This is a genomic window from Bartonella sp. MU37NMGALS (assembly GCF_042194015.1).
Taxonomy (GTDB): domain Bacteria; phylum Pseudomonadota; class Alphaproteobacteria; order Rhizobiales; family Rhizobiaceae; genus Bartonella; species Bartonella grahamii.
In genome coordinates this window covers 230,686-288,356 of the sequence record NZ_JBHIML010000001.1, presented here as the reverse complement: position 1 = coordinate 288,356, position 57,671 = coordinate 230,686, and the positions used below count along the sequence as shown (strand labels likewise).

At 37.3% G+C, this 57,671-nt stretch carries 49 protein-coding genes (2 of these 49 only partly in view); 31 read left to right on the top strand and 18 right to left on the bottom strand.

Annotated elements, in window-relative coordinates; genetic code table 11:
- Positions 1-1,007, bottom strand: partial view of a hypothetical protein gene (locus ACFIJP_RS01180; protein WP_375625151.1) — the 5' portion only. The gene continues 700 nt to the left of window position 1, outside the view; only the first 1,007 of its 1,707 coding nucleotides appear in the window; it begins with the start codon at positions 1,005-1,007; its stop codon lies beyond the left edge, outside the window.
- A gap of 354 nt (positions 1,008-1,361) precedes the next feature.
- Between ACFIJP_RS01180 and ACFIJP_RS01175 the strand changes: the two genes are divergently transcribed.
- The 8 genes from ACFIJP_RS01175 to ACFIJP_RS01140 all read left to right on the top strand — a co-directional run bounded on the left by ACFIJP_RS01175 (position 1,362) and on the right by ACFIJP_RS01140 (position 9,009).
- Positions 1,362-3,134, top strand: coding sequence for an SLC13 family permease (locus ACFIJP_RS01175; RefSeq protein WP_375625150.1), 1,773 nt, complete (start codon positions 1,362-1,364; stop codon positions 3,132-3,134).
- A gap of 605 nt (positions 3,135-3,739) precedes the next feature.
- A complete protein-coding gene (locus tag ACFIJP_RS01170; RefSeq protein WP_375625149.1) occupies positions 3,740-4,411 on the top strand; it encodes a tetratricopeptide repeat protein in 672 nt (223 codons plus the stop codon).
- A 4-nt stretch (positions 4,412-4,415) separates the two neighbouring features.
- Positions 4,416-5,840, top strand: a complete 1,425-nt coding sequence (gene der, locus ACFIJP_RS01165; protein ID WP_375625148.1) for a ribosome biogenesis GTPase Der — start codon at positions 4,416-4,418, stop codon at positions 5,838-5,840.
- Positions 5,841-6,318: 478 nt separating this feature from the next.
- The gene (locus tag ACFIJP_RS01160; RefSeq protein ID WP_375625147.1) at positions 6,319-6,753 is read left to right on the top strand and encodes an AtpZ/AtpI family protein; all 435 of its coding nucleotides are present in this window, start codon (positions 6,319-6,321) and stop codon (positions 6,751-6,753) included.
- Between the two features lie 7 nt (positions 6,754-6,760).
- Positions 6,761-7,519, top strand: a complete 759-nt coding sequence (locus ACFIJP_RS01155) for a F0F1 ATP synthase subunit A (RefSeq protein WP_375625192.1) — start codon at positions 6,761-6,763, stop codon at positions 7,517-7,519.
- Positions 7,520-7,573: 54 nt separating this feature from the next.
- On the top strand, positions 7,574-7,804 hold the full coding sequence (locus ACFIJP_RS01150) for a F0F1 ATP synthase subunit C (protein ID WP_005773968.1): 231 nt from the start codon (positions 7,574-7,576) through the stop codon (positions 7,802-7,804).
- Between the two features lie 132 nt (positions 7,805-7,936).
- Entirely contained in the window at positions 7,937-8,503 is a 567-nt protein-coding gene (locus ACFIJP_RS01145; protein WP_375625146.1) for a F0F1 ATP synthase subunit B, read from the top strand.
- Positions 8,504-8,514: 11 nt separating this feature from the next.
- The gene (locus ACFIJP_RS01140; protein WP_375625145.1) at positions 8,515-9,009 is read left to right on the top strand and encodes a F0F1 ATP synthase subunit B; all 495 of its coding nucleotides are present in this window, start codon (positions 8,515-8,517) and stop codon (positions 9,007-9,009) included.
- A gap of 123 nt (positions 9,010-9,132) precedes the next feature.
- Here the strand turns inward: ACFIJP_RS01140 and glyS are convergent, their stop codons facing one another.
- The 4 genes from glyS to ACFIJP_RS01120 form a co-directional block, all read right to left on the bottom strand.
- Positions 9,133-11,355 (bottom strand): glycine--tRNA ligase subunit beta, encoded by a 2,223-nt coding sequence (gene glyS, locus ACFIJP_RS01135; RefSeq protein WP_375625144.1) that lies wholly within the window; start codon positions 11,353-11,355, stop codon positions 9,133-9,135.
- Entirely contained in the window at positions 11,355-12,296 is a 942-nt protein-coding gene (locus tag ACFIJP_RS01130) for a glycine--tRNA ligase subunit alpha (protein ID WP_375625143.1), read from the bottom strand. The genes glyS and ACFIJP_RS01130 overlap by 1 nt, the downstream gene beginning before the upstream one ends.
- Before the next feature lie 92 nt (positions 12,297-12,388).
- Positions 12,389-14,083: a tetratricopeptide repeat protein gene (locus tag ACFIJP_RS01125; protein WP_375625142.1), complete on the bottom strand. Its 1,695-nt coding sequence runs from the start codon at positions 14,081-14,083 to the stop codon at positions 12,389-12,391.
- Positions 14,084-14,178: 95 nt separating this feature from the next.
- On the bottom strand, positions 14,179-15,255 hold the full coding sequence (locus ACFIJP_RS01120) for a polyprenyl synthetase family protein (RefSeq protein ID WP_375625141.1): 1,077 nt from the start codon (positions 15,253-15,255) through the stop codon (positions 14,179-14,181).
- A gap of 180 nt (positions 15,256-15,435) precedes the next feature.
- On the opposite strand from ACFIJP_RS01120, the gene ACFIJP_RS01115 reads away from it, so the two are divergent.
- The 7 genes from ACFIJP_RS01115 to ACFIJP_RS01085 all read left to right on the top strand — a co-directional run bounded on the left by ACFIJP_RS01115 (position 15,436) and on the right by ACFIJP_RS01085 (position 22,298).
- A complete protein-coding gene (locus ACFIJP_RS01115) occupies positions 15,436-16,224 on the top strand; it encodes a tRNA1(Val) (adenine(37)-N6)-methyltransferase (protein WP_375625140.1) in 789 nt (262 codons plus the stop codon).
- A gap of 192 nt (positions 16,225-16,416) precedes the next feature.
- The gene (locus ACFIJP_RS01110; protein ID WP_012754808.1) at positions 16,417-17,265 is read left to right on the top strand and encodes a S49 family peptidase; all 849 of its coding nucleotides are present in this window, start codon (positions 16,417-16,419) and stop codon (positions 17,263-17,265) included.
- A 242-nt stretch (positions 17,266-17,507) separates the two neighbouring features.
- Positions 17,508-18,416, top strand: a complete 909-nt coding sequence (locus tag ACFIJP_RS01105) for a 4-(cytidine 5'-diphospho)-2-C-methyl-D-erythritol kinase (RefSeq protein WP_375625139.1) — start codon at positions 17,508-17,510, stop codon at positions 18,414-18,416.
- Between the two features lie 165 nt (positions 18,417-18,581).
- Positions 18,582-19,256, top strand: a complete 675-nt coding sequence (locus tag ACFIJP_RS01100; RefSeq protein ID WP_375625138.1) for a ribonuclease HII — start codon at positions 18,582-18,584, stop codon at positions 19,254-19,256.
- A complete protein-coding gene (locus ACFIJP_RS01095) occupies positions 19,253-20,233 on the top strand; it encodes an L-threonylcarbamoyladenylate synthase (protein ID WP_375625137.1) in 981 nt (326 codons plus the stop codon). The genes ACFIJP_RS01100 and ACFIJP_RS01095 overlap by 4 nt, the downstream gene beginning before the upstream one ends.
- Complete coding sequence (locus ACFIJP_RS01090) at positions 20,218-21,627, top strand: FAD-binding oxidoreductase (RefSeq protein WP_375625136.1); 1,410 nt, start codon at positions 20,218-20,220, stop codon at positions 21,625-21,627. The genes ACFIJP_RS01095 and ACFIJP_RS01090 overlap by 16 nt, the downstream gene beginning before the upstream one ends.
- Before the next feature lie 143 nt (positions 21,628-21,770).
- The gene (locus ACFIJP_RS01085; protein ID WP_273787899.1) at positions 21,771-22,298 is read left to right on the top strand and encodes a DUF6101 family protein; all 528 of its coding nucleotides are present in this window, start codon (positions 21,771-21,773) and stop codon (positions 22,296-22,298) included.
- A gap of 1,080 nt (positions 22,299-23,378) precedes the next feature.
- Here ACFIJP_RS01085 and purD read toward each other — a convergent pair.
- Positions 23,379-24,653 carry a phosphoribosylamine--glycine ligase gene (purD, locus tag ACFIJP_RS01080; protein WP_375625135.1) on the bottom strand — a complete coding sequence of 425 codons (1,275 nt, stop codon included), beginning with the start codon at positions 24,651-24,653 and terminating at the stop codon, positions 23,379-23,381.
- A gap of 90 nt (positions 24,654-24,743) precedes the next feature.
- On the opposite strand from purD, the gene ubiA reads away from it, so the two are divergent.
- Complete coding sequence (gene ubiA / locus ACFIJP_RS01075) at positions 24,744-25,748, top strand: 4-hydroxybenzoate octaprenyltransferase (protein ID WP_375625134.1); 1,005 nt, start codon at positions 24,744-24,746, stop codon at positions 25,746-25,748.
- A gap of 230 nt (positions 25,749-25,978) precedes the next feature.
- On the opposite strand, the gene pdxH is transcribed toward ubiA, so the two are convergent.
- Positions 25,979-26,602: a pyridoxamine 5'-phosphate oxidase gene (pdxH, locus tag ACFIJP_RS01070; RefSeq protein WP_273787902.1), complete on the bottom strand. Its 624-nt coding sequence runs from the start codon at positions 26,600-26,602 to the stop codon at positions 25,979-25,981.
- 284 nt (positions 26,603-26,886) lie between these two features.
- On the opposite strand from pdxH, the gene ACFIJP_RS01065 reads away from it, so the two are divergent.
- From ACFIJP_RS01065 to ACFIJP_RS01030, 8 genes are all read left to right on the top strand, one after another.
- On the top strand, positions 26,887-27,789 hold the full coding sequence (locus ACFIJP_RS01065) for a DnaJ C-terminal domain-containing protein (protein WP_375625133.1): 903 nt from the start codon (positions 26,887-26,889) through the stop codon (positions 27,787-27,789).
- A gap of 128 nt (positions 27,790-27,917) precedes the next feature.
- The gene (gene fabI / locus ACFIJP_RS01060; protein ID WP_375625132.1) at positions 27,918-28,736 is read left to right on the top strand and encodes an enoyl-ACP reductase FabI; all 819 of its coding nucleotides are present in this window, start codon (positions 27,918-27,920) and stop codon (positions 28,734-28,736) included.
- A gap of 148 nt (positions 28,737-28,884) precedes the next feature.
- Positions 28,885-29,973 (top strand): chorismate synthase, encoded by a 1,089-nt coding sequence (gene aroC / locus ACFIJP_RS01055; RefSeq protein WP_375625131.1) that lies wholly within the window; start codon positions 28,885-28,887, stop codon positions 29,971-29,973.
- 15 nt (positions 29,974-29,988) lie between these two features.
- Entirely contained in the window at positions 29,989-31,092 is a 1,104-nt protein-coding gene (gene ribB / locus ACFIJP_RS01050; protein WP_375625130.1) for a 3,4-dihydroxy-2-butanone-4-phosphate synthase, read from the top strand.
- Between the two features lie 7 nt (positions 31,093-31,099).
- Positions 31,100-31,354 (top strand): exodeoxyribonuclease VII small subunit, encoded by a 255-nt coding sequence (locus ACFIJP_RS01045; RefSeq protein ID WP_375625129.1) that lies wholly within the window; start codon positions 31,100-31,102, stop codon positions 31,352-31,354.
- Positions 31,355-31,592: 238 nt separating this feature from the next.
- Entirely contained in the window at positions 31,593-33,500 is a 1,908-nt protein-coding gene (gene dxs, locus ACFIJP_RS01040; RefSeq protein ID WP_375625128.1) for a 1-deoxy-D-xylulose-5-phosphate synthase, read from the top strand.
- A gap of 16 nt (positions 33,501-33,516) precedes the next feature.
- The gene (locus tag ACFIJP_RS01035; RefSeq protein WP_375625127.1) at positions 33,517-34,260 is read left to right on the top strand and encodes a TlyA family RNA methyltransferase; all 744 of its coding nucleotides are present in this window, start codon (positions 33,517-33,519) and stop codon (positions 34,258-34,260) included.
- Positions 34,257-35,510 carry a class I SAM-dependent RNA methyltransferase gene (locus ACFIJP_RS01030; protein WP_375625126.1) on the top strand — a complete coding sequence of 418 codons (1,254 nt, stop codon included), beginning with the start codon at positions 34,257-34,259 and terminating at the stop codon, positions 35,508-35,510. Before ACFIJP_RS01035 ends, ACFIJP_RS01030 begins: the two co-directional genes overlap by 4 nt.
- A 541-nt stretch (positions 35,511-36,051) precedes the next feature.
- Here ACFIJP_RS01030 and tldD read toward each other — a convergent pair.
- Both tldD and ACFIJP_RS01020 read right to left on the bottom strand, forming a co-directional pair.
- Positions 36,052-37,476 (bottom strand): metalloprotease TldD, encoded by a 1,425-nt coding sequence (gene tldD / locus ACFIJP_RS01025; protein WP_375625125.1) that lies wholly within the window; start codon positions 37,474-37,476, stop codon positions 36,052-36,054.
- Positions 37,477-37,584: 108 nt separating this feature from the next.
- Positions 37,585-38,160 carry an invasion associated locus B family protein gene (locus ACFIJP_RS01020; protein ID WP_375625124.1) on the bottom strand — a complete coding sequence of 192 codons (576 nt, stop codon included), beginning with the start codon at positions 38,158-38,160 and terminating at the stop codon, positions 37,585-37,587.
- Positions 38,161-38,456: 296 nt separating this feature from the next.
- Here ACFIJP_RS01020 and cyoE point away from each other — a divergent pair, with 296 nt between their 5' ends.
- The 4 genes from cyoE (at position 38,457) to rnhA (ending at position 42,062) form a co-directional block, all read left to right on the top strand.
- Entirely contained in the window at positions 38,457-39,392 is a 936-nt protein-coding gene (gene cyoE / locus ACFIJP_RS01015) for a heme o synthase (protein WP_375625123.1), read from the top strand.
- Between the two features lie 182 nt (positions 39,393-39,574).
- The gene (ispH, locus tag ACFIJP_RS01010; RefSeq protein WP_375625122.1) at positions 39,575-40,630 is read left to right on the top strand and encodes a 4-hydroxy-3-methylbut-2-enyl diphosphate reductase; all 1,056 of its coding nucleotides are present in this window, start codon (positions 39,575-39,577) and stop codon (positions 40,628-40,630) included.
- Complete coding sequence (locus ACFIJP_RS01005) at positions 40,630-41,589, top strand: homoserine kinase (protein ID WP_375625121.1); 960 nt, start codon at positions 40,630-40,632, stop codon at positions 41,587-41,589. Before ispH ends, ACFIJP_RS01005 begins: the two co-directional genes overlap by 1 nt.
- 5 nt (positions 41,590-41,594) lie before the next feature.
- Positions 41,595-42,062: a ribonuclease HI gene (gene rnhA, locus ACFIJP_RS01000; protein WP_375625120.1), complete on the top strand. Its 468-nt coding sequence runs from the start codon at positions 41,595-41,597 to the stop codon at positions 42,060-42,062.
- A 23-nt stretch (positions 42,063-42,085) separates the two neighbouring features.
- On the opposite strand, the gene ACFIJP_RS00995 is transcribed toward rnhA, so the two are convergent.
- Positions 42,086-42,967 carry a protein-disulfide reductase DsbD domain-containing protein gene (locus ACFIJP_RS00995; RefSeq protein ID WP_375625119.1) on the bottom strand — a complete coding sequence of 294 codons (882 nt, stop codon included), beginning with the start codon at positions 42,965-42,967 and terminating at the stop codon, positions 42,086-42,088.
- Between the two features lie 71 nt (positions 42,968-43,038).
- Here ACFIJP_RS00995 and ACFIJP_RS00990 point away from each other — a divergent pair, with 71 nt between their 5' ends.
- On the top strand, positions 43,039-43,623 hold the full coding sequence (locus ACFIJP_RS00990; protein ID WP_375625118.1) for a YqgE/AlgH family protein: 585 nt from the start codon (positions 43,039-43,041) through the stop codon (positions 43,621-43,623).
- A 42-nt stretch (positions 43,624-43,665) separates the two neighbouring features.
- Here ACFIJP_RS00990 and ACFIJP_RS00985 read toward each other — a convergent pair whose 3' ends face one another.
- From ACFIJP_RS00985 to ACFIJP_RS00955, 7 genes are all read right to left on the bottom strand, one after another.
- Entirely contained in the window at positions 43,666-46,551 is a 2,886-nt protein-coding gene (locus tag ACFIJP_RS00985; RefSeq protein WP_375625117.1) for an EAL domain-containing protein, read from the bottom strand.
- A gap of 400 nt (positions 46,552-46,951) precedes the next feature.
- Positions 46,952-48,226: a M16 family metallopeptidase gene (locus ACFIJP_RS00980; RefSeq protein WP_375625116.1), complete on the bottom strand. Its 1,275-nt coding sequence runs from the start codon at positions 48,224-48,226 to the stop codon at positions 46,952-46,954.
- An 83-nt stretch (positions 48,227-48,309) separates the two neighbouring features.
- On the bottom strand, positions 48,310-49,707 hold the full coding sequence (thrC, locus tag ACFIJP_RS00975) for a threonine synthase (RefSeq protein WP_375625115.1): 1,398 nt from the start codon (positions 49,705-49,707) through the stop codon (positions 48,310-48,312).
- Between the two features lie 637 nt (positions 49,708-50,344).
- Positions 50,345-50,707 (bottom strand): hypothetical protein, encoded by a 363-nt coding sequence (locus tag ACFIJP_RS00970; RefSeq protein ID WP_375625114.1) that lies wholly within the window; start codon positions 50,705-50,707, stop codon positions 50,345-50,347.
- A 209-nt stretch (positions 50,708-50,916) separates the two neighbouring features.
- Entirely contained in the window at positions 50,917-51,279 is a 363-nt protein-coding gene (locus ACFIJP_RS00965) for a hypothetical protein (RefSeq protein WP_375625113.1), read from the bottom strand.
- A 185-nt stretch (positions 51,280-51,464) separates the two neighbouring features.
- A complete protein-coding gene (locus ACFIJP_RS00960) occupies positions 51,465-51,821 on the bottom strand; it encodes a hypothetical protein (protein WP_375625112.1) in 357 nt (118 codons plus the stop codon).
- A gap of 1,364 nt (positions 51,822-53,185) precedes the next feature.
- Entirely contained in the window at positions 53,186-53,881 is a 696-nt protein-coding gene (locus ACFIJP_RS00955; protein ID WP_375625111.1) for an HAD family hydrolase, read from the bottom strand.
- Between the two features lie 371 nt (positions 53,882-54,252).
- Here ACFIJP_RS00955 and ACFIJP_RS00950 point away from each other — a divergent pair, with 371 nt between their 5' ends.
- Positions 54,253-55,341 (top strand): site-specific DNA-methyltransferase, encoded by a 1,089-nt coding sequence (locus tag ACFIJP_RS00950; RefSeq protein WP_375625191.1) that lies wholly within the window; start codon positions 54,253-54,255, stop codon positions 55,339-55,341.
- 752 nt (positions 55,342-56,093) lie between these two features.
- Here ACFIJP_RS00950 and mutY read toward each other — a convergent pair.
- Positions 56,094-57,152: an A/G-specific adenine glycosylase gene (gene mutY / locus ACFIJP_RS00945; RefSeq protein WP_375625110.1), complete on the bottom strand. Its 1,059-nt coding sequence runs from the start codon at positions 57,150-57,152 to the stop codon at positions 56,094-56,096.
- Positions 57,153-57,294: 142 nt separating this feature from the next.
- On the opposite strand from mutY, the gene ACFIJP_RS00940 reads away from it, so the two are divergent.
- Positions 57,295-57,671, top strand: partial view of a DUF721 domain-containing protein gene (locus ACFIJP_RS00940; RefSeq protein WP_375625109.1) — the 5' portion only. The gene runs 124 nt beyond the window's last position; the window shows 377 of its 501 coding nt (coding positions 1-377); it begins with the start codon at positions 57,295-57,297; its stop codon lies beyond the right edge, outside the window.

Here is a 57,671-nt window from a genome sequence, read left to right as displayed (position 1 = left end):
GGTATATCAACGGTGACATTATCAACTTTGGCATCCGCTGAGGTAATGGCGAGCAGTATGTTTAGAAGAAGACCATTTTGTGCTATTTTTTCAGCGACTTTATTGTTTTCTTTTCTTGCATTAAGATAAGCTTTGATTAATTTTTCAGGAGTTTGTTCAAGCGGCTTCATTTTTAAGCCAGATGTTTTAAACTGTCCGAGGAAGAAAGAACTACTTTTTCCCGCTTCTTCAAACACATCGATACTTACATTATTCAGAGAAATGGGGCCAGTAACGGCTTTATCTTGGTTAAGAGCGTTGTTTTTTCCAAAAATGATAGAATAGGCATAGTTGATGTCGATATCATGAGCTTTTATTGTATCACTTTTAGCCATAAGCTGCATCTGTTTGGCACCATTTACTGCAACTGTTTTAAGATCCATATTTTTAATACTAACTGAACGGATATGGCCATTTTTAAAATCAGAAAGCTGGAAATTCTTGACTTCAACCGTTTCTATTCGGTTATTTTTATTTTCTATAGAAAGTTGTATATTGGGAGCAATAATTGAGGAAAGCTCAATACGCATCATTGATTGTAAAAGCCGTGATGTTATCGTTCTATCTTTTTCTTTTAAGGATACACTCCGAAGAGAAATTTGGGGAATTTGCACATGAATATTATTATGCTTTAAATCAACATTATAAAATGTAAAAGTTCCGGGAATAAAGGAAAGGGGAGGACGGGCAGAAATGGCACCAATTCTAAGTGATGTACCAGCTGGGACGGGTAATGTCACATTCTTCAAATTGACTCTACCTAGAATGCTTACTTCAGATGTTAGGGCTTTTATACCACGACGGGCTATTTCTTGTTTTACAAAACTGTCAAGATAGGGTTTTGCGATATAAAATCCACCAACAATTATAATTGCCAAGATAGCAACAAATCCAATAATACAAGTGAGCCAATATCTGAGGTTACTTTGATACCCACTATTAAGATTGACCATTCTTTCTTCTTTCATTTTTATCACTCTTTGAATTGAGAGTGAAGATAAATTCTTTTAAGCAACGACAAAGGTTTAAATATAGCGTGTACCAGTTTCAACAATTATCTACTCTCTATATTAGAGTTATTCTCATCTTTTTTGCAATATAGCTTGATCAACTTTTATCAATTTTCTTTGAGTTTAGCACTTTATAGAAAAGAACGCATAATAAGGAGAGGTAAGTTTATGCGCATCATAATTTTTTATCACTTTAAGATTATCCTAAAATATTCCGATGTCTGCTTTTATCTTGCTGCTGTTTATAGGAATATTTAAAACATAAAAGATATGTTTTTGTACATTATAATTTAATGGGGAGAGGTGAGTGTTATGACAGAAAATCAAATAATGGCTTTTTCGATCATTGGTCTCATGATGGTTGTTTTTATTTGGGATCGATTTCGTTATGATCTTGTTGCTATTTGTACGTTATTAATAGCTTGTGCTCTTGGTCTTGTCAGTCCGAAGGAAGCTTTTGGCGGTTTTAGTAATGATATTGTTATTATCGTGGGGAGTGTGTTTGTTGTCAGTACGGCCGTATCGCGCTCTGGTATAATGGAATTTATTATTCAACGGATATGGCCAGACGTGAAATCTGTGCGTCTTCAATTAGCTTTTTTAGTTCTTTCTGTTGTCGTATTATCAATGTTTGTTAAAAACATTGGTGCTTTGGCGATTATGCTTCCGATAGCTTTTCAGTTTGCACGTCGTTCTCAGGTTTCTCCTTCTGTCTTTTTGATGCCCATGGCCTTTGGTTCTTTGTTGGGGGGGCTTATGACACAGATAGGAACATCTCCCAATGTTGTTATTTCAGCGATGCAAGAACGTTTAGCAGGAACACCTTTTACTATGTTTGATTTTACACCAGTTGGTGCGGTTATTGCGACGGCTGGTGTTGTATATTTGGTCTGTTTTTATTGGCTTTTGCCTGTGCGTGTGCGTTCAGGTGCATCATTTGATGATGCCATTGATATTCGTAATTATGTTGCAGAAGTGCATATTCCAATAAATTCACCGATTATAGGGAAAAATATTGTTGATTTGGTTAAGCCATCAAGTGGTGACGTTATGGTGATTCAAATCATCCGAAACAAAGTATCTATTTCGCCATTACCAGATTTTGTTTTGTCTGAAAATGATATTATTTTGCTGGAAGGGTCGCATACAGGGTTAGATAGCGTGATGAACTCTGCTCGTTTAGAGTTTTCTAAAGGGCGAACTATCGCTGCAGGTGATAAGGACAGTGACATTGATATTATTGAAGCAGTCATTACCCATAATTCACCTCTTATTGGTATTAGTGCGAAAGAGTTTTCTCTATTTGATCGCTATAATGTAAATTTGCTTGCGTTAAGTCGTCAACATGAAAGGGTGCGGGGAAGACTCGATGATATTATTTTTCATCTTGGCGATGTGATTGTTTTGCAAGGACAGGATGCAGTTATTCCAAATTTATTAAGAGAATTGAAATGCTTGCCCCTAGAAAAACGAAATATTGTGTTTGGAAATTTACGACATGGTTTCATCTCTTTAGCTGTTTTATTTATAGCCATTATTTTTACAGCTTTTCATATTGTTCCAGTTGCTTTTTCTTTCTTTTCTGCTGCTGCTGCAATGGTTATCTTTCGCGTTTTGCCTGCGCGTGATCTGTATCAGGCATTAGATGGCCCAATATTGGTACTATTAGCGGCTCTTATTCCAGTGAGTGAAGCGTTAGAGAAAACAGGATGTACGGATCTCATTGGCCAATGGCTGAGCCAATTGGCAATATTTTTTCCACCATCTGGTGCCTTAGCACTTATGTTGGTGACAGCTATGTTGGTCACGCCATTTTTGAATAATGCAGCAACAGTGATGATGGTAGCACCAATTGCGTCAAGTTTTGCTCATTCCCTACATTATAAGCCTGAAGCTTTTTTGATGGCTGTTGCAATTGGTGCAGGCTGTGAGTTTCTTACACCTATTGGACATCAAAGTAATATGCTCGTGATGGCACCAGGAGGATATCGTTTTAGTGATTATCCACGTTTGGGTGCTCCATTGGCGGTGTTGATCGTTATTATTGCTGTTCCAATGCTTATGTGGGTTTGGCCCTTACAATAGGATATTTTTAGAAACTTTAAGGATCAATTACAAAAGGTTGTTAATCGTATGAAGATAAGTTGAAGGGATACATTATTGTATAAAGAGCTTTAACTGAAGATTTGAAATTATACCACACTTTAATTATGGCACTTCGGTATTTTTGATACAGATAAAGATTTATCTATTTGGTTTTAGTAGGTATTCGTGGAAATTTATTTTTTGTTCAAGTTTTTAAAAGAATTGTCTTTTCTATTATAATTCTATAATCCAATACTATCAACGATTGCGTTGAAGACTTTAAAAGATTATCTCTCTATATAATGGGGAGAAAGTCCGTTTGAGATGATAGGCAATTTTGAGATGATAGGCAATCATGATAAATATTAAAACAGTGAATTTTTTATAAGACTCAAGACAATATATGTAAAAGCTGTAATGTGAACAAACAGGGCGTTTACATCATTTTCGATTAAGACTGTTGCAAAAATCCGATTTATTTGGCTACATGTTGATTTAAAATAAATAAACGAGCAATTTAAATATTTTTAGTTAATTAGGACTACCATCTTGGTCCATTTATGCGTAAAAGCACAGATAAAGTAACTTTTTTCAAGGTATGATATATGTCGTATGATAGTTTTATTGCTGAAGTGAATGCAGAATTTCGTCAGGAAAAGGCGCTTGCTTTTTGGAGACGGTATGGTTTTTCAATTATTGGAGCAGCTATTCTTTTTATACTCATGATAGTTGCTTATCAAATTTACCATTATCAGCAAATAAAGAAAGCCGGTTATATTGGTGATGCATTTGTAAAAAGTCTTGATTTTGCGGATACACGTCATTTTGATAAAGCGATAAAGCAATTAGAAACTGTTAAAACCTCTCATTTTGGAGGGTATCCTTTTCTTGCTCGTTTACGTGAGGCTTCTTTACTCATGGAGAAGGGTGACATTATTAAGTCAGTGGAGATTTTTGATTCTGTTGCAGCGGATGAGAAAGCACCAGAGATTTTGCAGAAAGTTGCAAAAATTCGGGCGGCTTATATCCTAGTTGATACAGGGACGTTAGCTGATGTTGAAAAGCGTATCAAAGATATGACAAGTGATACCGATCCTATGCATATGTCTGCAAGAGAGGCTTTAGGTTTAGCTGCTTATAAGGCGGATAAAATGGATGAGGCGGTTTATTATTTTAAGAAAATTTCTGAAAAAGGTGCTTCGGGTTCAAAAATAACAGATCGGGCTCGAATAATGCTTGAGCTGATACAAGCTGAGGGCAAGGCAAATAAGGAATAAATCGATGAGCCTTACCATTGCTATCGTTGGTCGTCCTAATGTTGGGAAGTCAACACTATTTAATCGTTTGGTTGGGCAAAAATTGGCTTTGGTTGATGATAAGCCTGGTGTAACACGTGATCGACGTATTCATGCGGCAAAACTTCAAGATCTACGTTTTGATGTGATTGATACAGCTGGGCTGGAAGAAGCAGGTGATCATACACTTGAGGGGCGAATGCGTTCTCATACAAAAGCTGCGATTGATGAAGCGGATCTTATTTTATTTGTATTTGATGCAAAGAGCGGGATAACACCAAGTGATTTAAATTTTGCTTCATTGGTTCGCAAATCAGGAAAGCCAATTGTGCTTGTTGCTAATAAGTCTGAGTCAAGAGCGGCAACAGGAGGAGAGTATGAGGCGTGGTCATTAGGTTTGGGGGAGCCGTGCCCAATATCGGCTGAACATGGTTTGGGACTTAGTGATCTGCGTGATGCAATTATAGATGCTGTGGGGTCAGAGCATGCTTTTGGCAACAACAAAGAAGAAGATATTACGATACAGCCTGCATCTGTTGGTGATGATGTAAACGATTTGGAAGAAGAGGAGCTTATTTACGATGAAAGTAAGCCCATTAGGATTGCAATTGCGGGGCGTCCAAATACAGGAAAATCCACTCTTATCAATAGTATGTTGAAACAAGAGCGCTTGTTAACAGGACCAGAAGCAGGACTTACGCGTGATTCTATTTCTGTAGATTGGGAATGGCGTGGTCGCCATATTAAACTTTTTGATACTGCAGGTTTACGTCGAAAATCGAAAATTCAGGAAAAATTAGAAAAATTATCTGTTGCAGATACTTTGCGTGCTATTCGTTTTGCAGAAGTGGTGGTCATTGTTTTTGATGCAACGATACCTTTTGAAAAGCAGGATTTACAAATTGCTGATCTTGTGATTCGTGAAGGGCGTGTTCCAGTTATTGCTTTCAATAAGTGGGACCTTATTGAAAATAGTCAGACCACATTGATTGATTTGCATGAAAAATGTGCGCGATTTCTTCCTCAAGTTCGTGGTTTGAGAGCTGTTCCTTTATCAGGACAATATGGTCAAGGGATCGATAAACTGATGGAAAATGTCATGATGATGCACCGTGTATGGAATCGTCGCATTTCGACGGCTAAATTGAACCAATGGCTTGGAACTGTTGTGGCTCATCATCCACCTCCTGCGGTTTCTGGACGTCGACTTAAGGTTAAATACATCACACAGGTTAAGACACGTCCTCCTGGATTTATGATTTCTTGCTCGCGCCCCAAAAGTATGCCCCAGTCGTATTTGCGCTATCTTGTCAATGGGTTACGTGAAACATTTGATATGTCTGGTATACCCGTTCGCATATCATTACGAGCCTCTGATAATCCTTTTGCGACACGTTCCAAAAAGAAATGATAACTCTTTAATTTTTTAAGTGAATGAAATCTATACTTAAGAATCTTAAAAATAAGTTTTTTCAATGATCTTTCTTTTCATAAAATAAAAAGTGCAAGTTTATTTGAATAAAAGGAGCAAAACAACGCTCTCATAATGTTTTTTAGTTTTTTATGTTCTCTTTCAAAACTAGGATTGATATAAAATTTGGAGCCGGAAAATAAGATGGTGTCAGTTTACGCCTTTTATTAAGTGTAAAAAAGGCTATTCTATGAGTTTTATATTATTCATGGGAGCTGTCGTGAAGTCGGTTTAGGTGCTCAGAATATCTTTTTAAGAAAGCATGTAAATTGAAAAATACGTTATTTATACAATAAAATTTATACGATAATTTGTGATAGATTTTTTTTAGTATCTTGACGAATAAATTCGGGAACAATATGATGCACACGGTTTTATGAAATGCATTCTTACTTTGCTTTTAATTAAGGAGCCAATGATGGCGGTGGGCGAGAGACCCGTTATAAGCCGTAAGGAGGCTGAAGAGGAAAAGCAAGGAGAATGTCTTCATTCAGAGGATTTGGAATGTCGTAGTAGGAACTTAAGCGTAGCTTTAGTGCGCAAGCAGGCATTAAAGAAGCGGGAGCATAAGAATAAGCGGGAAAAATCACAAGGAGGGATGGCAGATGCAATTAAGCTTTCCAGTGAGTTTCTGGCGAGTGTTATAGTTGGTGTTGTTTTGGGGTTGGGGTTTGACAAGTTAGCAGGTTCGTATCCTTGGGGATTGGTATTTTTCCTCTTCTTTGGATTTGCTGCTGGTATAGTGAGTATTCTTCGGTCTGTGGGGTATGTTTCCTCCAGTCAATTGGGAAAAAAAGGCGTATCGCGCCAAGATAAACAAGATAAAGGGGCCAATGAGAGGTCCGATAAATGAGGTTGAAGTGACAGCGCACGCTCCAGATCCTATTCATCAGTTTGAGATTTCAAGGCTGATTAAGATTTCCATAGGAAATATGGATTTATCGTTTACAAATGTATCATTGTTTACAGTCCTCACGGTTGTTATAACTTCTATTTTTCTCTTTATTTCATCATCGAGTCGTGGATTGGTTCCAACGCGGATGCAGTCTCTTTCGGAAATGGCATATGAATTTGTAGCATCGACTCTGCGGGAATCATCTGGTGTGCAGGGAATGCAGTTTTTTCCTTTAGTTTTTTCTCTGTTTACTTTTATTTTGGTTGCTAACTTTATTGGTCTCTTTCCTTATTTTTATACGGTTACGTCTCAAATCATGATCACGTTTTCGTTAGCAATGGTGGTAATTTTGACGGTGATTGGTTATGGCTTTTATAAGCATGGGGTCAGTTTTTTGAAACTGTTCGTTCCCAGTGGAGTTCCTGTTGTGGTTTTGCCTTTGGTGACAATGATTGAGGTTATTTCTTTTCTCTCCCGTCCAATTAGTCTTTCTCTTCGTCTTTTTGCGAATATGCTTGCTGGTCATATTACGCTTAAAGTGTTTTCTGGGTTTGTTGTTTCAATGATTGGGGTAGGACTCGTAGGTGTGGGTGGTTCGATTTTACCGCTTATTATGACTGTAGCAATTACTGCTCTTGAGTTTTTGGTCGCATTTCTTCAGGCTTACGTCTTTACGGTTTTAACTTGTATGTATCTTAATGATGCAATTCATCCAGGACATTAATAGAATTGGCGGTTTTCCGTCGAATAATGCAATTTCGCTTTAAAGGAGAATAACATGGAAATGGTGCTTGCAGCAAAATATATTGGCGCTGGTCTTGCTTGCTTTGGTATGGCTGGAACAGCTTTAGGACTTGGTAATATTTTTGGTAGCTATCTTTCTGGTGCATTACGAAATCCATCAGCGGCAGATAGTCAGTTTGGACGTCTCGTCTTTGGTTTTGCTGTAACAGAAGCTTTGGGAATTTTTTCACTGCTCATTGCTTTACTACTTCTTTTTGGGGTTTAATCATCATCAAAAGGGTATATCTGTTCTTGCACGAGGAAAGGTTTACCCTTTTAAGCTCTTAACCAGAGAGATGTTAGTCAGTTATCATCGGTTATAGAGGGCTTTAATAAGCTATGTAAAGGATGAAAGAAGATGTTTGTTTCAAGCGCTTATGCACAGAACACTGAAACGTCGATAGAACATATTAAAAAGGTGGCAGAGCATGCAAATCGTGTGTTTCCACCTTTTGATTTTGTACATTTTGGTTCGCATTTTTTCTGGTTGGCAATTTCTTTCGGACTTTTTTATCTTTTTATCTCTCGTGTAATTGTACCACGTATTGGTGGTGTTATTGAAACACGGCGAGATCGAATCGCATCTGATTTAGATCAGGCAATGCGCATGAAGCAGGAAGCAGACATTGTTGTTGAAACTTATGAGCGGAAATTAGCAGAAGCGCGTTTGAAAGCGCATGCTATAGCGCAGGTGGCTAGTGAAGAATTAAAAGAAAAAGCAGAGCTTGAACGAAAAGAAATTGAAGAGAGTTTAGAAAAAAAACTCGCAGATGCTGAAAAACAGATAGCAAAAATTCGGGATAAAGCGATGCAAAATGTTGGTTCTATCGCTGAAGAAGTAGCTCTTGAAATTGTGAAAAAATTGATTGACGTTGATATTAGCAAAGAGGCTGTTCGTTCAGTTGTTAAAGCTGCGGATTATTGAGGAAGAGAAAAATGACTGATACTTTTTGGGCATTTGTTGGGTTAGTTCTTTTTTTAGCTCTTTTAGTCTATTTCCAAATTCCACAGAAGCTTATACACTATCTTGATGCACGCGCGAAGCGTATCAAAGATGAGCTGGATGAGGCTCTGCGTCTTCGTGAAGAAGCACAGGAAATATTGGCTGAATATCAACGCAAACATGCAGAAGCAGAAAAAGACGCGCAAGAAATTATTGCAGCAGCAAAACATGAAGTTGAATCTGTTATTGCTGAGGCTCGTACAAAAGCAGAAGAATATGTAAAAAACCGCAATAAATTGGCAGAGCAAAAAATCGCTCAAGCAGAAGCGGATGCGATACGCATGGTTTCTTCATCGGCTATTGATTTGGCAATTTCTACAGCACGTATCCTTATTGCAAAGGAATTAGATTCTAACAAGGCAGATGAACTTATTAAAGAGTCTCTTGAGAAAGAATCGTTTATCAAAATGAAAACATATCTTAATTAATGATATTTGAGAGATAAAAATGGCCTCTTTGGTTGCATAATTTTCTCAAGATTAATTAATAAAAGTCATAAAAAAGAAAAATTTATCTTCATTATTTTTACCAGTTAATAGGACATTTTGATTCTAAATGACAAGTTTTGAAAAATCCGCAACCGATTGTGTAACAATGTGAGTACGTTTGAGAAGAGCAAGACGGTTAGCACGAACATCAGGTTTTTTATCATTCACCAATACCTTTTCAAAAAATATATCAATCAATTTCCCAAGTGGCGCTAGCACACTGAGTGCAAATGATAAATTTGTCGCATTGATGGGAGCAAGAGCTTGTTTTTCTACTTCACAGATTGCATGATAGAGCTGCTTTTCTTCTTTCTCGACAAAGAGCTCAGGATTAATTTCATTCGCTATTGCCGTGCTTTTTTGAAATTCATTTTCAAGAATATTGGCAGTACGTTTTACAGAGGCTACAAAGTTCATTCCATCATGGGTATTGATAAAAGCGATAAGCGATTCGACACGACGTGCAACCAATAAAAAATCATCAGAATCTTTATTTAAAATCGCTTCAAGAGCGTCATAACGAGCACCTTCCTCTTTTAGATAGATTTTTAAACGGTCATGAAAAAAGAATAACAGGTCTGATAAAATATATTTTGTTTTTTCTGGAAGCAGATTCAGCAATTGTGAATTTTCTCTTTGAGAAATCTCATATTTATTTTTTTGTTGTAAGAAAAGATTCATTGCGAACTGAAACAGTGGCATAAGATTGATTTTCCAATCTCGCGAAAGTACAAGCCTAATAACTCCCAATGCTGCTCGTCTTAACGCATAGGGATCTTTTGAGCCCGTTGGTTTTTCATTAATGAGCCAAAAGCCAACGAGCATGTCAATTTTGTCGGCGAGCATAACGGTTATAGCAAGCGGTTCTTGTGGAAGACGATCTGTTGGTCCTTGAGGTTTATAATGGTCCTCGATTGCTACAGCTACGCGAGGATCTTCCCCTTGAAGAAGGGCATATTTTTGCCCCATAACCCCTTGTAGTTCAGGAAACTCTCCGACAATTTCTGTTTGCAAATCAGCTTTTGCAAGGATTGCTGCACGTTTTGCTAAAAGAGGATCTGTCTGTATTAAAGGTGCAATTTCTTGTGCGAGTGTAGCAATGCGCTCTACTCTTGCACCTTGCGTACCTAATTTAGCATGAAAAGTTACATTCAAATGATCAAGTCGCGCCATTCTTTGATCAAGAGGTTTTTTTATATCAAGATCAAATTTTTTTATAGAAGATTCTAATTGTTGAATATCAGGCAAATCACGCTGATCGGTTTGCCAAAAATAAAGTGCATCAGAAAGACGGGCACGGACAACCTTACTATTTCCTTTTGAAATTTCTTTGCCTTCATCATTTGAAAGAATATTAGAAACGAGAATAAAATGATGAGAAAGTTTTACTTTTTCTCCTTGTTTACGGGTAACAAAACATTTTTGATTAGCTCGAATGGTCAAGCGAATAATTTCTGGAGGAATATCAAGGAATGATTGGTCAAAATCACCCATCAGGATAACAGGCCATTCAACAAGACCAGCAACTTCTTCTAGGAGGGGATTGTCTTGAACTAGTTCTAAACCGTTGGCAAAGCAGAGGTTTTGGGCATCAGCTAAAATAATATTCTTTCGTCTCTCGGCATCCAGAATGACTTTATGGGTTTCAAGTTGAGTAACATAATCATCAAAGCGGCGCACTTGAAATGGCTTTCCATCACTTAAGAAACGATGACCATAAGTTAAATTATTGCTTTTAAGAGAACCAATTGTAAACGGAATAACATGTGTTTCACCAATTTCTGGTCCGAAGACGCAAAGAATGTTTTGTAAAGGTCGAATCCACTTCAGAGCACCATTTTGTGCTGAATCTTTTCCCCAACGCATAGATTTCGGCCACGGAAAGTTGCGGATAATATTCGGTAAAATATCGGCAATAATTTCTTCTGCAGCTCGACCTTTTTTAACAATTTTAGCAATATAAAAATGACCTTTTTTATCATCATGTCCAATATGTGCTTCAGAAATATCGTTTAATCCTGTTGCACGTAGAAAACCATCAATTACATGCTGTGGTGATTTTATACTAGGACCTCTTCGTTCTTCATGGATATCTTTTGAGCGTATTGAAAGTCCGCGTATGTCCAATGTTAGCCGACGAGGTGTCCAATATTCACGAGCAGCTTCATAGATCAATCCAGCATTCACAAGTTGATCTGTAACAGATTTTTTGAGATCAGCAGCAGCTTTTCGTTGCATACGTGCGGGTATTTCTTCACTGAAAAGTTCAAGAAGAAGATCAGACATTAGGCTTCTCCAGTATATATTTGTCCAGCTTCTGTGAGTAAGAAGGCTTTCCCACAACGGCGCGCGAGATCACGAACGCGAAGAATGTAATTTTGTCGTTCGGTTACAGAAATAACGCCACGTGCTTGCAAAAGATTAAAGATATGGCTCGCTTTAATACATTGATCATAAGCAGGAAAAACACAGCGATGTAATATATTTTCTTTATTTGGTTTTCCAGCATCAAGAAGTGCGCTGCATTCGCGTTCTGCATCGATAAAGTGCTGATGTAGCAGTTTTGTATCAGCAAATTCGAAGTTGTAATATGAGTATTCCTGTTCTGCCTGTAAAAAAATATCTCTATAACTTATTTTGTTTTCTCCCTCCAAACCATTAAAGTTAAGGTCATAGACGTTATCAACCCCTTGGATATACATCGCTAGACGCTCAAGACCGTATGTGAGTTCCCCTGAAACTGGAGCGCATTCAATGCCACAAACTTGTTGAAAATAAGTAAATTGAGAGACTTCCATCCCATCGCACCAGCATTCCCATCCAAGTCCCCAAGCACCAAGGGTGGGACTTTCCCAATCATCTTCAACAAAGCGAATATCATGCAGTTTTGTATCAAGCCCGATAGCTTGTAGCGACTTTATATAAAGTTCTTGTAGATTGAGCGGAGAGGGTTTGAGAAGCACTTGGAATTGATAATAGTGTTGTAAACGATTTGGATTCTTACCATATCGGCCATCTGTTGGACGTCGAGAGGGTTGGACATAAGCAACTTGCCAAGGACGTGGACCTAGAGAGCGTAATGTTGTTGCGGGATGAAAAGTCCCAGCTCCGACTTCCATATCGTAAGGTTGCAAAATTGCACATCCATAGTGTGCCCAATAATTTTGCAAAGTTAAGATTAGTCCCTGAAAAGAACGTTTGGGGTTAAGATGTTCAGGCAGTTTCACGCTTTATACTCTTTATATTGGACTAAACAAAAAACCAAAATAATTTTAGTTTCTCTGTTTATTATTTCATGTGGTTTATGGTTAAGCGTCGTTTATTGCAAACCAAATTTCAACTTTTCTTGAATTTGTTCAGAATTTTCTGGTTTTCCATCAATTGCGTGGTTCCATTGAAAGATTGCTTCACGTTTACGCCCAACTTTCCAATAGGCATCCCCTAAATGATCATTCAGTGTTGGGTCCTCTGGTTGTAATCTGACAGCATTTTCTAATATTTGCACTGCTTTATTATATTCTTTTAGTTTATAATAAGCCCATCCTAAAGAATCGAGAATATGACTGTTGTGAGCTTGCAAAGCAGAAGCTTTTTGCAGCATACGGAGCGATTCTTCAAGCTTTTCACCACGTTCTACAAGGGAATAGGCTAAATAATTAAGAACCTGCGGTTGGTTTGGAAAAAAATCAAGTGATTTTCTCAAGTCAATTTCTGCTTTTGGCCATTGCTTTAAACGTTCAAAAGCAATACCACGCTGATAAAAGAGTTTCCAATCGTCCTGCTGAAAGTTTTTTATCTGGGCAATAGCGGTGTCTAGAGTTTTAATGGCCTCAAGAAATTTATTGTCCTGCATATAAAAAGCAACGAGCGTTATCAAAATATTACGATCATTGGGAAATTTTTCATTTAACAATGTGAGTAATTTTATTGCTTCTTTGTAATTGTTGTTATTGGCAAGAAGGAATGCAAGATGAAGTTGTCCATCTTTATAATAAGCAGATTTAGGGGATAAGGCGCGATAAAGTTTAATTGCTTGATGAGGATCACTCAATTTAGCAGAGATGTGTGCGAGCTGAAACAGTGTTGCGTCATTTTGAGGGTATAAGGCGAAAGATAATTGCTTAAAAATACGTGCGATTCGTCCTGAGTTTTTGTGGTTGAGGGCAGTTCCAAAATTATATAATACCTCGGCTGCTCCTTGTTGAGGTGTTTTAATAACTCTCTCTAAGAAAGAATTTTTTTCAATTTTTTCTCGAAAGTTTTTAAGGACTTCTCGACCTGACAACATTTGTTCGCCATGTTGGATTGTTTGAAGAGCTTGGTTACGCATATTATGGCGCAATTGGAATGAGGCATAGGCTATGATAATACGTTCATAGGTATTGGGAGCGATAAGAGTCCCCTGTTTGTTACTAAGTGCTTTAATGAAATATTTTTTTGCATCCTTTGGCTGTTCTGCGAGATCGCTCATAAGTGCTAGATGATAAGATATAAAAAGGTCATACCAGACGGGACCTTTGAGTTTCTTAAGATCAGCGATTGCCTGAGATTTTTGTCCAGATCCAAATTTAATCCAAGCACCGATGAGTTCAGGTATTGGATTATTGGATTTCGGAGGTTCTTTTGATTGCAGAAGAAAATTGGCATTCTTATAGTCTTTTTTGATGAGACTTTCTACTGACAAAGTTAAGGAAACAAAGGGAGTTATAACATCTTGCTCTTTGAGTTTTTGGGCTTGTTGGACAGCTTCTTTAAAGTTTCCGACCGAGAGCATAGCTTCAAGGAGCTCTTTTTGTGTTTCAATGTTATCAGGTTGATAAACGAGTGCTTGTTTAAAGTAATTGATAGCAAGTTCTGTTTTATTTTCATGATTTGCAACCCTTCCAGCTAAATAAGCACCTGTAAATGAGCTTGTATGAATTGCGGTGCTTATTTTACTGTAGGTGGGGAATGGCATCAGCATGATACCCACGATAAAGAGGGTAAAAAGTCGGGATACCGTTGCAGAGCACATGGAGCTAATCCTTTTCAAGATAATTAATCGATGGTGTTGTTTATAGATCATATCTCATTACTTTATTGAGAAATACTGTGATTCTTGCAAAGAATTCAGTTTACGCGCGCAATACAAAATTCAACAGTTTCAACGAGAGCATTGTAAGCAAGATTTTCGTTCATGGGAACAAGAGCATCAATTGCATGTTTTCCGTAGATGCGTGCTTGTTCTATTGTATCTGTGATACTATCATACTTTTCTATTAAGTGTTGCGCGTGTGCGAAGGCTTCATTATTGTTATTGCCATCTTCAAGTGCTTGTTTCCAGAAATTTTTTTCTACTATATTTCCACGTTCATATGCGATAATAACAGGCATTGTTATTTTTCCTTCTCTAAAATCATCCCCTATATTTTTTCCTAAGTTTTGAGCACTACCGCTATAGTCAAGTGCATCATCAATCAATTGGAAAGCTAAACCTAAAGATGTTCCATATTCACGTAATGAAGAACGCTCTTTATGTCCATAGCCAGCAACAATCGGTCCTACTTCAGCGGCTGCTGAAAAAAGGGCGGCTGTTTTGGCATTGATGATTTTGAGATAGTCTGAAGGGCTGGTTTTGATATTTTTTGCAGCAGAAAGTTGCATAACTTCTCCTTCAGCAATAATTGCAGCAGCATTCGCTAGGACAGAGAGCGCTTCTATGGAACCGACATCGACCATCATTTTAAAAGCCTGACCCAACAGGAAATCACCAACAAGTACACTTGCTTGATTTCCCCAAATCATCCGTGCCGTGGATTTTCCACGTCGCAAATTACTTTCATCAATCACATCATCGTGTAGTAATGTGGCTGTATGCATAAATTCAACAGCTGTTGCGAGTTTTATATGCCCGTCACTTTGATAACCGAACATATGAGCAGAAGCGAGCGTAATCATTGGGCGTAATCGCTTTCCACCTGATGAAATAAGATGGTTAGAAATTTCAGGGATCATCTCAACCTCTGATTTTGCCATAGAGAGAATAAATTGATTTACGCGCTCCATATCTTTTTGAGTAAGGTTGACAAGAGATTGAAGAGAAATTTGATTATTTCTTATTTGTTCTGGTTTGATAGCTGCGCTCAATGTGTTTACTCCTAGAGTATTGCAATGGACATATATAAAATTTACTTTATTTACTAGCATAAAGGGGGTTTGGTTTTGACTCAAGCTTTTGATGGCGCTTTGAAGTGTAAGCTTGGAATGTTGTTGGCAAGAAATGTTCTTTAGCGAGTGTAATCTTGTTGTTATGAAATAATAAAAAAATTTAAAATAGCAGCTGAATGGCAAAAATGCAGTTTATAAAGGTGAACATTAGGCTTTTAAATGGATAAAATAACGAATCAGAGTGGTGAAACAATAGACAGTTTTCACCGCGGGAAATTTTATTTGGTTCAACCCCATAAATATGGTCATCGTTCTGGAATGGATGCGATGTTGTTAGCTGGTTTGGTTCCAAGTAATTTAAAGGGCAAGGTTGTTGATTTAGGTGCAGGCGCTGGAGCTGCAGGGTTGGCTGTTGCTTCGCGTTGTCTGAAAGTTCATGTTACCTTAGTTGAACGTTCAGCTTTTATGGTATCTTACGCTCAAAAAACGCTTATGCTAAAACAAAATAAACAATTTTCTAGCCGAGTTTGTTTGCTAGAAGCAGATGTTACCTTCAAAGGGAATGCCCGTATAAAAGCAGGTTTGATAGATAATAGCTTTGATTTTGCGATTATGAATCCACCTTTTAATAATCCTACTGATCGCAAGACACCTGATAAACAAAAATCTGAAGCACATGTTATGTCTGAAGCGATGTTTGATAACTGGTTGCGGAGTGCAGCAGCCATTGTTAAGCCAGGTGGATACTTAGGGCTTATTGCACGTCCACAATCGCTGACAGATATTTTGCGTGCTTTAGAAGGGCGTTTTGGTGGTATTTGTATAATTCCTGTGCATGCACGTGCGAAAACAGCAGCAATTCGTCTTTTATTTTACGCAAAACGAGGAAGCCGAGCAGCTTTATCTATTTTACCGGCATTGATTATACATGAAGGTAATGACCATACTTTTTCACCCCGAGTTGATGCAATTAATAATGGATATATAAGCTTGTGGGAACTTTTCTAATAGTATCTTGTGTTTTTTAGTTTATTATTTAAAGTCTACACTTTGTCATTAGGGAGGTTTAGCTTTTGGGTGAAGTTATATTTCTGGTTGTAATGTGGGGATTGATTGGCGCTTTTGGATGGTATCACGTTGTTCCTTTTTGTTGTCCTTGCCTATTTAATTGTTCTTAATTTATAAGGAGATTTTGTTTTGATGGATTTTATTAAAAGTTTTATTCCACGCCGTTTTTCTTCCGATAAACTTGAAATTCCTGTGGTGCGCCTTCAAGGAGCAATTATGGATTCATCAGCATCTATATCCCGGACCCTTTCCCTCAGTAGGTGTGCAAATCTTTTAGAGAAGGCTTTCGCACACAAAAAGTCACCGGCTGTTGCACTTATTATTAATTCTCCTGGTGGTTCACCTGTACAATCGCGTTTTATCTTCAAGCGTATTCGTGACTTGGCAGAAGAAAAAAATAAAAAGGTTCTTGTGTTTATTGAAGATATTGCAGCATCCGGTGGTTATATGATTGCTTGTGCGGGGGATGAAATTTTTGCAGATCCTTCTTCAATTGTTGGTTCCATTGGAGTGGTTTCAGCTTCTTTTGGTTTTCCGGAGCTTTTGAAGAAAATTGGTATCGAACGGCGTGTATACACGGCAGGAAAGAACAAAGTTACATTAGATCCATTTCAGCCAGAAAAAAAGGCGGATATCGAGCATTTGAAATCTCTCCAACTTGAAGTGCATCAAACTTTTATCGATTTGGTTAAAGAACGGCGTGCTGAAAAATTATCAGATGATTCGAATCTCTTTACAGGAATGTTTTGGAGTGGAAAACAAAGCGTTGAGCTTGGTCTGGTTGATGGATTAAATGATGTACGTTCTGTTATTAAGGAGCGCTTTGGTAATGATGCAAAACTTCGACTTATTATGCCTCCAAAAAGTTTCTTAGGACCTAAAACGCCTTCAGGAGTGACGGCACATACGGTTTATACAGTCGTTGACAGTGCATTGATGGCAGCAGAAGAGCGAGCACTTTGGCAGCGTTATGGTTTGTAATGGAAAGGATCATTCAAGCCAGAGGGATTTTTATCTAAAAACAGATTTTAGAAGAAAAAAGGCTTGAAATGATACGAATGAGAACATGTCGTTTATTTTGTATGAGTGCTCTTCATATTTATTGTTTGTTTAGAAAACGATTAAGAATATTCCAAACTGTTTATAGTGCTTGTGCTAATAAAAAATATGGATAAAAGGGAGGAGTTTGTAAAAGAACCCTGTGTAGGTGGATATTACGTCATATGATATCAAATGTACAAGCTTCGTCCAAAAGACATTCCTATTTATTTACACCTATTAAATTGAATTTAGCTCTACATGTTGTGGGGCAACGTGCTGATGGGTATCATTTAATAGAAAGCTTGGTTTATTTTAGTCTTAGCGGTGATTGTTTACACTATGCACCTTGCGAAAATAATCAGTTTGTTTTGACGGGACCGTTTGCAAAAGGCCTTGTGTCTCATTTAGATAATTTGGTTATTCGCGCACGGGATTTTATGCATAATACTTTTTCTGAATGTGCTCAACCTGCTTTTTTTCGGCTTGTAAAAACATTACCTGTTGCTTCAGGCATTGGTGGTGGTTCAGGTGATGCAGCTGGGGTTATAAGCATGTTGCGTCAACAGTGGAATCTTGATTGCTCTTACCAAGAATTAGCAAAAATGAGCTTAGTTCTTGGTGCTGATGTTCCCATGTGTCTTTATGCATTAGAATATCAGCAGCCGCTTTTGGTCAAAGGAATTGGTCAAGAGATGATACAACTAAAGGGAGCCTGTTCTCTTGCAATAGTATTGGTTAATCATGGACAAGAGATTTCAACACAAACTGTTTTTAAAGCGTTAGAGAAGCGTCATAATCCTTCTTTAAAAATTAATACAGACGCTTTAAAGAGTGTTGATTCATTGGTTGAAGCTTTACAAGAAACGCGTAATGATCTTTTTTCTTCTGCATTAAAAATAGCACCTCAGTTAGCTGAAGTGTTATCTGTATTAGATGAATGTGGCGCTCTTTTTTCCCGCATGTCTGGAACGGGAGCAACTTGCTTTGGCATTTTTAAAAATAAACAAACAGCGCAACAAGCAGCTCTTTTTATCAAATCAATGCACCCAAATTGGTTTGTAAAACCGATCATGACTTTAGGAAATATCTGATAAATAAATATAAAAGCGTTTATTTCGTCATGATTTTATTATACACAATGAAAGAGGGTAACCAAAGAAATGTGTTTTTTATCTTTTGTGCAAGAATTTGCAGAATGTTTGGAGAGCCATTTAAAACTGTAATGCTTGCAAAAAATGATTAGGCTACAGAAATAGATGTATGTTTGTTGTATTTGTGATTTATCAAAGATGTTTAATGTTCCGCTTCAACCAAATTTTTCGTGCGAATTGGATTTGCAAAAACAGGGTTTTTTTCATATAGCAGGTGTTGATGAAGTAGGACGGGGGCCTCTCGCTGGACCTGTGGTAACGGCAGCAGTTATCTTGGATAAAGACCATATTCCTAATGGGTTAAATGATTCAAAAAAACTTTCTTTTCTCCAACGAAATAGACTTTATCATGAAATTTTGCAAAGTGCATTAGCGGTTTCAATCGCTAGTCTTTGTGCTCGTACAATTGATCAATCTAATATTAGAAAAGCAACTTTAGAGGCAATGCGTCGCTGTATTATAGGGTTAGCCATTCCAGCCCACTATGTCCTTGTTGATGGACGTGATATTCCTTCTGAGTTGTCCTGTCCTGCAATGGCATTGATTAAGGGCGATCAGCGTTCGGTTTCAATTGCAGCCGCATCTATTATTGCGAAAGTAACGCGTGATCGGATGATGGAGTGTGCAGGACAAGTTTATAAAGGGTATGGTTTAGAGAAGCATGTAGGTTATGCAACACTAGCGCATCGTACAGCTCTTGATAAATATGGACCAATTATAGGATTACATCGTTATAGTTTTGCACCACTAAAAGAGTGTTATAGAAATGATGTGTCATGACGATTCTACCACTTAATAGTGCTTCGATAAGAGAGGCAATAGCGCTTCTTGAACAAGGGAAGTTAGTAGCATTACCAACGGAAACTGTTTATGGATTAGCGGGCGATGCAACCAATGGGAGGGCAATTTATTCTATTTTTTCTACAAAGAGTCGTCCGCAAATTAATCCTCTTATTGCGCATGTCAGCGGCATCGAAATGGCGGAACGTTATGTTAAAATTGACTTTCTTTCACGCCAATTAATGGAGGAATTTTGGCCAGGGCCTTTGACATTGGTTTTGCCTTTAAAGGAACAGCATAATATCCATCCTTTAACAACCTCTGGTTTGAATACCTTGGCTGTTCGTTTTCCAGACAGTCGTTTTGCGGAAGTAGTACAACATTTTGGCCGACCACTTGCTGCTCCTAGTGCGAATCAGTCGGGGCGTCTTAGCCCTACTTCAGCTGAGGCTGTTTTTGCATCTTTGGGGGAATCTGTTCCTTTGATATTGGACGGAGGACCTGCTAAAATAGGGCTTGAATCAACGATTATTAAGATTTGTGATGAAAATATTTATCTTTTGCGTCCAGGGGGGCTTGCGGCTGATAAAATTGAAGAAATTGTGGGGAAGTCTTTAAAACGGATAGATCAAAGGGCGGCAATTGAAGCTCCAGGGATGTTAAAGTCGCATTATGCTCCCAATGCCACGATTCGTTTGAATGTAGAAAAGGTGGAAAATGGTGAAGCGCTTTTAGCATTTGGTTCAAAGCGCGTTATGGGGGCTGAAAATGCCGTTTCTATTTTAAATCTTAGCGAAGATGGAAAGTTGGAAGAGGCAGCCTTTCATCTATTTCAATATATGAAGGAATTAGATTCATTTAAAGTGAGATGTATCGCAGTAGAACCTATTCCATCATACGGATTAGGGGAGGCGATCAATGATCGTCTTATACGGGCTGCGGCTCCAAAGGAGAAACAAACATGGAGCAGAAATTAATTGAGGGTTTTAGAGAAATTGTTGGTGCTAAGCATGCTATAACAGATCAAGCGTTGATTGCACCATATTTGCTTGAAGAGCGTGGGCTTTTTCATGGAAAAACACCTTTACTTTTACGTCCATCTTCTTGCGCACAGGTCTCATTGATTATGCAGCTAGCGAGCAAAACACGCACACCGATTGTGCCACAGGGTGGAAATACAGGGCTTGTGGGGGGACAACAACCAGATGAAAGAGGAGGGAGCGTTCTTTTATCCATGGAACGATTAAATAAGATTAGAACTATAAATATTGAGGGAAATTTTGTTGTTGTAGAGGCTGGTGTTATTTTACAGGATTTACAGAAAAAAGTGGATGAATCAGGTCGTTTTTTCCCTCTTTCTTTGGCATCTGAAGGTTCTTGTCAAGTAGGAGGAAATCTTTCGTCGAATGCTGGAGGGACAGCTGTTTTAGCCTATGGCAATATGCGTGATCTTTGTCTTGGTTTGGAAGTTGTTTTACCAGATGGCCGTATTTTAGATGATTTGCGTTTTGTTAAAAAAGACAATAGTGGTTACGATTTGAAAAATCTTTTTATTGGTGCAGAAGGCACATTGGGTGTTATAACCGCAGCCGTTTTGAAGATGTTTCCAAAAATAAAAGGAAAAGCTGTTGCTTTGGTGGGATTATATAGTCCGGCGAAGGCTTTAGAGTTTTTATCTCTGGCTCAAGAATATGGAGGAGGGATGTTGACAGGTTTTGAGCTCATGGGAAATCTCAGTTTGCAAATGGCTTTAGATTATAAGATGTGTGAGAAGCCTCCTCTTCAGCGGGAGCATGAATGGTATGTATTAATGAACATTTCATCATTGCAAGGCGATGATGAGGCGTTATCAGTACTGAGTATTATTTTAGAAGAAGCTTTAAAGAGTGCGGTGATAGAAGATGCAATTGTTGCACAATCTTTAAAACAGCAAGATTTTTTTTGGCAGTTGCGGGAAAGTATATCCTATGCACAAAAGTTAGCAGGAGGGTCCATTAAGCATGATATTGCGGTTCCACTTGCTTCTATTCCTGATTTTATTGCTGAGGCAGCGCTTATTGTTGAAGATATTTCTCCAGGAGCACGGGTGATTTGTTTTGGACACATGGGCGATGGAAATTTACATTATAATATTACACAACCTGTAGGAGCTGATACAACGGTGTTCTTGCAGTTATGGTCAAAAATGAATCATCGCATTCATAGTTTAGTAATGGACTATAGAGGTGCATTTTCTGCTGAGCATGGAATTGGTCAGCTTAAGCGCGAAGAACTTCGTTCTTTTAAATCGCCTGTTGCATTGGATATTATGCAAGGGATTAAAAAAACGCTCGATCCTTTAGGGATAATGAATCCCGGAAAAGTATTATAATTCAAGAATAGTGATCATGTATTTTTGTTTAGATTTTAATAACCAAAAAAGAAACCAGTTGTTTTTTATTCAAACTTTTAATAATCCAATGAGAAAAAGCTGCTAAAGGGTGTATGTTATTTAAGATAAATTGGGATATGTATATGGCTAATCAATGCTTTAATCAGGCAAAAGCGGTGCTTGAATTTCGGTTAGATCCGTGCCATTTGCCACAAACGACGACATATTTTTCATCCAAAACGGGTAATCAGGTTATTTGTTCGTTAAATGAGCGTGGTGTTTCTTTTAAAACGGATATGCCTTCAAGCTTATCGCATTTAATACCGCCTTATCATTTCCAAGGAATTGCAGCACGTACCGTAAAAACGCGTTCAGGAGAAAGAGCTGTTGCATTAGAATTACTTCATGCTGATGAGGAAGCTTGTATACCGCTTTTGGTTTCCAGAGATTTGAATAATGTTCTTCTGGATTGGCGATTATGGGCGGATACTTATGGCCTCCCCATGCTTATGATCAATGAAGATAATCGCATTCTGGTTGTAAAAGATCGTTCTGATTTACATCGTTTTTTTGGTACAACAGCACATTCTAAACAAAAGCGTTTCTTACTTCGTTATAGCAATCCGTTAGGCTTGCGTTTGGTGATTGCGAATCGAGTTGCACTCCAGTAATATTAATATGCATTCATTTTTGTACTACCGTAAGCATTTATCTTGTTGTGCCGTAAAACATCGTTGTTTGGGCGGTAATATAAGGCATGTAAACTTCATACATGAAGTATTTTTAGAGGACATGGCGAATATTCTTAAATGTCGGTCTTTGTGTAAGTGAAGCATATGAGTGGGAACCAAGAGGAACCTGCTCAATGAGAATCCAGATGTTTCCAGATGGGATTTGGTGTGACTTTTGGTTCTTTAAGGCAAAGAGGAAGTCAATGATTGTAAATGAGAATTTTTTGACACCATATATTTGCAGCAGGAATCGGTTATGTTAAACGCTTTTCTCGGAGAGGTAAAACGACTTTCATAACAATAGAAACCGTTTTTTTGGCGGTGTAATTTTTGGTTTTTGCCACATCGTTAAAACACCAGAAGATTGCTGGAAGTGTTTTTGATTTTTTTTATAAATCATTTCTCCATGTTGAATGAGAGCTTTAAATATTACAAAATATTCTTATTTCATCTCTCTCTCTTATAATCAAAAGCATTTAGATAGAAAGGGTTATCGTAATATTGAGAGTTGGAAAATACAATGATGGTATCGGTTTTTATCTTTATTCAAGAAAGATGGCAGTATGGATTTATACTATTTGCAGGTAGTATCGTAAAATGGGAGTGACGAGCATGAGGGGTATTGTTTAAGAATCTGTACGTGAATAACATCAGTATCTTTTTTTTGGCATTTTATTTTTCGTAAAAGCGGAATTTCATTAAAAAACGCGATAAATAAAAGAAATGATAGTATATATGTTTTTCGTCAAGATTTTATAATAAAGAAAGTATTTATAAAAGTGATGAGAAAATACGTTTAAAGTAAATACAACAGTAAAATGATCAGTTTATATGACAGTGTCATATTCAGAGAAATTTCCTATTTTATCATGAGTAGATATCCTATTTACAATATTTGATTGTTCAAACGAAAGCACACTCATTTTTTCAAAATTATGATCAACGTAAAACAGTGAGAAAATTTTTGTACTATGCTCTTATATAAAATAATCAAATCGTAAAAAAGAATATTCAAAGGATTTAGTTTTCTCGCGCAATGGCTCTCCATCCGATATCACGACGAACAAAACCTTCTGGCCAATCAATACAATCAACAGCTTCATAAGCACGTTTTTGTGCATGCGTAATCGTTTTTCCTGTTGCTGTTATATTGAGAACACGTCCACCATTTGCAATGAGTTCTCCATCACGCAATACTGTACCAGCTTGAAAAACTTTCACATCGGGAAGAGTGTTTACTTTATCAACGTTACGGATGACAGTACCTTTTTGGGGAGAGTCTGGATAACCATTGGCAGCCATAACAACGGTGAGAGCAGTTTTTTCAGACCACCGAAGAGGCTTATGTTCAAGTTTTCCTTGAGCTGCAGCAAGAAAAATTGGCAAAATGTCATCTTTGAGACGCATCATTAAAACTTGACATTCAGGATCACCGAATCGTACGTTAAATTCAATTAATTCGGGTCCTTTTTGCGTTATCATTAATCCGACGAAGAGAATACCTTTAAAGGGGGCGCCCATTTCTTTCATGCTTTTTAAAGCTGGTTCAACAATTTCTTTGAGGGTACGATTCACTATTTCTTGGGTCATGATGGGCGCTGGTGAATAAGCACCCATACCACCGGTGTTTGCTCCAATATCCCCATCACCTACACGTTTATGATCTTGGGCAGATCCAAAAGGAAGAGCAATTTTACCATCACAAAGGCAGAAGAAGCTTGCTTCTTCACCTTCAAGAAAAGATTCTACAACAATTTTGTTTCCTGCATCTCCAAATGCACTTTTGAAGCAGGCATCGACTGCGTTAAATGCTTCTTCCATAGTTGTTGCAACCACGACACCTTTGCCAGCTGCTAAGCCATCAGCTTTAATAACAATGGGAACACCTTGTTGATGAATGTAAGCTTTAGCTTTAGAAGCATCATTAAAGCATTGGTAACTTCCTGTAGGAATGTTATTCTTACGACATAAATCTTTTGTAAAAGCTTTTGAACCTTCTAGTTGAGCAGCTTTTTGAGTAGGACCAAATACACAGATGTTAGCGCTATTAAGAGAGTCTGTTATACCCGCAACCAATGGTGCTTCTGGTCCTACAATCACAAGATCAATAGAATGTTTTTTACAAAAATCAATAACAAGGGGATGGTCATCAATGTTTAAATTAATATTTTCACCAAATTCTGTTGTTGCAGGGTTTCCAGGAGCACAATATAACTTTGTTAGCAGTGGTGATGCTGCTATTTTCCATGCTAAAGCATGTTCTCGTCCACCTGAGCCAATAAGAAGAATATTCATTGCTTGCTCCTCTCATAAAAGATGATTAATCTCATCTCTTTCTCATAAGAATGAAATGTCTCTATCGCAAGACCAAAGGTAAATCATTTGATGAAAAAAAATAAAAATATCGCGCATGTTCAATCCTGTGAGAGTCAGGGACGGGTTATGGACGCATCTTCCAAACAATGGGTCTACAATTTCCTTCCCTGTTCTTTATGGTTTTATGCGCAATTGGCGCGTTGGGATCGGCCTATCGGATGGCAATTGTTGATGTGGCCTTGTTTTTGGTCAACAACAATGGCTTTTTTCTCTTATAACATGCATTACGCTACTCTTTTATCAATGTTTCTTCATTGGGTTTGGTATCTTTTTCTTTTTTTTCTGGGATCTATTGCTATGCGAGGGGCAGGATGTACTTGGAATGATCTTATTGACCATAAAATTGATGCTCAGGTAGAAAGGACACGTTCTCGCCCATTGCCTACAGGTCATGTGAGTCGGTTTCAAGCCAGAGTTTTTATACTTATGCAATGTTTGGTTGGTTTAGTCGTTTTATCACAATTTAATAGGTTTAGTTTTTTTCTAGGTATTTCGTCATTGATAGCTGTTGCGTTTTATCCTTTTATGAAACGCGTAACATATTGGCCGCAGTTTTTTTTAGGCGTTGCGTTTAATTGGGGGGCATTAATGGGGTGGGCTGTTGTCTTTGGAAGTTTAAGTTGGGCCCCAATCTTGCTTTATGTGGGATCAGTCTTGTGGACCATAGGATACGATACAATCTACGCACATCAAGATAAAGAAGATGATGCTACTGTTGGTGTCCGTTCTACGGCTCTTCTCTTTGGTAAAGGAACCAAGCGTGCTTTAGTATTTTTGTATGGTGGTTTTGTGGTGTTCGTTAGTCTAGCATTTTATTTATCTGGAGTCCCTGTTCTTAGTTTTTTGGGGATTTTTGCGGCAAGCATCCATATGTTTATTCAAATTAAAGTCATTGATATAGATGACAGTTCACAATGCCTCAGGCTTTTCAAATCTAATTCGCTTATTGGTTTTGTGATTTTTGCTGGTTTGGTATTTGGGGGTATATGGACGATATTTTATCCTGCGATCTAAAAATAAGTTAGCTAAAATCATAGTTTCTGCTGAATACAGTATTTTCTTTTAAATAAGTTTGTTGCTAATCTGTTTTAAGCGATACAGTAGAAAATATTACCAATCAACTTTTACAGTGAAAATGAAATTCTTCTATTTAAATAAACTAAATCATTTTCTTTTAGAATTTTTCAAATAGAAAATATTTGTGTTGGAAAAACAAATTTTACATAACAATGAAGTTTGCAGGATCAGGGATAAAGTTTTTGTCTTTTCCAATCGCTGTGTTCAACACAATCGCGTGTAAAAAGCAGACGATCATGTAAACGAAATGGGCGATCGCACCAGAACTCTATAGAAAGGGGTTTAACACGAAACCCAGACCAATAAGGTGGTCGTGGAATATTGCCTAGAGCATAACGTGCAGTATATTGAGCAATTGCTTTTTCGAGCACAAAACGATTGTCTAAAGGTTGAGATTGTTTAGATGCCCATGCACCAATTCGACTACCACGTGGTCGCGATTGGAAATAGGCATCGGCTTCCTGTTGACTTACTTTTTCAACAATTCCTCTAATTCTGACCTGACGACGGAGCGATTTCCAATGAAAACCTAAAGATGCTTTCATTGATTTTAAAATTTCTTGTCCTTTACAGCTTTCATAATTGGTATAGAAGACGAAGCCTTGGGGACTGTAGTCTTTGAGGAGAACCATACGAACATTAGGGAGTCCTGTTTCGTCAACTGTTGCTAATGCCATAGCATTTGGATCATTTATTTCACTTATCGTTGCTTCTTCAAGCCACTTTGCGAAAAGTTCAAAAGGTTTTTGCATTTTCATAAAATGATCATCTGTTGGTATTTTGTTGCTCATAGTTTCTCCAAATATCAGTGAGCATGGGTAAGGCATTTTCTCATTTTCAAAAAGCCAATTTTATCGTGTATTTCTATGGTAGTTTAATTATTTTTACTTTAGCATAGACTACAATGAGCTATATTAAATAAATGTCTCATTTTATCTGGTATTTTAGTTTATTGATAGACATATAAAGAGGAAAGAAGAAATTATTCTCTAGAATAGACTGATAAAGATATAAGGGATATTGAACAACGGATCAGTTGATATTTTGAAACCGAAAAAATTGAAAAGAGGGCAATATGCGTGATCCCTACACGATTCTGGGTGTGGCACGTACCGCAAAATCACAAGAGATTAAATCGGCATTTAGAAGATTAGCAAAGAAGTATCATCCAGACCATAATAAAGATGATACAAAGGCTAAAGAAAAATTTGCTGAAATTAATCAAGCTTATGAAATTATAGGTGATAAGGATAAAAAGGCACAATTTGACCGCGGTGAAATTGATATGGAAGGAAAACCGCTTTATCAAGCCTATGGTACTGGTGAAAATTTTAGCAATAAACAAAATCCCTTTTCAGGAAGAGCAAAGGGATTTGATTTTTCCTCTTCAGGTGGTGCAGGTTTTGATGCGAGTGATATTTTTCGGGATCTGTTTGGAGGAGGTGGTAGCTTTTCGAATTCCACACACTATAACCGTCCCCAACAAGGAGCACATGTTCGTGCTAATCTTGCTATAACATTAGAGCAGATGGTTGGCGCAGAAAAGGTGGAAGCTGTTTTTCCAAATGGAAAAAAGTTAAAAATTAAACTTCCAGATTATATTGAAGACGGACAGACTATTCGATTAAAAGGTCAGGGAGAGGAGGTACCTCTTGGGCAAGCAGGAGATGCGTTGATAACCATTCAGATTCAAAAACATCCTCGTTTTCGGGTTGAAGGAAGAGCACTCCATCTTGATTTACCAGTTTCTCTTAAACATGCTGTTTTGGGAGCAAAAGAAGAAGTTGAGACATTGGAGGGACGTGTGGTTTTAAGGATTCCTGCTTGGTCAAGTTCTGATCGCGTTTTACGGTTGAAAGGGAAAGGGCTTCGTTTAAAAAATGGTACAAGAGATGATCTTTATGTGCATGTTCGCATTATGTTGCCAGAAGGTAAAAATGCCGCGCTAGAACAGTTTTTGCAAATGCAACAAGATTAATTTTAAAATTTTTTATATATAAAAGCGTAGTTTTTGTTTGATTTTAAACCAATTACTTGAAGAAAAAGTTGACCTGTGTCATAGGCAGATGAATAATATTAATTTTAAGTAACAATGGGGCAGTGCTGATGGCTAAGGGTAATGGTTTATTGTACGGTAAGCGTGGTTTAATTTTGGGGTTGGCCAATAATCGCTCCATCGCTTGGGGAATCGCTAAAGCGGCAAGTAGCGCAGGGGCAGAGCTTGCTTTTACCTATCAGGGTGAAGCAATGAAAAAGCGTGTTGAGCCTTTGGCTGAAGAATTAAAGGGATTTGTTTGTGGACATTGTGATGTTTCTGACAGTGTCTCTATTGATACGGTCTTTAGAGAAATAGAGAAGAAATGGGGAAAGCTCGATTTTTTAGTTCATGCTATTGGTTTTTCTGATAAAGATGAGTTAAGTGGTCGTTATATTGATATCAGCGAATCAAATTTTATGATGACCATGAATATTTCGGTTTATTCCCTAACAGCTCTAACGAAGCGTGCAGAGAAATTGATGTCAGATGGTGGTTCAATCTTGACACTGACCTATTATGGTGCAGAAAAGGTTGTTCCCAATTATAATGTAATGGGGGTTGCCAAAGCAGCTCTTGAAGCGAGCGTGAAATATTTAGCGGTAGATTTAGGTCCTCAGAATATTCGTGTTAATGCTATATCTGCTGGACCAATTAAAACGTTAGCGGCTTCAGGTATTGGTGATTTTCGTTATATTTTAAAATGGAATGAATATAATGCTCCATTACGTCGTACGGTAACAATTGAAGAGGTTGGTGATTCTGCGCTTTATTTTCTTTCAGATTTGTCTCGTTCTGTTACCGGTGAAGTCCATCATGTCGATTCGGGTTATAATATCATAGGTATGAAAGCCGTTGATGCACCAGACATTTCTGTCGTTAAAGAATAAAGTTTGGTTTATAGGATTTTATTGGACAGCAGTAATTTGACCAAATTTAAAGTGGCTGAGAGTATTTGGGAGCAAAGAGCTACCTTGTGTATAGCACACAACATACGTTGTCGTTGTATATATTTGACAGAGAAACGGATCTTTTTTCATGTCGCATAATACATTTGGTCATTTGTTTCGTGTAACAACATGGGGTGAAAGTCACGGTGCTGCTCTTGGTTGTGTCATTGATGGTTGTCCACCTGGAATTATTTTTACTCTTGCAGAAGTTCAAGCTTATCTTGATAAACGCAAACCAGGACAATCAAAGTATACAACACAGCGCCGAGAACCAGATGAAGTAGAGGTCCTTTCAGGAGTTGTTGTTCAAGACGATGGGACGACATTGGTGACAACAGGTACACCAATTTCTCTGTTGATTCGAAACACAGATCAGCGTTCGAAGGATTATAGCTCGATTGCCCATCAGTATCGTCCAGGACATGCGGATTATACTTATGATATTAAATATGGCATTCGTGATTTTCGAGGTGGGGGACGTGCTTCAGCACGGGAGACGGCCGCACGTGTTGCAGCTGGTGCATTTGCTCGTAAAATCGTTCCTGGTTTGATTGTACGAGGAGCAGTGATAGCAATTGGTCCTCATAATATTAATCGTGATCGTTGGGATTGGTCAGAGGTTGATAATAATCCTTTTTTTACAGCTGATGCAGAGATGGTTCCCATTTTTAGTGATTATATCAGTAAACTCCGTAAAGAGGGAACATCTGTTGGTGCGGTTGTTGAGATCGTTGCAGAAAATGTTCCGGCAGGTTTAGGAGCCCCTATTTACGCAAAGCTTGATCAAGATATTACATCATTACTTATGTCGATTAATGCGGTAAAAGGAGTGGAAATTGGTGATGGTTTTGCGGCAGCCCGCTTGAGGGGAGAAGAAAATGCCGATGAAATGCGAATGGGAAATGATGGAAAACCGCTTTTTTTATCCAATCATGCTGGTGGTATTTTAGGGGGAATATCGAGTGGACAGCCAATTGTTGCACGTTTTGCTGTAAAACCTACTTCATCAATTTTAACGCCTCGTCGCTCCATTGATGTTGATGGTCATGATATAGATGTTATAACGAAGGGACGTCATGATCCATGTGTTGGGATTCGTGCCGTTCCTGTTGGTGAAGCGATGGTTGCTTGTGCTATTGCTGACCATTATCTAAGACATCGCGGTCAAATTGGGTGATTGAGAAGGTGAACAATGGCGTATGATGAAAAAAAAATTGTTTCTGCACTTAAAGCTTTTGAACGCGGTGAAATTGTTGTGGTGACAGATGATGATGACCGTGAAAATGAGGGTGATTTAACTCTTGCTGCAGTGCATTGTACAGAAGAAAAGATGGCGTTTATTCTTCGTCACACAACAGGTATTGTGTGCACACCTATGCCAAAAAAAGAAGCACAACGGTTTAATCTTGCTCCTATGGTACCAGATAATAAATCTGCACATGGGACGCAATTTACTGTTACTGTGGATTTTAAACATGGGATAACGACGGGTATTTCCGCACATGACCGCACATTGGCAGTTCGTAATCTTTCTAATCCAAATGCTGGTGCTCACGATTTTGTCCGTCCAGGACATATTTTTCCTTTGATTGCGCATGAAGGGGGGGTGCTCATGCGTTCAGGTCACACGGAGGCCGCTGTTGATTTATGTAAATTAGCTGGTTTGCCACCAGTTGGTGTTATTGGTGAGTTGGTCAATGATGATGGCAGCGTTAAACATGGCGATCAGATCATGCAATTTGCGCAAGAACACCGGTTGCATATGATAACGGTTGCAGATTTAATTGCTTACCGCCAACGTAAGGAAATATTGATCAAGCATGTTGGAGAAATGCCTATTGAAACATCTGTAGGTCCCGCTATTGTTCATAGTTATCAACTCCCTTGGGAAGCCGTTCAGCATATTGCAATTGTTTTTGGTGATGTCCGTGAGGGTGGTGATATTCCTGTGTATTTACATCATGAAAACATTATAAATGACGTTTTTTGTCAAGCTTCAGATATTATGGTGATGATGCGGCGTATGATGGAAAAAGAAAAACGTGGCGTATTTATTTATTTGCGTAAAGGCTCTGTTATGCAATCAACTATTGATATTCAAAATATGGCAAGAGACAGTTCAGAAAACCATGTGCAGGCGATTGAACGCGAAGAAGAATGGCGCAAAATTGGTTTAGGATCACAAATTTTAAAATATCTAGGAATAGGCTCTGTTATTGTTTATGCAGCTAAAGAACATCATTATGTAGGTTTAGAAGGTTTTGGAATTCGTATATCCAGAACAGATATTTTTTGAGGTTCATATGAAAAAAGAGATACAAGAGGGGGATATTACGACTTTAAGCTTTGAGCAAGCGCTTCAGCAACTTGAAGTTATTGTCGAAAATTTGGAACGTGGCGATGTGCCTTTGGAACAATCCATTGATATTTATGAACGCGGTGAAGCGCTTAAAAAGCATTGTGAAAAACTCTTAAGAGTTGCTGAAGCTAAAATTGAAAAAATACAACTTTCAGAAGAAGGTTCTCCAGAAGGAGTAGAACCACTTGATGCTAAATAATATTAAATATTTTGAATATTTATTGTGAAACGAGGAGATATAATAACCTTTTTTATAGAAAATTAAATCGATTGATTTCTTTTTTATAAAATAAGTTAAAAATGAGGAAGTTATAGCTCATCTCAAATAGAAAAGAACATTTTTCAGTAAAAAAAGATGCAAAACTATAAATAAGAGTAGAGAAGATACATTTTTATCGTTGCGTTTTCTTGAGTTAAGATAATAGAAAGGTTTTTTTTTGTCTCAGGTTTTAACACCATTGCTTGACCGTATTTGTTTTCCGCAAGATTTGCGGGCATTACCTGAGTCTGATTTGGTACAGTTGGCTGATGAATTGCGGACCGCAACAATTGATGCGGTTTCTGTAACAGGTGGTCATCTTGGGGCAGGACTTGGTGTTGTTGAGCTCACTGTTGCATTACATTATATTTTTAATACACCAGAGGATAGGATTATTTGGGATGTTGGTCATCAAACCTATCCACACAAGATTTTAACGGGGCGTAGAGAAAAAATTCGCACATTACGTCAAGAGGGCGGATTATCAGGTTTTACAAAACGTTCAGAAAGTGTGTATGATTCATTTGGAGCGGGTCATTCTTCTACTTCTATTTCAGCGGGGCTTGGCATGGCGGTGGCAAGTGCTTTGAAAGCAGAGACAAGACGCAATATCATAGCTGTCATCGGTGATGGTGCAATGTCTGCGGGCATGGCTTATGAAGCAATGAATAATGCTGGTGCTTTGGATGCACGCTTGATTGTTGTGCTTAATGATAACGATATGTCTATCGCACCACCTACAGGTGCTATGAGTGCACATCTTGCACGATTAGTATCTCGTCCTTCTTATCGTCATTTGCGTGAACGCGTAAAGATGTTGAGCGAAAAATTGCCAAAGTTTTTTTTGGATAAGGCGCGTCGTTCAGAGGAATTTGCGCGTGGACTTTTGGTTGGGGGAACTTTATTTGATGAGCTTGGCTTTTATTACCTTGGACCCATAGATGGGCACAATTTGGGGCATTTATTGCCTGTTTTAAAAAATGTTCGTGAATATCCTAGTGGTCCTGTTTTGGTGCATGTTGTCACACATAAGGGAAAGGGATATCCACCTGCAGAAGCATCACCTGATAAATATCATGGTGTTAATCGTTTTGATGTCACGACAGGAAAACAGGTTAAAGCATCAAGTAATATTCTACCCTATACCAAGGTATTTTCTAAAGCTTTAATAGAAGAAGCTCGCCATGATGATAAGATTGTTGGCATAACAGCAGCGATGCCAACAGGGACAGGTCTTGATTCTTTTGCGAAAAAATTTCCTGAAAAAATGTTTGATGTTGGTATCGCTGAGCAACATGCCGTAACTTTTGCGGCAGGACTTGCTTGTGAAGGGTACAAGCCTTTTGTTGCAATTTATTCTACTTTTTTACAGCGTGCTTATGATCAAATTATTCATGATGTATCAATTCAAAAATTACCGGTACGTTTTGCTATTGACCGCGCAGGTTTTGTGGGGGCAGATGGTGCAACACATGCTGGAAGTTTTGATATTGTTTTTTTGTCCACTCTTCCTGGGTTTGTTGTTATGGCACCTTCTGATGAGCTTGAACTGATGCATATGGTGCGTACAGCTGCAGCTTATGATCAGGGACCAATTTCTTTTCGTTATCCACGTGGTGAGGGTATTGGTATAGATTTACCGCAACGTGGTGAGTTATTAGAAATTGGAAAGGGGCGTGTTCTGCGTGAAGGAAATAGGATCGCTTTGGTTTGTTTTGGAACGCGGATGTCAGAAGTGTTGCAAGCTGCTGATGCGTTAGAGGCTGAAGGATTATCTACAACGGTTGCAGATGCACGGTTTGCGAAACCTTTAGATAAGGATTTGATGTGTCGTTTGGCACGTGAGCATGAAGTATTGGTGACAATTGAAGAAGGGGCAATCGGTGGTTTTGGAGCGCACATATTACAATTTTTAGCGCAAGAAGGGCTCTTAGAGCATGGTTTGAAAGTTCGTACACTAAAACTTCCTGATGAGTATTTGAATCATGGTGCACCAGAAAAAGTTCTCTCAACTATCGGGCTTGATGCTATGGGTATTGTCAACACGGTTTTTACTGCTTTAGGCCGCGAGATTCGAACAGGATAAAAAATTCGAGTATGATATGGCTGCCAGAAAAAGGCTCGATATTCTCTTAGTTGAAAAAAACTTTTTTACGACACGTTCACGCGCACGTGATGCTGTCATGCGTCAAACTGTTAAAGTTAACGGCGAAATCGTTTTTAAAGCTGGGCAAATTGTTTTTGGTGATGCAGAGATTGCTGTTTGTGATCCAGCGCAGAATTATGTTTCTCGGGCAGCGTTAAAATTGATTGCTGCACTTGATGCATTTCCGATTATAACAGATAAAGTGACGGCCATTGATGTTGGTGCATCAACAGGTGGTTTTACACAAGTTCTCTTAGAACGTGGATCGGCTCATGTAATTGCCGTTGATGTTGGGCATCATCAATTTGATAAACGTTTATTGGGCAACAGTGCTATAACGTTATTAGAAGGCTTGAATGTTAGAGATTTTCAACATAACCATTTAGGTGGGCGAGAAATTGATCTTATCGTTTCAGATGTTAGCTTTATTTCTCTCAAACTTGCATTGCCTCCCGTTTTGTCTTTAGCCAAGAAGGGCGCTCAAGCTGTTTTACTGGTAAAGCCTCAGTTTGAGGTTGGTCGTAAACACTTTAGTAAGAGGGGAATATTAAATCCATCAATAGCTAAAGAAACTGCTGAGGCGCTTTTTGTTTGGTTAAATACACAAACAGGGTGGAGCGCAAGAGGTTTAATTCCTTCCCCTATTACAGGTGGTGATGGCAACGTGGAATATTTACTATTCGGAGAAAAACAAGAGTGAGTGACAATGTCATAATCGACCATATCGGAGCAAATGGGTATGGTACTTCTAGGACGTCTCGCGGCTTCGTTTATGTTCCTTTTACTTTACCAGGAGAGTGTGCTGAAATTACTGTTCATGGAAAATATGCAACATGTATAGCATTAAAAGAAAAATCATTAGAACGCATTGATACTCTTTGTCAGCATTTTGGAGAATGTGGAGGGTGTACTCTTCAGCATTGGCATATGGATGCTTATCGCGTATGGAAACAACAATTGGTTGTTGATGCGCTTAAAAAGTATGGACTTAATAATGTTGTTGCGCCTTTAATAGAATGTAAACCTTATAGCCGACGGCGGATTACTCTAACAGCATCTATGACCCCACAGGGGCAAAAAGTTGGTTTTAACCGTTATCTCTCTCATGAGATTGTAGCTCTTGAGGAATGTCCAGTAAGCTGTCCAGAGCTTATTTCTCAGTTGCATAATATCAGAGAGCTCTGTGCTTTTCTAAGCAGCTCTGCCAAACGGTTTCATGTTACAATAACACGTGTTGAAAATGGTTTAGATGTTGCTTTAAGCGGTTGCATTGTACACCATGAATCACTTCGTCAGAAAATGATCAGTGCTGCTCTTTCATATGGGATTATACGTTTATCTGTTGATGGTGAAGTTTTGGTTGAACGAGAAAAACCAGAGATTTACTTTGGAGATGTCCGTGTTGAATTTCCTTCTGGTGGTTTTCTTCAAGCAACCTGCGAAGCTGAAAATATAATGGGCAATATTATTTTGACTCATTTAAAAAAAGCAAAGAATGCTGTTGATTTGTTTTCAGGGATAGGAACATTTACTTTGCGTATGGCAAAAAAGATGAATGTTCATGCAGTAGAAAATAATGAAGATGCATTAAGAAATCTAAATACAGCAGCACGTTTTGCGACTGGTTTAAAAACGGTCACTTGTGAAAAACGTGATCTTTTCCGACATCCCCTTTCTATAAAGGAACTTGAGTGTTTTGAGAGTGTTGTTTTTGATCCTCCCCGTGCTGGTGCAGAGCAACAAGTACGTGAATTAGCTAAGACGACAGTATCACGTGTTGTGGCAATTTCCTGTAATCCTACTACATTTGCTCGTGATTTATCTCTTCTTGTTGCAGGGGGGTATACAGTAGAAAAAATCATACCGATTGATCAATTTTTATGGTCACCACATGTCGAAATTGTTGCTGTTTTGAGCAAAAAGAAAAAAAAGAAAGGTTGGAAGCTTTAGCTTAAAAATTTTTTAATGCCATGAAGATTTTTTTTAAAGTTTACTTGAGTATTATTATAAAATCTCTCCAAAAATTATCTATAATAATAACCTTTTTCTCGTTGAATTAAGAGCACTGAATGTAGAAAGTGTTTTTTATTTTGAACTTTTTATTATGAAATATAAAAGGCAAATTATCCCACACAAAAGACTAATGTATTAAGAAGAAGATGTGTCTGAACAAGCCGGTGCCAGTGTTATATTTGTCATCTTCCAATGTGGCTATAACTCTTGTTACTTGAGACGGTCCATAAGAGGAATCTTTGGTCCTTTCTTGTACAGGTTTTATTCATATGACTCTCCCCATCTGTAACGTACAAACGAATGATTTTGATTGATTCAATATGGAACAGATTTGAAATGAGAGAATCTTATGGTATTCAAGGTTCTAATTTAATATGAACAACGATAGATTATCTTTATAAATCAATGTATTGTAACCTCCTCACAAAATGGTCGTGATAGATGAGAAGGAGGCAATATTGGGAAGGAATGAGAAAGCTTATTCTTTTATAAGCGCAGTTCCACCGATTGTCATATTATTGATTCGAAGATGAGGTTGACCAACACCAACAGGGACATTTTGGCCAGCTTTTCCACACATACCGATACCATTATCAAGTTTACTATCATTACCAATCATTGTAATACGTTTCATAGCATCCGGTCCATTTCCAATAAGAGTTGCGCCTCTGATTGGTGCTACAATTTTACCATTTTCTACTCGGTATGCTTCAGTACATTCAAAGACGAATTTTCCAGAAGTAATATCAACTTGTCCTCCACCAAATGAAACAGCATAGATACCATGTTTGAGTGAAGAAAGGATTTCTTCAGGTGTTTTATCTCCTCCTAGCATGATTGTATTGGTCATTCGTGGCATTGGTGCATAAGCATAAGATTCACGCCGTCCATTTCCAGTTGATTTACCTCCCATAAGCCGTGCATTAAGCCTGTCTTGCATAAAACCAACGAGCTTTCCATCTTCAATGAGAACGTTATATCCTGAAGGGGTCCCCTCATCATCGACAGTGAGAGAGCCACGGCATTGTGGAATTGTTCCATCATCAACAACTGTAACACCTTTTGCCGCAACTTGTTGTCCTAAAAGTCCAGCAAAAGCGGATGTTTTTTTACGGTTAAAGTCACCTTCTAAACCATGACCTACGGCTTCATGGAGCATAACGCCAGGCCATCCATTGGCTAAGACAACATCAAAAGATCCTGCAGGTGCTGCTTCTGCTTCTAAATTTGTTAAAGCCATACGTAAGGCTTCATCCGCAGCTTTTTTCCAATTGTCTTCATGAATAAATTGGTCAAATGCTTGTCGCCCTCCACATCCATAAAAACCATTTTCACGTCGATTGCCTTCAGCTGCGACCACAGATATAGAAAGTCGCACAAGGGGACGAATATCACGAACCAAATAACCATCTGCACGTAAAATTTCAACATGTTGTAGCGAGCCGGAAAGAGAAGCAGTCACTTGATGCAATTTATCATTTTTAGCACGTAAATAGGCATCAATTTTTTGCAAAAGAGCACTTTTTTCCTCAAATGATGGAGCATCAAGGGGATTATGCGGTTGATAAAGTTTTTTGTTTGTTTGTTGAGGTGCTATGCTATAAGTTCCCGCATGATTATTATAGGTAATAGCTTTAGCTGCTTCACTAGCACGTTTGAGTGCAGCAGCTGATAATTCACTAGAATATGCATATCCGGTAGCTTCTCCAGCAACGACACGCAGCCCAAACCCCATATCTTGATGGAAAGAGCCGTTTTTAAGCTGTCCATTATCAAATAAAAGAGCTTCGCTTTCTGTATACTCAAGGTAAAGCTCACCATCATCAGCATGATGAAGCGTTTCTTGTACAAGTGATTGCACTTTAGAGGAAGTAATATCAAAATGATCTATCAGCGATTTCATAAGAATTATCCTATTTTATGGGAACTTAGAAGATTTTTATTAATCTAATTTAAGAAGCTTTCAAAATATACGATGAGATTTTAATCGTCTAAAGTGTATCGATTTCATTCATGTAGGTAAGGTTGCATAGGCGTCGGCAAGACCATGAAGGTCAACAAAACCTCCAATCCCTTGTTCAGGAGTTGTAAAGATAAAATAGGTTGCCATTTTTCCTTTTAAAAAGAGCTGCAATATGTCTTCTTTAAGAAAGGCTTCAGCAACACAATTATCACCAAGACAACGACGATATTCCATTCTGCCCATATTTTTATCGTCAATTTTAATTCCAACGCCAGGACGTAATTCAACGCGAATCGGAACAAAAACACGCATCAAAGCACCTTGCTTTTGAGGAAGTTTATAAAATGTAACACGCAAAGTAATATCATGACGACCTTGTGTATGAACGTTTTGTACAATTTCACACTGCATGTTAGGTGTACCTGGCGGTAGAGCACAAACTTTTGTCCATGCACCATAGGTTTGTGGAGCAGGGACATTTTGCGCATAAGGTGTTTGTGCAAATGCATGATTGATAAAACTACTATAAAGTGTGTAAAGAACAGCACCAATAAAAAAAGTTTTTTTGAGTAATTTATAAAGTATCACAGAAAATCCTACCCGACTCAACACACATACAACCATACATAGATTTACATAAAAAAATGAATTCCCCACATAAAAACTATAACACAAAATCAGTATTTACCCAAATATATTAATCCATAGGATATATTTTTATGATACATTTGTAATGTAGGAGAGAATGTTGATTGAAAAAATGTATTTTTGTTGCCAATATTCCATCTATTTTTAGGGGATACGTGCGAACGAGGTATTTCATATTTTCTCAAAAATACGATTGGTCTTAATTGATCATTTCCATACGCTAGATAATATTGGTTTGTGAATGACAGAAATGGAAAAGGGCTTTGAGCGGAATGTCAGTTTCAGGAGAGTTATCGGTTGTGAATGGTAAAGCAACACCACCAAGATCCGGTATTGGTGATTATATCACGTTATTAAAGCCACGTGTTATGTCTCTTGTGGTCTTTACGGCTCTGGTTGGTTTGCTTGTATCGCCTGTTCCTATCAATCCGTTGTATGGTTTTTTAGCGATTTTATGTATTGCCATTGGTGGTGGCGGTGCGGGAGCACTGAATATGTGGTATGATGCTGACATTGATGCCGTGATGGAACGGACCAAAAAGCGTCCTATTCCTATGGGTAAAATCAGTTCCCGAAAAGCATTTATTTTTGGCATAGTTCTTTCTATGCTTTCGGTATTGGTTATGGGGAGCTTCATTAATTGGTTTGCAGCATTTTTTCTTGCGTTTACGATTTTCTTTTATGTCGTTATTTATACAATTTGGTTAAAACGTATCACACCACAAAATATTGTTATTGGTGGTGCTTCTGGGGCTTTCCCACCAATGATTGGATGGTCCGTGACAACAGGGACAGTGAGTATTGATAGCTTTTTATTATTTTTAATCATTTTTATGTGGACCCCCCCTCATTTTTGGGCTCTTTCTTTATTTTCATCCCTTGATTATGAGGCTGCAGGTATTCCTATGATGCCTAATGTTCGAGGTGAACATTCAACAAAAAAGCAGATTTTATTTTATACTATTTTGATGGCATTGTGCGCTGCTGCTCCTTGCTTTACTGGTCTTGGCGGAATTTTTTATGGTATTTTTTCAACAATTTTAAGCATTATCTTTGTTTATTTTGCCTATCGTTTGTGGAAAGCTGATACACATAATGAAACTATTTTGATGGCAAAAAAACTGTTTTTCTTTTCGTTACTTTATTTGGCAGCTATCTTTGGAGTTCTTTTGATTGAATCTCTTGTTTGGTATTTTATCGCTCTTTAGGCAAATAAAATGAAAAAGCAAATTTAAAAAGAGCTTTGCTGCAAGAAAATCTCGTAAGAAAACACGATAGAGTGTGTTCTTATGCAAAAGATGCTATTGCCAGTTTTTTTACATTGCTTATTCGTGTATAATGATAAGTTGTTTGAATATATAGCTAAAACTATAGAGATTAAGGATGATTTATGTCTGGACTTCCCCCTTTAACGATACGTCTTTGTGGTCCACGTGGATTTTGTGCAGGGGTTGATCGTGCTATCCAGATTGTTCTCCTTGCATTAAAAAAATATGGTGTTCCAGTATATGTTCGTCATGAAATTGTACACAACCGCTACGTGGTTGAGGGATTACAGCAACGGGGAGCTATTTTTGTTGAAGAACTTGATGAGATTCCAGAAGAACATCGCAATCAACCGGTTGTTTTTTCTGCTCATGGTGTACCAAAATCTGTTTCAGAAGAAGCACGATGCTATAATTTGTTTTATCTCGATGCAACATGTCCGTTGGTCTCGAAAGTTCATAAACAAGCGATACGACATCAACGTCATGGTCGTCATGTTATATTGATTGGTCATGCTGGTCATCCTGAGGTGATAGGGACAATGGGACAGCTTGAAGAAGGGGCTGTGACGCTTATTGAAACGATAGAAGATGCTTTGCATTATCTCCCCAATGATCCAGATAAATTAGGATTTGTTACACAAACAACGCTTTCTGTTGAAGATACGGCAGGAATTCTCGATATATTACAACAACGTTTCCCTACATTAGCAGCCCCAGCGGCTGAGTCAATTTGCTATGCTACAACGAATCGACAAGATGCGGTTAAGGCAGCAGCAAAGGGGAGTGATTTGTTTTTGATTGTTGGAGCGCCAAATTCTTCTAATTCACGACGTTTAGTAGAGGTTGCCGAAAAGTCTGGTGCGCGGCAAGCTATTTTAGTTCAGCGCGCTGATGAAATTAATTTTGAAAACCTAAAAGCTCTTTCTATTGTCAGTCTTTCAGCAGGGGCTTCGGCTCCTGAAATTATTATTGATGAAATTATTTCAGCGTTTCGTGAGCGTTATAATGTCACAATAGAATTAGCTGAAACAGCAGTAGAAACGGAAAAATTTTTAGTGAGTCGCGAATTACGTGACGTCATTTTAACGTCGCAAGATATGGCTTTCGTCAATGGTCAAGCAAATAATGCAAAAAATGAAAATCAGAATACAGACATGTCTACAACGAAAGCAGAATAATGGCCGTTTATACAGATATTCATTCAAATGATTTAAAAGTGTTTTTAACACGTTATGCAATAGGGTCACTTTTGTCTTATCAAGGTATAGAGGAGGGGATTGAAAATTCTAATTTTATGTTAGAGACAACACAAGGGCGATTTATTTTAACACTTTATGAAAAACGTATTTCAAAAGATGATTTACCTTTTTTTTGTCGCTTGATGCAGTATTTAGGACAGCGTGGAATTCCTTGTCCTCAACCTGTTATTCAAAATGATGGAATGATGATCTGTGAATTAGCAGGACGCCCTGCTGCTATTATTACTTTTCTGGAAGGAGAGTGGGTCCGCCAGCCCACTATAGATCATTGTGGCGAAGTGGGGACGGGGTTAGCACAATTACATTTAGCAGGACAGGATTTTACACTTAGTCGTAAAAATACTCTTTCTGTTATGGATTGGCAGGTATTGTGGCAACGTTGTCAAACAAAAGAAGATGCATTATTAAAAGAATTTGGGCAAAAAATTGAGTTAGAATTAGCTTTTTTACAGGAAAATTGGCCGCTCAATTTACCAATAGGCATTATTCATGCAGATTTATTTAATGATAACGTCTTTTTTGTGAATCATCGTCTTTCTGGGATAATAGATTTCTATTTTGCTTGTAATGACTTTTTTGCTTATGATTTAGCGATCTGTTTAAATGCTTGGTGCTTTGAGCTTGATCATTCTTATAATCTGGCCAAAGCACGTAAGTTATTGGAAAATTATCAAAAAATAAGACCATTGATCCCTTTAGAATTGGACAAGATTGTTTTGTTAGCTCGTGGTGCGTCTTTACGTTTCTTACTCACACGTCTTTATGATTGGTTTAATACACCGCCTAATAGCTTTGTTATTAAGAAAGATCCATGGGAGTATTGGCACAAGCTTTGTTTTTTCAGTAATGTAAATTCGCTAAGTGAATTAGGTTTTTAAATTTTATGGCAACTCAACAAAAAGTCGTTGAAATTTATACAGATGGTGCTTGCTCAGGGAATCCTGGAATTGGAGGATGGGGAGCAATTTTACGCTGGAATGGTCATGAACGTGAGCTTTATGGCGGTAAGGTCCATACGACAAACAATCAAATGGAACTCATGGCGGCAATTTGTGCATTAAAGGCACTTAAAGAGCCCTGTTTGGTCGACCTTTATACAGACTCAGTTTATGTGCGTAACGGTATATCTAAGTGGATTGAAGATTGGAAAAAGAATAATTGGCGCACTGCATCAAAAAATCCTGTTAAAAATATGGAGCTATGGCAAGCTCTTGAGGATGCTTGTTCTTGTCATACAGTCAGATGGCACTGGGTAAAAGGACATGCGGGACATCCAGAAAATGAACGCGCAGATGCCCTTGCTCGCAAAGCAATTTCTCAATATCGCGAAAATGGATGTTTTCCAGCATAATTACTGTTTGAGAGTTTTTTCTTTTATCGCGGAGTCGCAAGAGGGGTTGGCTGCGTATGGAATATGAATGTTCCACTTAAGGCGTAATCTTTAAAAGAAACTGTATAAAAAATTTTTTGGTTTATTTCTTCTGGTGCGAAATAGAGTGGAGCACTGAAGAGTGTATATTCTGCGTTATCACTGACTTTTTTTGCTGCTCCAATTTGCATTTCTCCTCCATCTAAAAAGAGAGAGGAAGGAGTGGTCTTGTTGTTATTTTGTATTTTTATAAGAAGGGTACTGTTATTTTTTTCGGCACTTATTTTTAGTGCATTCTGCATCATGCGGGGCAAAGAATCTTGGGCATTTTTTAAGAAGGAAGCAGGAAGATGTTTATTTTTAAGAGCAGATGGCGAAAAATCAAAGTTAACAGTAAATGGAAGACAGATTTTATTACATAATCCAAGAGTGAAAGCACCACTTAAATTTTTGCTTGAACCAGAAAGATTGAAGGGCAATATTACTTTATCTTTATAGCCTAATGACCAATCATTTTCTGTTTCAAAAAGCTGTGGGGTAGGATAAAAGATTTCATAAGAAACCTGTTGGTTGAAATTAAAAAACGGTGCCATGCCAGAATTACCTGGATTACGCCAGTAAGTTTTCCATCCTGGTTTAAGCACAATCTCAATAATGCCTTCTCTTATTCCAGAAAGAGAAGGTTCGGTGATTGCTAATCGGATACGACCACCATCTGATTCATACCAAGATGTTGCGAAAAGCTGGAGTTTTTGTTCTTTTTGAGCATTTACAGGAATGTTAAGTAATTCTAAAACTATGAATGTTAAGCTTAAAGTAACTAAAAGATTTTTATAAAAGAAAGTTGCGATATTTTGTAAATTTGTAAATACATGACTTTTTTTCATTGGATTTTTATTTTCCTAGTGTACTAAATGAACAAACTTTTACCATGTAAATTATGGAGAATAACAAATTAATGAAGCGGTGTAATGGCTTTTTAGGTGGACAATTACTCATAGCAATGCCTGGGATGAATGACAAACGCTTTATTCGTTCTGTTATTTACATTTGCGCGCATTCTGATGCTGGTGCGATGGGCATTATTCTCAATCAATTGCATCATATTGATTTTCCAGATCTTTTGCTTCACTTGGGAGTCATAGACAGGGGCCAAAAAAAAAGTCTTTCTGAACCAATAAAACAGTTTCCAGTTCGCTATGGTGGTCCTGTTGATCCTTCGCGTGGTTTTGTCCTTCATTCAGATGATTATGCTTGTGAAGAAACTGTTTTTATTGCAGATAAGGTCTGTTTTACTGCGACTATTGATATATTAAAAGCGATCAGTTGCGAACAAGGTCCGCAACATGCACTGGTAGCGTTAGGTTATGCTGGATGGAAAGCGGGGCAACTTGAGGCAGAAATTTCTACAAATGGTTGGCTAATCAGTTCTACATCACCTAGTTTTCTTTTTGAAAGTGATTTAAGCTGCAAGTATGATAAAAGTTTAACACGCATGGGTATCGATCCAACTTATCTTGCTTCTGAAATGGGACACGCTTAGAGTTTTTTCTAAGCTTTTTAACTTTACACGTTATTTTATCCCTTATGTTTTTATTTTATAAGGGAAATGGCTTTGAACGAGCGTAATTAATTCTTCTATGGCAATCGGTTTCGTTACAAGTGTGCTTTGAACATATTTACAGCCTTCTTGACGGAGGAAGATTGCTTCTTTTTCATTTTCAACACCTTCTGCGATAATTTGCAAATTAAGATCTGTTGCCATATTAATGATAGACTTAAGAACAATTTTCTTCTTAAGGGAGTCGATTGAAATAAGTGAACGATCAAGTTTAACCATATCAAATGGATAACGTACGAGATAGGTCAGAGACGAATAACCTGTTCCAAAATTATCGAGTGCGAGATTCATTCCAAGTGTTTTAATTTGTTCGAGAAAGTGCGCTGATTGTTCAGGATTATTTCTTAAGACAAATTCAGATATTTCAATCATCAAACGCCCTTTGTGGAGCGGATGACGAAGCAGAGCGGCGCGCAATTGACTAATAAAACGAGGATGAATCATTTCTGCGCTTGGTAAATTAATTGAAATAAAGAAAGATTGTTGGGAAAACTTTTCTTGTACATTTATAAGATCGATAATGGCACTATCGATGATAAATTGTGACAAATTCATAACAATTTGTTCGTTTTCTACGATTTTTATAAAATCAGAGACATTTAAATTTCCATAAGTGGGATGATGCCATTCTACAATTGTTTCAAAACCAATAATATGTCCGTCTGATAAATTAAGAATAGGATGGTAGAGGATTTTTATCTCATTACGTTTTATGGCATAATGAACATCTTTTTCCAGAGTATTATGTTCGAGACCCAAAGTGCGAAAATTAGGACGAAAAGGTTCTATATGGTTTCCACCCATTTGTTTTGCGCGAATCATCGCTAATTCACTGTCATTAAAAATATCTTTAGCTGTCGATCGGCTTTCACTCCATGTAACCAATCCGATAGACGTTGAAAGAATTATTTTGTTTTCTGAAAGTGAAATAGGTGCTGAAATTGTTTTGTGCAAATGATCTGCAAATGCTGCAATTTTTTGTGGTTCAGTTTCACTGAGTAAAATAATTGCAAAGCGGTCTGCTGAAAGTCGCGACAAGGTGTCTTGAAAGTTAATGAGACGGTTTAGACGACGTGCGATTATAAGCAGTACAGTATCCCCAACTGCTATGCCTAATTTGCGATTAATTTTGCGAAAATTGTCCAAATCAATCATAAAGACAGTCGGTCTAATTTTGATATTTGCTTTCGCCAAAGAGGTATAATTTTGTAGTCTATCGAAGAAAATTTGTTGGTTAGGAAGGCCGGTTAAGCTGTCGTGGATTGCATCATGCAATAAGCGTTCTTCGGATTTTTTATGGTTAGTAATATTGACAATGGTTCCAATGACACGTGTGATTTTCCCATCTTTTTGCATAGCCGGGCGTGCACGAAGAGAAAACCAATGATAATAACCACCACCGGAAGAAAGCCGAAAAATTTGATCAATGCGCCCTTTTTTATTTTTAAGAATGATATCTAATACGCCTTGAAAGCGTTCACGATCATCATGGTGCAAGGCTGAAATCCAGTTGCGCATAGGTCCATTGAGGTTATGAATTTCAGTACCAAAAAGAGTTGCCATGTTTGGATGTACAACAATACGGTCACGCTCAATATTCCAATCCCAAATAATATTTCCAGCTCCCTTTGCTGCGAGTACTTGTTGTTCAAGGTCGGAAAATATTCCTTCATGGAAAGCGTTATTAGAAAAAGTTTGTTGCAGGACAGTAAAGCTGATGAGAAGAACAATGAGCACTAATCCCCCCGCTAATGCCGGCTGGATAATATCATTGTTTAAATATCCAGCTATGCAGGCATAGGCTCCAACACACCAAAAGCTAATGAGCAACCATGTTGGAATAAGCATAATGGCGCGGTCATAGCTTCTGATCGAGAAATAGATGATTAATATTATACCAAGCACAGCGGTAAGGCCAAAAGACAAACGCGCAATTCCAGCTGCTCTGATTGGATCATAAATAGCAAAGGCTCCTAGACTGCAAAAGGCAATGGTCCAAGCGATAGCACCGTAACTAAAATGATAATGCCAGCGGTTAAGACTGAGATAGGTAAAAAGAAAAATGAAGAGTGTAGCAGTAAGTGCTACTTCTGTACCAGCACGCCAGATTGGTTGTGTTGTGAGTGTAACTGCAAAGAATTTATTTAAAAAGTTGAAGTCAATACCAATATAAAAAAGCACTGCCCAAGCAACAGCAGCTGTTGCAGGAAACAGTCCTGTTCCACGGACAACAAAGAGTACAGTTAACAAAAGCGCTAAGAGACCTGATATCCCAAGAAGAATACCATGATAAAGCGTATAAGAATTAATTGCATCTTTATAAGCTTCAGGTTGCCATAAATAGATTTGCGGTAGATTTGCAGAGTTAAGTTCGGCCACAAATGTAACAACAGCACCAGGGTTAAGGGTAATACGAAAGATATCAGAGTTTGCACTAAGTTGACGATCGAGGGAAAAACCTTCGCTTGGCGTTATGGATTGAATCCTTGCTGATCCAAGGTCTGGCCAAAAAAATCCAGAACGCGCCATGCGGTAGTGGGGGGCAACGATGAGACGATCGATTTGTTCATCTGTTGGATTTGCAAGAGAAAAAACTGCCCAATTTCCGGAAAATTTTTCATTTTTTGCCTGCACTTCAATACGCCAAACAATACCATCTGGTCCTGGCGCTGTACTTGTTTGAAAAATAGAGCTGTTTGTATGGTGAATTTCAATTGCTTGTGAGAGATCAAGAGCAGCATCCTGAGAAGAAATTTTAACTGGCTCAATTGCTTGTGCTGATGTAAGATGGACAAGAGAACTAACGACTACAATGAAAATGATGTCAATTATTTTACGCAAACTCTTCACAATGTCCCACTCTCAATATTTTAGGATGTTTAACTTTCATTTCGATTTTTGAGAAAAAACGTCCACCTTTTATAATTTATTTACATAATAAATTGTTATCACTTTTTCTTAAGTTATGTGGTTTTATATACAAATAGACCACATGTCCATTTGCTTCAATGGAACTTGAAGCGAATGAAGTTTTATATTTTAAAAGGGCAAAGTTAAACCATGAATTTCCAGATTTCACGGATATACCTTCACTCATTAGAATCTTTATCACATGAAGTATGAATTGGGTAGTTTTGTACGCTTCTTTGCCCAATATTTCCAAAACTTATTTAATGAGAAGAGCTTTTGTGGTAAATTTTACGATAAAATATGTGTATGTTATTGTGATGCTGTTTTGAAAAGAAGTTTTTTACTTTAGCTTGGATGAAAGAGTTGACGTTAAATCATCAAAATTTATGAGGGGTCCTACAGGTCCGACAGCAGTTAGTGTTGGAGTGGAATTTGTAAAAAGACGATGTGCTAAGTCAGTTAATCTTTTAGGAGTGATGAGATTGAGGCGTTCAATTGTTTCCGATATTGGAATTGGTCGACCATAAAGGAGTATTTGGCGAGCAATGAGATGTACTTGACTAGAGGGATTTTCCTGTGACATTGTCAGATTCGCACGATATTGCGTTTGTGCTCGTTGCAGTTCATTGGCGTGAATGTTTTTACTGACCTTGGAAAGTTCATCAAGAATCACGGGAATAAGTTCTTTGAGCCCTTCTTGTCCGGTAGCTGCGTGAACACCAAAAAGCCCAGTATCTGAAAATCCCCAATGAAAAGCATAAATAGAATAGCATAATCCACGTTTCTCTCTTACCTCTTGAAAAAGACGTGAAGACATACCACCACCAAGAATGATTGAAAGAATTTGGGCCGCATAAAAATCACGCGCGTGATAAGCACGCCCTTCAAACCCTAGAACAACTTGTGTATCCATTAAATCGCGATATTCACGAAAGTCGCCACCGACATAATTTGCAAGATTAGTAAGAGGTGCGGTTGAATGGGAGCGAAAAGTACCAAGACGACTTTCAACTTCTCGCAAGAAACTTTCGTGTTTTACAGCTCCTGCAGCAACGACAATCATACGATCTGCACTATATTGTTTATTGATGAAATCATGGAGATCAGTAGATGTAAATGATTGAATAGTTTTAGCTGTTCCTAAAATAGAGCGTCCAAGGGATTGATGACGAAAGGCTGTTTCTGTAAAGTGATCAAAAACAATATCATCAGGAGTGTCATGAGCGGCACCAATTTCCTGAAATATTACTTGTTTTTCTCGTTCTAGTTCATTGTCGTCAAATTTTGAATGCATTAAAATATCGGCTAAAATGTCTATAGCAAGTGGAATATCGCTTTTAAGTACACGTGCAAAGTAAGCTGTTGTTTCAATACTGGTTGTGGCATTGATTTCACCGCCAACATCTTCAATATCGGTTGCAATTTGAAAAGCAGTGCGGTTTTCGGTTCCTTTAAAAGCCATATGCTCAAGAAGATGAGCTATACCATGCTGTGTGGAGGTTTCATTGCGTGAGCCCACTTTAACCCATATTCCGAGGGCAACACTATCAATTTGTTGCATTGTATGTGTGGCGATAGTCAAGCCATTACTAAGGCGACATATATCTACATCCATGTATTTACAACTCCATTAAATAAGCTAAATACCTCATTGTAAGGGTATTAGAATATTCTTGATTTAAGTTAATGCAGCTAACTTTAATAAGATGCATGCGATTTTAAAGAAATATAATCTTTTACTATTTTTTCATCATTAGCAAGACTTATAAAGTGTTCTTCGCGTTTCATTACATCATTGAGATGAGATGGCCATGGGGCATGAAGTCCACAAGCACTTTTAATAGTATCAGGAAATTTAGCTGGATGAGCCGTGGCAAGGACGATCATTGGAATATGCGGTTTTTTGTTTTTACGCGCTACTTGAAGAGCGACGGCTGTATGTGGATCAACAAGATAGCCACTTTCCTTATAGACACTATCAATTGTTTGAGCTGTTGCAGCCATGTTGCTTTTCCCAGCGGAAAATAGGGAACGAATATTTTTGAGTTGCTTTTCATCAAGAGTAAAATGTCCTGATTGTTTCAAGTTTTCCATTGCATTGCGAATCCACATTGGATCACGATTGCCACTTTCAAAGAGCAAACGTTCAAAATTAGAAGAGACCTGAATATCCATAGAAGGTGATGTTGTATGAACTATTGGTCGTGTTTTGTAAGTACCACTGGTTAATGTACGTGCAAGGATGTCGTTATCATTCGTTGCGATGACCAGTTGAGCAATGGGTAATCCCATACGGGCTGCAACATAACCTGCAAAAATATCACCAAAATTTCCAGTAGGAACAGTAAATGAAACAGCTCTATCAGGAGCTCCTAAGGAAAGTGCAGATGAAAAATAGTAAACAATTTGCGCCATGATACGCGCCCAATTTATAGAATTAACACCTGAAAGCGCTCTTTTTTTACGAAAATTGTGGTCATTAAACATTGCTTTGACAAGAGCTTGACAATCATCAAAATTTCCTTCAATGGCAATGGCATGAACATTTGAACATTGATTGGTTGTCATTTGCCTTTGTTGAACAGGTGAGACACGTCCTTTAGGAAATAAAATAAAAATATCTGAGTGTTCTTTTCCAGCAAAAGCTTGTATCGCAGCCCCTCCTGTGTCACCTGATGTTGCAGCAATAATCGTTGCACATCTATTTTTTTCAGTCAAAACATAATCCATCAGCCGAGAAAGAAACTGCATTGCAACATCTTTAAAAGCTAAAGTAGGACCATGAAAGAGTTCAAGGATAAATTCATCTGCTCCAGTTTGTCGTAACGGACAGATTGCTGGATGGTGAAAGGTTGCATAAGATTCAGCGATCATACTTTCAAAAGCTGTATATTCGATTTCGTTATTCACAAAGGGCCACAGAATAGTTTTAGCAATTGTTGTATAGGATTGGCCACGAAGTGCCCGTAACGCATCAAATGAGAGCTGAGGAAATTTATCTGGCAGATAAAGTCCTCCATCACTTGCCAATCCTGTCATGATCGTTTCCGTAAAGCTTAAAGCAGGAGCTTCACCTCTCGTGCTGATATATTCCATAAATTTTATCCTTTTTTTATTTCTGGAAAATTGGTGAAGTTATTTATTTCACGTTTTTCATAATATTTAAATTATTAAATGGATAGAGCTTTTTTTCTTCTTTTTAACTCAATAATGAAATTAAATAGTCTTAAACATTTTTATTTTTGAGATATAAACGCCAAATGTTCACAGAAAATCTGTTACAGTTGAAAATTTTCTCTCTATTACTCATTTACTTAAATTTTACAACGTATTTTCACTTGTACACCTTCTTAAATAATAAAACCAAATAGATAGAATTGTATTTATTGAAGATTTTTTTTTGTAAAAATCAAACATTCACAGTTATTTTATGCCCTTATACTTTGTAATAATTAAATCTGCTAAAATGAATGTTGAAATGATACAGCTCAAAATTCACATTGGAAGATTTATAAGGTAATTTTATGGCGTTTAGTACGCAAGTCTATACTTTGAATAATCTTTTTTAGCTTAATTTGGCATTTTGTATAATAATAGATATTATATTTGTGCTATACAGGATGGTAACCTAAAGTTTATCCATAGAAAACATACAACAGCCTGCTTCACCTCATTTAGCAGGCTGTAAAGTATTCTCATTTTAAATAGAAAAAAATAACTGAGTATCTTTGAATTATTTGCCTTTAATTTTTCCTATTGCCCATCCGATTGTCCCGCTAAATATGGACATAAAAAATCCAGTCAAGAATCCAAAACCCAAAGCTCCTACTGTAGAAAAAACTCCTAGCGTAATTGGTTCAAATACTTTCTCAAATTTTCCTTCAATGGCAGTTTCACTTTTTGCTCCATGAGTGAAACTTGGGACATAAAGAGAAGCTATATCGATAGCTTTTTTCTTTCCCTGTTCTATTAGAGAGACAGTTTCCCATTGAATATCATTTTTCAAATGATTGGCATGAACATTTATAACTTGTGAAAGCAAAAAAACAACTGCTATAAAAATATTTAATATGTAAGTTTTCAATACTTTAATCATAATTTATCACCAATACTTTTATTTTAATTTGAATTGAATAGATGCATCGGCAGAATTAGTGCACATTGAGAGAAACAGAAGCATTTAAAGCTTTTTCATTCTTAGTGTGATAATTCATTAGTTTTTTGTCATCAACTATGGATAAATACAGAATATATCCATAGTTTATATTTCGTATGAGAAGGTTTTATTCTGATAAAATTTCAATTTTAACGAGATTTAAAATACGATATTATTTTACCTATTATCCATGCTAAAAACATGCCTATCGTACTTGATGCATATCCAAGTGCCATCCCAACACCAAAGGTTCCGAGTGTAAGAGGTTCAACGACCTTTTCAAATTTTCCTTCAAGAGTAGTTTCATTATCCACTCCACGATTTAGAATGGGGCTATAGAGAGAAACGGTATGGACTACATCCTGTCTTTTCTGCTCTATTGCAGAAACAAAAATATTCTCACGATGAGTATTATTTTGCAAATAGTTTGCATGCACATTTACAATCTGTGAAAGAAAAAAGGCAGACATAATGAAAATACTTAACATATGATTTTTTAACAATTTAATCATAATTTACCTCAAATATTTTATAATATTCAATATATATATATATGCGTAAATTTATACTTTGGATATTTGGATATAATCTACAACATTTATCTCTTGTATCAAGAGAAGCTTCATTATGTAATTATTTACAACAAATAATAGATTCATAATGAAGCTATTATTCTAGAGTTCTAGACGAGGCTGGATTATTTGAACATTAACACTATGTCCTTTATCCAACTTATTATCGATCCTATAAAGCTCATTGCATATCCAGCAAACAATAGTCCCACTCCTATAGTCATAGGCTCAACGACCTTTTCAATTTTCCCTTGACCTGTTGTTCCATTTTCTGTTTGATAATTTGCAGATGGAGCATAGAAAGAAGTCGTAGAAACTACATCAGATTTTGCATACTTTACTTGTTCCATTGGGAAAACAGAAAGTTCCTCTTTTGGAGTATCGTTTTTCAAATAGTTTGCATTAACATTTACAGTTTGTGAAATAAAAAAAGTGCTCGCTATAAAAATGCTTAAGATATAATTTTTAAATATTTTGACCATAACTTTACCTCAAATATTTTTAATTTATAGATGTAAGAAAATATACATAATGTTTATATATCTCATACTATATACAATTTTTATATTTCAATATGTATTTTTAGTCAATAATAAAAATACATATAAAAATATAAATATAATTTTTTATAAACATTATTGTAAAAAAGTAACAATAATAATTACAAAAATATTTTTAACATTTTCTTCTTTCCAAACTGAAAATCCGCTTTTATTTTTAGAAGGGGTGTCTTTCCTAAAGTTGGATTACTTTTGAAAAGATCTGATTTCATTGCTTATTTAAAAAGTCTATGTAAGTGCTTTCGGAAAAATTTGAGCAACTACTGGTATCTCTTTACGTTGTTTAAGGTTATTATATGTTTCATATTTATGTGCTTTTTTAAGAAATCCGTCTCAAGGTACTCAAGCCTATTTTGCAATAATAGATATGATGATAAAGCCCCATAATATAAAATTCTTAGGGCATCAGAATCTTTGACGTTTACAAAGAAGAAAGATGGCACCGCCATACACTTTGCTCGCTCCTAATGTTGCTACAGATTTTTGCCTCTTGAGATGATTTATTAAGAGGCATTTTTCTTTCTTTATTTAATTCAGCATATCCAGATTTGAAATGAGAGAATCTTACAATATTCGGTTTTTTCATTTAATTTGAACAATGATAAATTATGATTATAAATCAATGTTTTTGCCTGTAAATTACTTGCTATGAAATGTTTTTTATAAAATGCACATCTTCATAAGAATGTATTCTTTTTATCTTTTGTAATCTTAGGGAGGTTGTACCAATTGATGCTGTTTAAATACTGTTTAAGCAGTAAAGTAAATAAGCCTTCAACAAGTTTACGAGATTTGGATTGAGTAAATATAAGACATTCTAACTCAACAAGGACACTTTTAATATTTTTTTCCATAATCAATACGCACATACCCTACAATTTTACTATAGTGTGTGATTTTTTTGATCAGATGAAAAAGGCTAGCAATTTTCATATCTTATCGAGCAAGGCATCGTAATATTCCTTTTTTGACAAATATAATAATTTATCCGGATGGGCTGCTGAGGTTGGGAGTGGATATCGGAGTTGAGATAGATAAGCAGGGTTTGATTGTTATGAGCTTGCACCCCTGTTTTTTGCTTTTTTAAAGCACGTGCAATGGTTAACTGACTTATGATTACTCAACGAGGTGCTATATTTTTTTCCTTCACATTGAGATACAATTCACCCGTGTTGTGAATTACGCATTTATTGAAGTTATTATAAAAGAAGTAGCGAGAAGAGAAGGGCATTTGAGTAAAAATGCTTCTTACAAGAGTTTACAAACTGATATATTCAAGAGATTTTTTATAATAGATCTCGCCATACTGCCATTGCTTCTAAGACTTCTCCTAAATGAGCATGTTTTGCGATAACTGTTTCTGCGCCAGCTTCTGCAAGTGCATTAGAGTGACCAAGATAGCTATGGGATCCTCCCGTAAAGCCGATGACACGCATGCCTGCTGCTATAGCTGCGTGTACACCATGAAGTGAATCTTCTATAACGATAGTGTTTTGGGGCTCTGCCTGTAATTGTTGTGCGGCAAAAAGGAAAACATCAGGGGCCGGTTTCGTTCTTTTTGTTCCAACTTCAGGTGCTGAAAATATTTTGCTTTCAAAAAGGTCATAGAGACTAACCGTGGTGAGCATCTCTTTTATATCTACGCTTTTTGCATTAGAGCAGATACAGTAGGGATAGCGTGTTTGAATAATTTCTACTGCTTCTCTTACATCATCAATAGCCCGTAATTTAGTTTTTATTTGTGTACGAAAAATATTAGTCATCTGATCTATGAGATGAGCAGAAATTGGTTTTTCTGTTTCCTGTTCAACGTGTTTAAGAATATCGCGAAAGATAAGTCCTGCAAAACGCTCACTTAATTCTTCGGGTGATATTTCATATCCTGTTTGTTTGAGCAATTGAGATCCAATTTTTGCTGCAAGATATTCAGAGTCGACGAGAACCCCGTCACAATCAAAAATAATAAGATCTATCTGAGGCATAAGATATTCCTTTACATGTTACGAGATGGACAACTTTTATGAAAACGATATTGAGAGGATCTTATTTCATAAAAATCTGCTTTGAAAATGATTCTTAATTCTTTTACGAAATAAAAGATATGGGAACAGTACATTGAAAAAAAGAAAAATAAGGTTTCATTCATATGAAAGTTTTTTTACTTAAAAAAACAAAAACAATTATCAATTTTGTATAATTTTAACGATACGTTTACGCTATTTTGTAAATATGGATTGGTAATGCGGGCCTATAAACTATTTTGGTTGATTATAGGGCAAATTCAGTTAATTTTGTTGGGTTTTTCATGACAGTTATTCAGCTTCAAAAAGATTTTCTTCGTACCCCCTCACAGATGCCATGGCGCAATAAAATTTTTAAAGGAGATTGTGTTTCTGTTCTAGAAAAACTTCCAAAACATTCCGTTGATATGATTTTTGCGGATCCACCCTATAATTTGCAATTGGACGGAGCTTTATACCGTCCAGATCATTCGCTTGTTGATGCGGTTGATGATGCATGGGATCAGTTTGAGAGTTTTGCTGCTTATGATGCTTTTACCCGTGCATGGTTGCTTGCTTGTCGTCGTGTATTAAAGCCCAACGGAACACTTTGGGTTATCGGATCTTACCATAATATTTTTCGAGTTGGGACGGCATTACAAGATTTAGGTTTTTGGATGCTTAATGATATTATTTGGCGCAAAAATAATCCGATGCCTAATTTTCGAGGACGCCGTTTTCAAAATGCTCATGAGACGCTTATTTGGGCCGTACGAGATCAAAAAGATAAAAAGTACACATTTAATTATGATGCCTTAAAAGCGGCAAATGAAGATCTACAAATGCGTTCAGATTGGCTTTTCCCTCTCTGCACTGGAGCTGAACGTTTAAAGGATGATTCAGGGCGTAAATTACATCCAACACAAAAACCGCAAGCGTTATTAGCGCGTATTATTATGGCTTCTAGTAAACCTGGTGATGTTATTCTTGATCCGTTTTTGGGTTCGGGAACAACAGGTGCTGTTGCCAAGCTTTTAGGGCGTGATTTTGTTGGGATTGAACGCGAGCAAGATTACATTGATGCAGCATGTGAGAGAATTGCATCGGTTAAACCTTTAGCGCAACCAGAACTAGCGATTTTGGATAGAAAAAAAGCAGAACCGCGCGTAGCATTCAACAGTTTGCTTGAAGCAGGTTTACTCTATCCCGGAGAAGTTCTTTATGATCGCAAGAAGCAAGTATCTGCTATTGTAAGAGCTGATGGTACGATTATGCATGGTGGTGAAGCGGGTTCAATTCACGCAATGGGAAGAAAGGCTCAAGATTCGCAGAGTTGTAATGGTTGGACTTTTTGGTATTATGAGGAAAATGGACGCTTGAAGTCCATAGATCATTTAAGAATGATCATACGTTCACAAATGTTAAAAACGGGTGTTTTATGAACTAAGCTGATTGCTTCATTCTATTGATCACCAATGTACCTGATCTTGATTGAGATGGAGGTGGAGCCGTTTTATGCCTTTCTTAGATGTTTTTTATTGACACACTAATCTCGCTTGTAAGCGGCAAGCGAGTATTTTTATGCTTCTTGTAGAAGAAATTAAAATGAGAAACTTTCACTCTATGTTCTAATTTGAGTTCCAAAACAGTAAAATTTCAATATAATTTTATGAAAATGAAAGACTAGAATTAAAAGGCTCATTCAGAAGTTCAAAATTAAGTGCTTTTTTGAGATAATACGTACATCTGTAAAGTGTGTATGATGTAATTTATTTATAAAGATAATTTAGCGTTACTCACATTGAGTTTCCCCGAATATCGTCAAATTTTCTTATTTCAAACATGTTCCATATTGAATCAATGAAATTTACTTGCTTACATGTCATCAGCGGAGTTGGCGTGTGAATAAAAATTGTTAAAGAAAAAATTAAAAGTACCTTTTATGAACCGTTTCAAGTGCCAAGGGTTGTTTTAGGGGACTGGTAAATATAATGATGGTACGGATTTGCTCCTTCATAAGCGAAAAAAGGATAGATCCTGAAATTTAAATCTAAGCTTTTCTATCCCTCCTTAATTCTTATCTGTAGGAAAAATTGGTTATTTCATTTTTTTAAATTTTTCTTTTACAGATTAAGAAATGGTTGCTAGAGATACAAAAGTCTCTGTTAGAAAACATTTTTACGAATAGGGAAGGTTATTTAAATCTGAAAGAATTGGGAAGTGCTACAGAAATGGCTTTTTTCATAACAGTAGGTAGTGCTTCTTCGGCAAGATGTTGAATGTTACACCACCAACCATTTTCACAATTCATTTCATGAACATCCTCAGTATAGTAAACATCGAGTTTTAGAGAAAAGTGAGTAAAAACATGCGTAATTTGTCCTTTGAATTGCCAATTGGCAGTAAAGGGTGCGTTTTGGAGCCCATTTTCGTTGTTTATGCCAATATTGTTAGGAATTTGGGTCATTCCACCAAGGAGCTTTTGCGTCTGTCGTTTTTCCAAATAAATTTGTCTCTTTTTATTAAGAGCCACAAAAGCAATACCTGTTTTTGAAGGGCGTTCTTTTTTAGGGGCTTTGACTGGAAAAGATTCCGGTTGTTGCGTCTTTGCTGCTTTACATAAACATTGAAGAGGGCAGGTATAACAAGATGGTTTGCGTGGAGTACAAATTGTTGCTCCTAAATCCATCATTGCTTGAGCAAAGTCACCAGGACGATTTAAAGCAGTAATTTTTTGTGTTTTTTCTTTAATTTCAACTTTTGCTTTTTGTAATATTGAAGTGATAGCAAAAAGTCGCGCTACCACACGTTCGACATTACCATCAACCACTGCTACAGGGTGATTAAAAGCAATTGAAGCAATGGCTGCGGCAGTATAATCTCCAATACCGGCTAGAGTTCGCAATTCTTTTACAGATTGTGGAAATTGTCCTGCGTAGTTTTCAACAAGTTGTTGCGCACATTTTTTAAGATTACGTGCGCGTGAATAATAACCAAGTCCAGCCCATGCTTTCATGATGTCATCTTGTGAGGCTTTTGCTAAAGAGGAAAGATCAGGCCATAGTTTCAGAAACTTTTTAAAATAAGGCTTAACTGTTTCAACGGTTGTTTGTTGAAGCATGATTTCAGAAAGCCAAACTTGATAAGGATCAGGACGGATACCTTGTTTTTGCTTTTCGGGGGTAATCCGCCATGGGAGATGTCTGTGATTTTGATCGTACCAAGCAAGGAGGTGCGAAGAAATTTCATACATGATTGTTTTCAAGCATAGGAAGATATAAAATGCAAAAGAAAAAATTATTTATTTTGTTGATATTTCATAAATTGAGGAGGCAATAATTTTTAGATGAAACAAATGATTTTAATTTAGTAAGCGATTGAACAATGATCTAAAAATGAGAAAACAACTTAAAAAACATATCTTTTATTCTCTTTCTGAGACGGTATACAAAATACTTGATCCAGTTTTACGCAAACGGACAGGGCTTAATGTAGCGCTTATAGAACATTGGCCACAAATTGCGGGCTATGATATTAGTGAACATACAATGCCGCTTAAAATTATTTGGAAACGTCGTGCAGATCAAGATGATGTTTTTCAGCCAGCAACACTTGTTGTCGCATGTGAAGGATTTGCTGCGTTAAAATTGATGCATGAAACAGAGGAGTTACTTCATAGAATTAACGGATTTTTTGGCTATATTGCTATTGATCGCATCAAGATTGAGCAAAGGAGTATGTCGGTTTTTATGAATCACTTGCCTCTAAAATC

Coding starts and splice junctions, on each gene's coding strand:
- ACFIJP_RS01175 (WP_375625150.1), top strand. CDS start 1,362: ATGACAGAAAATCAAATAATGGCTTTTTCGATCATTGGTCTCATGATG.
- ACFIJP_RS01170 (WP_375625149.1), top strand. CDS start 3,740: ATGTCGTATGATAGTTTTATTGCTGAAGTGAATGCAGAATTTCGTCAG.
- der (WP_375625148.1), top strand. CDS start 4,416: ATGAGCCTTACCATTGCTATCGTTGGTCGTCCTAATGTTGGGAAGTCA.
- ACFIJP_RS01160 (WP_375625147.1), top strand. CDS start 6,319: ATGGCGGTGGGCGAGAGACCCGTTATAAGCCGTAAGGAGGCTGAAGAG.
- ACFIJP_RS01150 (WP_005773968.1), top strand. CDS start 7,574: ATGGAAATGGTGCTTGCAGCAAAATATATTGGCGCTGGTCTTGCTTGC.
- ACFIJP_RS01145 (WP_375625146.1), top strand. CDS start 7,937: ATGTTTGTTTCAAGCGCTTATGCACAGAACACTGAAACGTCGATAGAA.
- ACFIJP_RS01140 (WP_375625145.1), top strand. CDS start 8,515: ATGACTGATACTTTTTGGGCATTTGTTGGGTTAGTTCTTTTTTTAGCT.
- glyS (WP_375625144.1), bottom strand. CDS start 11,355: ATGTCTGATCTTCTTCTTGAACTTTTCAGTGAAGAAATACCCGCACGT.
- ACFIJP_RS01125 (WP_375625142.1), bottom strand. CDS start 14,083: ATGTGCTCTGCAACGGTATCCCGACTTTTTACCCTCTTTATCGTGGGT.
- ACFIJP_RS01120 (WP_375625141.1), bottom strand. CDS start 15,255: ATGCTAGTAAATAAAGTAAATTTTATATATGTCCATTGCAATACTCTA.
- ACFIJP_RS01115 (WP_375625140.1), top strand. CDS start 15,436: ATGGATAAAATAACGAATCAGAGTGGTGAAACAATAGACAGTTTTCAC.
- ACFIJP_RS01110 (WP_012754808.1), top strand. CDS start 16,417: ATGGATTTTATTAAAAGTTTTATTCCACGCCGTTTTTCTTCCGATAAA.
- ACFIJP_RS01105 (WP_375625139.1), top strand. CDS start 17,508: ATGATATCAAATGTACAAGCTTCGTCCAAAAGACATTCCTATTTATTT.
- ACFIJP_RS01100 (WP_375625138.1), top strand. CDS start 18,582: ATGTATGTTTGTTGTATTTGTGATTTATCAAAGATGTTTAATGTTCCG.
- ACFIJP_RS01095 (WP_375625137.1), top strand. CDS start 19,253: ATGACGATTCTACCACTTAATAGTGCTTCGATAAGAGAGGCAATAGCG.
- ACFIJP_RS01090 (WP_375625136.1), top strand. CDS start 20,218: ATGGAGCAGAAATTAATTGAGGGTTTTAGAGAAATTGTTGGTGCTAAG.
- ACFIJP_RS01085 (WP_273787899.1), top strand. CDS start 21,771: ATGGCTAATCAATGCTTTAATCAGGCAAAAGCGGTGCTTGAATTTCGG.
- purD (WP_375625135.1), bottom strand. CDS start 24,653: ATGAATATTCTTCTTATTGGCTCAGGTGGACGAGAACATGCTTTAGCA.
- ubiA (WP_375625134.1), top strand. CDS start 24,744: ATGAAAAAAAATAAAAATATCGCGCATGTTCAATCCTGTGAGAGTCAG.
- pdxH (WP_273787902.1), bottom strand. CDS start 26,602: ATGAGCAACAAAATACCAACAGATGATCATTTTATGAAAATGCAAAAA.
- ACFIJP_RS01065 (WP_375625133.1), top strand. CDS start 26,887: ATGCGTGATCCCTACACGATTCTGGGTGTGGCACGTACCGCAAAATCA.
- fabI (WP_375625132.1), top strand. CDS start 27,918: ATGGCTAAGGGTAATGGTTTATTGTACGGTAAGCGTGGTTTAATTTTG.
- aroC (WP_375625131.1), top strand. CDS start 28,885: ATGTCGCATAATACATTTGGTCATTTGTTTCGTGTAACAACATGGGGT.
- ribB (WP_375625130.1), top strand. CDS start 29,989: ATGGCGTATGATGAAAAAAAAATTGTTTCTGCACTTAAAGCTTTTGAA.
- ACFIJP_RS01045 (WP_375625129.1), top strand. CDS start 31,100: ATGAAAAAAGAGATACAAGAGGGGGATATTACGACTTTAAGCTTTGAG.
- ACFIJP_RS01035 (WP_375625127.1), top strand. CDS start 33,517: ATGGCTGCCAGAAAAAGGCTCGATATTCTCTTAGTTGAAAAAAACTTT.
- tldD (WP_375625125.1), bottom strand. CDS start 37,476: ATGAAATCGCTGATAGATCATTTTGATATTACTTCCTCTAAAGTGCAA.
- ACFIJP_RS01020 (WP_375625124.1), bottom strand. CDS start 38,160: ATGGTTGTATGTGTGTTGAGTCGGGTAGGATTTTCTGTGATACTTTAT.
- cyoE (WP_375625123.1), top strand. CDS start 38,457: ATGTCAGTTTCAGGAGAGTTATCGGTTGTGAATGGTAAAGCAACACCA.
- ispH (WP_375625122.1), top strand. CDS start 39,575: ATGTCTGGACTTCCCCCTTTAACGATACGTCTTTGTGGTCCACGTGGA.
- ACFIJP_RS01005 (WP_375625121.1), top strand. CDS start 40,630: ATGGCCGTTTATACAGATATTCATTCAAATGATTTAAAAGTGTTTTTA.
- rnhA (WP_375625120.1), top strand. CDS start 41,595: ATGGCAACTCAACAAAAAGTCGTTGAAATTTATACAGATGGTGCTTGC.
- ACFIJP_RS00995 (WP_375625119.1), bottom strand. CDS start 42,967: ATGAAAAAAAGTCATGTATTTACAAATTTACAAAATATCGCAACTTTC.
- ACFIJP_RS00990 (WP_375625118.1), top strand. CDS start 43,039: ATGAAGCGGTGTAATGGCTTTTTAGGTGGACAATTACTCATAGCAATG.
- ACFIJP_RS00980 (WP_375625116.1), bottom strand. CDS start 48,226: ATGGATGTAGATATATGTCGCCTTAGTAATGGCTTGACTATCGCCACA.
- thrC (WP_375625115.1), bottom strand. CDS start 49,707: ATGGAATATATCAGCACGAGAGGTGAAGCTCCTGCTTTAAGCTTTACG.
- ACFIJP_RS00970 (WP_375625114.1), bottom strand. CDS start 50,707: ATGATTAAAGTATTGAAAACTTACATATTAAATATTTTTATAGCAGTT.
- ACFIJP_RS00965 (WP_375625113.1), bottom strand. CDS start 51,279: ATGATTAAATTGTTAAAAAATCATATGTTAAGTATTTTCATTATGTCT.
- ACFIJP_RS00960 (WP_375625112.1), bottom strand. CDS start 51,821: ATGGTCAAAATATTTAAAAATTATATCTTAAGCATTTTTATAGCGAGC.
- ACFIJP_RS00955 (WP_375625111.1), bottom strand. CDS start 53,881: ATGCCTCAGATAGATCTTATTATTTTTGATTGTGACGGGGTTCTCGTC.
- ACFIJP_RS00950 (WP_375625191.1), top strand. CDS start 54,253: ATGCCATGGCGCAATAAAATTTTTAAAGGAGATTGTGTTTCTGTTCTA.
- mutY (WP_375625110.1), bottom strand. CDS start 57,152: ATGTATGAAATTTCTTCGCACCTCCTTGCTTGGTACGATCAAAATCAC.